53 protein-coding genes, 1 tRNA gene and 1 pseudogene (1 of these 55 only partly in view) are annotated in these 56,694 nt (G+C 62.3%); 19 read left to right on the top strand and 36 right to left on the bottom strand.

Going from position 1 to position 56,694, the window contains the following annotated elements:
- The 3 genes in view from NKH06_RS23460 to NKH06_RS23450 are tightly spaced (at most 4 nt apart) and all read right to left on the bottom strand, a layout consistent with a single transcriptional unit that may run on beyond the window.
- Positions 1 to 254, bottom strand: the 5' portion of a protein-coding gene (locus NKH06_RS23460; RefSeq protein ID WP_023811010.1) for a GNAT family N-acetyltransferase. It extends 46 nt beyond the left edge of the window; only the first 254 of its 300 coding nucleotides appear in the window; its start codon is at positions 252 to 254; the stop codon falls past the left edge of the window.
- 2 nt (positions 255 to 256) lie between these two features.
- Positions 257 to 877 (bottom strand): alpha/beta hydrolase, encoded by a 621-nt coding sequence (locus NKH06_RS23455; RefSeq protein WP_352894194.1) that lies wholly within the window; start codon positions 875 to 877, stop codon positions 257 to 259.
- A 4-nt stretch (positions 878 to 881) separates the two neighbouring features.
- Positions 882 to 1,814: a VOC family protein gene (locus NKH06_RS23450; RefSeq protein ID WP_023811008.1), complete on the bottom strand. Its 933-nt coding sequence runs from the start codon at positions 1,812 to 1,814 to the stop codon at positions 882 to 884.
- Positions 1,815 to 2,041: 227 nt separating this feature from the next.
- Here NKH06_RS23450 and NKH06_RS23445 point away from each other — a divergent pair, with 227 nt between their 5' ends.
- Positions 2,042 to 3,610 (top strand): alkaline phosphatase family protein, encoded by a 1,569-nt coding sequence (locus NKH06_RS23445; protein WP_352750501.1) that lies wholly within the window; start codon positions 2,042 to 2,044, stop codon positions 3,608 to 3,610.
- A 48-nt stretch (positions 3,611 to 3,658) separates the two neighbouring features.
- Here NKH06_RS23445 and NKH06_RS23440 read toward each other — a convergent pair whose 3' ends face one another.
- The gene (locus NKH06_RS23440; protein ID WP_023811006.1) at positions 3,659 to 4,996 is read right to left on the bottom strand and encodes a PRC-barrel domain-containing protein; all 1,338 of its coding nucleotides are present in this window, start codon (positions 4,994 to 4,996) and stop codon (positions 3,659 to 3,661) included.
- A 254-nt stretch (positions 4,997 to 5,250) separates the two neighbouring features.
- Between NKH06_RS23440 and NKH06_RS23435 the strand changes: the two genes are divergently transcribed.
- Positions 5,251 to 6,171: a diacylglycerol/lipid kinase family protein gene (locus NKH06_RS23435; protein ID WP_023811005.1), complete on the top strand. Its 921-nt coding sequence runs from the start codon at positions 5,251 to 5,253 to the stop codon at positions 6,169 to 6,171.
- Positions 6,172 to 6,200: 29 nt separating this feature from the next.
- Here NKH06_RS23435 and NKH06_RS23430 read toward each other — a convergent pair whose 3' ends face one another.
- The gene (locus NKH06_RS23430) at positions 6,201 to 6,404 is read right to left on the bottom strand and encodes a hypothetical protein (protein ID WP_352894190.1); all 204 of its coding nucleotides are present in this window, start codon (positions 6,402 to 6,404) and stop codon (positions 6,201 to 6,203) included.
- Positions 6,405 to 6,574: 170 nt separating this feature from the next.
- Here NKH06_RS23430 and NKH06_RS23425 point away from each other — a divergent pair, with 170 nt between their 5' ends.
- Complete coding sequence (locus NKH06_RS23425) at positions 6,575 to 8,086, top strand: sensor histidine kinase (protein WP_352894189.1); 1,512 nt, start codon at positions 6,575 to 6,577, stop codon at positions 8,084 to 8,086.
- Between the two features lie 13 nt (positions 8,087 to 8,099).
- Here the strand turns inward: NKH06_RS23425 and NKH06_RS23420 are convergent, their stop codons facing one another.
- From NKH06_RS23420 to NKH06_RS23410, 3 genes are all read right to left on the bottom strand, one after another.
- Positions 8,100 to 8,558 (bottom strand): hypothetical protein, encoded by a 459-nt coding sequence (locus NKH06_RS23420; protein WP_023811002.1) that lies wholly within the window; start codon positions 8,556 to 8,558, stop codon positions 8,100 to 8,102.
- Between the two features lie 9 nt (positions 8,559 to 8,567).
- Positions 8,568 to 8,894, bottom strand: coding sequence for an ElaB/YgaM/YqjD family protein (locus tag NKH06_RS23415; RefSeq protein WP_023811001.1), 327 nt, complete (start codon positions 8,892 to 8,894; stop codon positions 8,568 to 8,570).
- A gap of 126 nt (positions 8,895 to 9,020) precedes the next feature.
- Positions 9,021 to 9,767, bottom strand: a complete 747-nt coding sequence (locus NKH06_RS23410) for a Crp/Fnr family transcriptional regulator (protein ID WP_023811000.1) — start codon at positions 9,765 to 9,767, stop codon at positions 9,021 to 9,023.
- A gap of 205 nt (positions 9,768 to 9,972) precedes the next feature.
- Here NKH06_RS23410 and NKH06_RS23405 point away from each other — a divergent pair, with 205 nt between their 5' ends.
- Positions 9,973 to 10,284, top strand: coding sequence for a response regulator (locus tag NKH06_RS23405; RefSeq protein WP_050592687.1), 312 nt, complete (start codon positions 9,973 to 9,975; stop codon positions 10,282 to 10,284).
- Positions 10,285 to 10,297: 13 nt separating this feature from the next.
- Here the strand turns inward: NKH06_RS23405 and NKH06_RS23400 are convergent, their stop codons facing one another.
- Positions 10,298 to 10,849 carry an RNA polymerase sigma factor gene (locus tag NKH06_RS23400; protein ID WP_013529285.1) on the bottom strand — a complete coding sequence of 184 codons (552 nt, stop codon included), beginning with the start codon at positions 10,847 to 10,849 and terminating at the stop codon, positions 10,298 to 10,300.
- Positions 10,850 to 10,852: 3 nt separating this feature from the next.
- Positions 10,853 to 11,056, bottom strand: a complete 204-nt coding sequence (locus NKH06_RS23395) for a NepR family anti-sigma factor (protein WP_023810998.1) — start codon at positions 11,054 to 11,056, stop codon at positions 10,853 to 10,855.
- A gap of 213 nt (positions 11,057 to 11,269) precedes the next feature.
- On the opposite strand from NKH06_RS23395, the gene NKH06_RS23390 reads away from it, so the two are divergent.
- From NKH06_RS23390 to NKH06_RS23370, 5 genes are all read left to right on the top strand, one after another.
- Positions 11,270 to 12,064: a response regulator gene (locus NKH06_RS23390; RefSeq protein WP_023810997.1), complete on the top strand. Its 795-nt coding sequence runs from the start codon at positions 11,270 to 11,272 to the stop codon at positions 12,062 to 12,064.
- A 171-nt stretch (positions 12,065 to 12,235) separates the two neighbouring features.
- Positions 12,236 to 12,403 (top strand): DUF1328 domain-containing protein, encoded by a 168-nt coding sequence (locus NKH06_RS23385; protein ID WP_013529282.1) that lies wholly within the window; start codon positions 12,236 to 12,238, stop codon positions 12,401 to 12,403.
- Between the two features lie 176 nt (positions 12,404 to 12,579).
- Positions 12,580 to 13,611: a sensor histidine kinase gene (locus tag NKH06_RS23380; RefSeq protein ID WP_352750502.1), complete on the top strand. Its 1,032-nt coding sequence runs from the start codon at positions 12,580 to 12,582 to the stop codon at positions 13,609 to 13,611.
- 424 nt (positions 13,612 to 14,035) lie between these two features.
- Positions 14,036 to 14,362, top strand: a complete 327-nt coding sequence (locus tag NKH06_RS23375; RefSeq protein ID WP_023810995.1) for a hypothetical protein — start codon at positions 14,036 to 14,038, stop codon at positions 14,360 to 14,362.
- 83 nt (positions 14,363 to 14,445) lie between these two features.
- Complete coding sequence (locus NKH06_RS23370) at positions 14,446 to 14,691, top strand: YMGG-like glycine zipper-containing protein (RefSeq protein ID WP_023810994.1); 246 nt, start codon at positions 14,446 to 14,448, stop codon at positions 14,689 to 14,691.
- Positions 14,692 to 14,787: 96 nt separating this feature from the next.
- Here NKH06_RS23370 and NKH06_RS23365 read toward each other — a convergent pair whose 3' ends face one another.
- From NKH06_RS23365 to xylF, 4 genes are all read right to left on the bottom strand, one after another.
- On the bottom strand, positions 14,788 to 16,416 hold the full coding sequence (locus NKH06_RS23365) for a CHASE domain-containing protein (RefSeq protein WP_128305027.1): 1,629 nt from the start codon (positions 16,414 to 16,416) through the stop codon (positions 14,788 to 14,790).
- 127 nt (positions 16,417 to 16,543) lie between these two features.
- Positions 16,544 to 17,344, bottom strand: a complete 801-nt coding sequence (locus NKH06_RS23360) for an ATP-binding cassette domain-containing protein (protein WP_023810992.1) — start codon at positions 17,342 to 17,344, stop codon at positions 16,544 to 16,546.
- Positions 17,345 to 17,355: 11 nt separating this feature from the next.
- A complete protein-coding gene (locus tag NKH06_RS23355; protein ID WP_352894185.1) occupies positions 17,356 to 18,708 on the bottom strand; it encodes a sugar ABC transporter permease in 1,353 nt (450 codons plus the stop codon).
- A 145-nt stretch (positions 18,709 to 18,853) separates the two neighbouring features.
- Positions 18,854 to 19,894: a D-xylose ABC transporter substrate-binding protein gene (xylF, locus tag NKH06_RS23350; RefSeq protein WP_352894183.1), complete on the bottom strand. Its 1,041-nt coding sequence runs from the start codon at positions 19,892 to 19,894 to the stop codon at positions 18,854 to 18,856.
- A gap of 269 nt (positions 19,895 to 20,163) precedes the next feature.
- Here xylF and NKH06_RS23345 point away from each other — a divergent pair, with 269 nt between their 5' ends.
- Positions 20,164 to 21,408: an ROK family protein gene (locus tag NKH06_RS23345; protein WP_352894181.1), complete on the top strand. Its 1,245-nt coding sequence runs from the start codon at positions 20,164 to 20,166 to the stop codon at positions 21,406 to 21,408.
- Between the two features lie 33 nt (positions 21,409 to 21,441).
- Here the strand turns inward: NKH06_RS23345 and NKH06_RS23340 are convergent, their stop codons facing one another.
- From NKH06_RS23340 to NKH06_RS23295, 10 genes are all read right to left on the bottom strand, one after another.
- Positions 21,442 to 22,761 (bottom strand): HlyD family type I secretion periplasmic adaptor subunit, encoded by a 1,320-nt coding sequence (locus tag NKH06_RS23340; RefSeq protein WP_352894179.1) that lies wholly within the window; start codon positions 22,759 to 22,761, stop codon positions 21,442 to 21,444.
- A 3-nt stretch (positions 22,762 to 22,764) separates the two neighbouring features.
- A complete protein-coding gene (locus tag NKH06_RS23335; protein ID WP_352894177.1) occupies positions 22,765 to 24,522 on the bottom strand; it encodes a type I secretion system permease/ATPase in 1,758 nt (585 codons plus the stop codon).
- Positions 24,523 to 24,566: 44 nt separating this feature from the next.
- Entirely contained in the window at positions 24,567 to 25,991 is a 1,425-nt protein-coding gene (gene eglC / locus NKH06_RS23330) for an endo-1,3-1,4-beta-glycanase EglC (protein ID WP_352894176.1), read from the bottom strand.
- A 536-nt stretch (positions 25,992 to 26,527) separates the two neighbouring features.
- Positions 26,528 to 27,217 carry a phosphate regulon transcriptional regulator PhoB gene (phoB, locus tag NKH06_RS23325; protein ID WP_010911896.1) on the bottom strand — a complete coding sequence of 230 codons (690 nt, stop codon included), beginning with the start codon at positions 27,215 to 27,217 and terminating at the stop codon, positions 26,528 to 26,530.
- 16 nt (positions 27,218 to 27,233) lie between these two features.
- The gene (gene phoU / locus NKH06_RS23320) at positions 27,234 to 27,941 is read right to left on the bottom strand and encodes a phosphate signaling complex protein PhoU (protein ID WP_127413489.1); all 708 of its coding nucleotides are present in this window, start codon (positions 27,939 to 27,941) and stop codon (positions 27,234 to 27,236) included.
- 26 nt (positions 27,942 to 27,967) lie between these two features.
- The gene (gene pstB / locus NKH06_RS23315; protein WP_224698713.1) at positions 27,968 to 28,786 is read right to left on the bottom strand and encodes a phosphate ABC transporter ATP-binding protein PstB; all 819 of its coding nucleotides are present in this window, start codon (positions 28,784 to 28,786) and stop codon (positions 27,968 to 27,970) included.
- Positions 28,787 to 28,804: 18 nt separating this feature from the next.
- Positions 28,805 to 30,121, bottom strand: a complete 1,317-nt coding sequence (gene pstA / locus NKH06_RS23310; protein WP_023810984.1) for a phosphate ABC transporter permease PstA — start codon at positions 30,119 to 30,121, stop codon at positions 28,805 to 28,807.
- A complete protein-coding gene (pstC, locus tag NKH06_RS23305; RefSeq protein ID WP_352629260.1) occupies positions 30,118 to 31,581 on the bottom strand; it encodes a phosphate ABC transporter permease subunit PstC in 1,464 nt (487 codons plus the stop codon). Before pstC ends, pstA begins: the two co-directional genes overlap by 4 nt.
- A gap of 95 nt (positions 31,582 to 31,676) precedes the next feature.
- The gene (locus NKH06_RS23300; RefSeq protein ID WP_023810982.1) at positions 31,677 to 32,705 is read right to left on the bottom strand and encodes a PstS family phosphate ABC transporter substrate-binding protein; all 1,029 of its coding nucleotides are present in this window, start codon (positions 32,703 to 32,705) and stop codon (positions 31,677 to 31,679) included.
- 509 nt (positions 32,706 to 33,214) lie between these two features.
- The gene (locus NKH06_RS23295) at positions 33,215 to 37,774 is read right to left on the bottom strand and encodes a PAS domain-containing protein (protein WP_502914506.1); all 4,560 of its coding nucleotides are present in this window, start codon (positions 37,772 to 37,774) and stop codon (positions 33,215 to 33,217) included.
- 191 nt (positions 37,775 to 37,965) lie between these two features.
- Here NKH06_RS23295 and NKH06_RS23290 point away from each other — a divergent pair, with 191 nt between their 5' ends.
- A complete protein-coding gene (locus tag NKH06_RS23290) occupies positions 37,966 to 38,310 on the top strand; it encodes a hypothetical protein (RefSeq protein WP_352894171.1) in 345 nt (114 codons plus the stop codon).
- A 73-nt stretch (positions 38,311 to 38,383) separates the two neighbouring features.
- On the opposite strand, the gene NKH06_RS23285 is transcribed toward NKH06_RS23290, so the two are convergent.
- Entirely contained in the window at positions 38,384 to 38,620 is a 237-nt protein-coding gene (locus tag NKH06_RS23285) for a hypothetical protein (protein WP_352611786.1), read from the bottom strand.
- 124 nt (positions 38,621 to 38,744) lie between these two features.
- Positions 38,745 to 39,659: a DUF2865 domain-containing protein gene (locus NKH06_RS23280; RefSeq protein ID WP_352611785.1), complete on the bottom strand. Its 915-nt coding sequence runs from the start codon at positions 39,657 to 39,659 to the stop codon at positions 38,745 to 38,747.
- Between the two features lie 318 nt (positions 39,660 to 39,977).
- Between NKH06_RS23280 and NKH06_RS23275 the strand changes: the two genes are divergently transcribed.
- Positions 39,978 to 40,190 (top strand): hypothetical protein, encoded by a 213-nt coding sequence (locus tag NKH06_RS23275; protein ID WP_023810978.1) that lies wholly within the window; start codon positions 39,978 to 39,980, stop codon positions 40,188 to 40,190.
- Between the two features lie 10 nt (positions 40,191 to 40,200).
- On the opposite strand, the pseudogene NKH06_RS23270 reads toward NKH06_RS23275, so the two are convergent.
- From NKH06_RS23270 to NKH06_RS23245, 6 genes and pseudogenes are all read right to left on the bottom strand, one after another.
- Positions 40,201 to 40,481, bottom strand: a pseudogene (locus NKH06_RS23270) (UCP034077 family protein).
- A 371-nt stretch (positions 40,482 to 40,852) separates the two neighbouring features.
- On the bottom strand, positions 40,853 to 41,686 hold the full coding sequence (locus NKH06_RS23265; RefSeq protein WP_352894167.1) for a glutathione S-transferase family protein: 834 nt from the start codon (positions 41,684 to 41,686) through the stop codon (positions 40,853 to 40,855).
- 22 nt (positions 41,687 to 41,708) lie between these two features.
- A complete protein-coding gene (locus NKH06_RS23260; protein ID WP_352894165.1) occupies positions 41,709 to 42,290 on the bottom strand; it encodes a VOC family protein in 582 nt (193 codons plus the stop codon).
- A 171-nt stretch (positions 42,291 to 42,461) separates the two neighbouring features.
- Positions 42,462 to 42,536: transfer RNA gene (locus tag NKH06_RS23255), tRNA-Glu, on the bottom strand.
- 90 nt (positions 42,537 to 42,626) lie between these two features.
- On the bottom strand, positions 42,627 to 43,034 hold the full coding sequence (locus tag NKH06_RS23250; protein WP_352677400.1) for a VOC family protein: 408 nt from the start codon (positions 43,032 to 43,034) through the stop codon (positions 42,627 to 42,629).
- A gap of 48 nt (positions 43,035 to 43,082) precedes the next feature.
- The gene (locus NKH06_RS23245; protein WP_023810973.1) at positions 43,083 to 43,466 is read right to left on the bottom strand and encodes a fimbrial protein; all 384 of its coding nucleotides are present in this window, start codon (positions 43,464 to 43,466) and stop codon (positions 43,083 to 43,085) included.
- Positions 43,467 to 43,492: 26 nt separating this feature from the next.
- Here NKH06_RS23245 and NKH06_RS23240 point away from each other — a divergent pair, with 26 nt between their 5' ends.
- Positions 43,493 to 44,542 carry an RluA family pseudouridine synthase gene (locus tag NKH06_RS23240; RefSeq protein ID WP_023810972.1) on the top strand — a complete coding sequence of 350 codons (1,050 nt, stop codon included), beginning with the start codon at positions 43,493 to 43,495 and terminating at the stop codon, positions 44,540 to 44,542.
- Positions 44,543 to 44,732: 190 nt separating this feature from the next.
- A complete protein-coding gene (rpoH, locus tag NKH06_RS23235; protein ID WP_013529255.1) occupies positions 44,733 to 45,644 on the top strand; it encodes an RNA polymerase sigma factor RpoH in 912 nt (303 codons plus the stop codon).
- Positions 45,645 to 45,943: 299 nt separating this feature from the next.
- Here the strand turns inward: rpoH and NKH06_RS23230 are convergent, their stop codons facing one another.
- From NKH06_RS23230 to NKH06_RS23215, 4 genes are all read right to left on the bottom strand, one after another.
- Positions 45,944 to 46,816 (bottom strand): MBL fold metallo-hydrolase, encoded by an 873-nt coding sequence (locus tag NKH06_RS23230; protein ID WP_352894160.1) that lies wholly within the window; start codon positions 46,814 to 46,816, stop codon positions 45,944 to 45,946.
- 147 nt (positions 46,817 to 46,963) lie between these two features.
- Positions 46,964 to 47,623 (bottom strand): peroxiredoxin, encoded by a 660-nt coding sequence (locus NKH06_RS23225; protein ID WP_352894157.1) that lies wholly within the window; start codon positions 47,621 to 47,623, stop codon positions 46,964 to 46,966.
- 263 nt (positions 47,624 to 47,886) lie between these two features.
- Positions 47,887 to 48,252 carry a cell division protein ZapA gene (locus NKH06_RS23220; RefSeq protein ID WP_352894155.1) on the bottom strand — a complete coding sequence of 122 codons (366 nt, stop codon included), beginning with the start codon at positions 48,250 to 48,252 and terminating at the stop codon, positions 47,887 to 47,889.
- An 11-nt stretch (positions 48,253 to 48,263) separates the two neighbouring features.
- Entirely contained in the window at positions 48,264 to 48,536 is a 273-nt protein-coding gene (locus NKH06_RS23215) for a DUF4164 domain-containing protein (RefSeq protein WP_013529251.1), read from the bottom strand.
- A 263-nt stretch (positions 48,537 to 48,799) separates the two neighbouring features.
- Between NKH06_RS23215 and tkt the strand changes: the two genes are divergently transcribed.
- From tkt to NKH06_RS23190, 5 genes are all read left to right on the top strand, one after another.
- The gene (tkt, locus tag NKH06_RS23210) at positions 48,800 to 50,791 is read left to right on the top strand and encodes a transketolase (protein ID WP_128305872.1); all 1,992 of its coding nucleotides are present in this window, start codon (positions 48,800 to 48,802) and stop codon (positions 50,789 to 50,791) included.
- Between the two features lie 154 nt (positions 50,792 to 50,945).
- A complete protein-coding gene (gene gap / locus NKH06_RS23205; protein ID WP_352894152.1) occupies positions 50,946 to 51,956 on the top strand; it encodes a type I glyceraldehyde-3-phosphate dehydrogenase in 1,011 nt (336 codons plus the stop codon).
- Positions 51,957 to 52,174: 218 nt separating this feature from the next.
- Positions 52,175 to 54,064: a potassium/proton antiporter gene (locus NKH06_RS23200; RefSeq protein ID WP_352894150.1), complete on the top strand. Its 1,890-nt coding sequence runs from the start codon at positions 52,175 to 52,177 to the stop codon at positions 54,062 to 54,064.
- Positions 54,065 to 54,210: 146 nt separating this feature from the next.
- A complete protein-coding gene (locus tag NKH06_RS23195) occupies positions 54,211 to 55,407 on the top strand; it encodes a phosphoglycerate kinase (protein WP_127296842.1) in 1,197 nt (398 codons plus the stop codon).
- A 134-nt stretch (positions 55,408 to 55,541) separates the two neighbouring features.
- Positions 55,542 to 56,567, top strand: a complete 1,026-nt coding sequence (locus NKH06_RS23190; protein ID WP_352894147.1) for a class I fructose-bisphosphate aldolase — start codon at positions 55,542 to 55,544, stop codon at positions 56,565 to 56,567.
- Positions 56,568 to 56,694: the final 127 nt, after the last annotated feature.

Here is a 56,694-nt window from a genome sequence, read left to right as displayed (position 1 = left end):
GCGTTGGCGAACGGGCAGAGCGGGATGATCTTCTTGCCTGCCGCACGCGCATCCTCGACGGCGCGGGTGACGAGCCGAAGCCCGGCACCCTGGCCGCGAAAGACGTCCGGCACTTCGGTGTGGTCGATGATGATCTGGTGCTCACCGATCTTGGTGAAGGTCATCTCGGCCTCGGCGCCATCGGGTCCACGCAGGACATAGCGGCCCTTGGAACCGCGATCCTCAAGTTCGATCTCAGGCAGTTGTTCAGGCATCGCTATGCTCCTTGGGCAGCATCGGAAAAGAACCGCCGTGCCGCATCGATCTCGTTTGGCCGCACCTCGTGCCCGCCATCGTGCCATTCCACTGTGACATCGGCGCCGTCGGCACGCAAATAGGCCTCGAGCCGCGTGGTCAGGTTCGGCGGACAGATCGGGTCGCGCTTGCCGGCGGTCATCAGGATATGGCGGCCGGCGAGGCTGCCCTTGACCTGCGGCTCGAACGGGATCAGCGGATGCATCAGCACCGACGCGTCGAACAGCGCTGGAATCGCGAACACCACGGAGGCCAGGACATTGGCGCCGTTGGAATAGCCGAGACCCAGCACGGATGACGGCTTCGCTGCTTCGACATGGGCCTTGACGAAGCCCGCCATCTTATCCGTCGCCCGCGCCAGATCGTCCATATCGTAGACGCCCTCGCCGGTGCGGCGAAAGAAGCGCGCGGCACCCTGTTCCAACACATCACCGCGCGGCGAGATGATGGTTGCCTGGGGCGCGAGATCGCGCCCCAGCGACAGAAGCTGGTTCTCATCGGCCCCAGTGCCATGGAAGACGAACAGCAATGGACCGCCCGGCGAACCGGGCAGCAGCTTGTGGATGTAAGCGTCCTTGCTCATGACCTCAGCCTTCCAGGCTCTGCAGATGCTGTTCAAGATACGGCCGCAGGTGCTGATGCTGCGACGGCAGCTTCAGCGCTTCGCCCAGATGAGCGGTATCCTCGTCGCGATCGAAACCCGGCTCGTTGGTGGCGACTTCGAACAGCACGCCACCCGGTGTGCGGAAATAGATCGCCCAGAAGTAGTCGCGATCGATCACCGGCGTCACCCCATAGCCCGTGTCCATCAACGCCTTGCGCACCTCGAGCTGCCTGGCGCGGTTCTCGACCGCGAAGGCGACGTGATGGACGGAGCCGGCACCGAGATCGGCGAAGGCCGTGCTCGGCAGCGATTCGATGTCGATAACATCGGCGCCATTGCCGTTCTTCACCGCCAGCCGCCTGAGATTGCCGGACTTGTCGACTTCCTCATAGCCCATGAACTTCAGCAGCTCCTCAGTGGCGCCGCCATCCTTCAGCCTGAGCGATACCGAATGGAAACCGCGGATCGCCTGGTCGACCGGAACACCGCCTTTCGCCCAGGGCGCTCTGCCGTCGCCCTTGCCCTCGACCAGCGCGAAGCCGTCACCATCCGGTCCGGCAAAAGTCAGGCGCTTCTCGCCGAAGGTCTCTTCGCGCGAGAGGCCGGTGACGCCCTCATCGGCAAAACGTTTTTCCCAATAGGCAAGCGTGCCTTCCGGCACCGAGTAGACGGTGGTTCCGACTTCGCCGACGCCATGCCGGCCCTTGCCGATGTCGGGGAAAGGGAAATAGGTCATCACCGAACCCGGCGTGCCGGTCTCATTGCCATAATAGAGATGATAGACGTCGGGCGCGTCGAAATTGACAGTCTTCTTGACCCGGCGCTGGCCGAGTTTCCTGGTGAAGAAATCGTTGTTCTGGCGGGCATCCCTGGCCATCGACGTGACGTGATGCAGGCCCTTGATCTGGTCGAGCATTGTCTTGCTCCTTCCCTTGGTACTTGTGCGGCCCTCGCCGCTGTCCATGCCAATATGAGGACCCGAGCAGTTTACGCAAAGGCGGCAAACACAGAATGGACTGTGTCGCAAAAGTGAACGATGGAACAGAGTTCGTTCACCAATTGGCTCGCAGAGTCGGGCTTGCGCCGTGGCCAGAATTCGTTTCCATGAACGGCATTCGACATTCCGGGACAAAGGTATCGTGAGTGACTGGAAAAGCCAGGCGGCCCAACATTCTCCTGATCACATGCGATCAGTGGCGTGGCGATTGTCTGTCCGCAGCCGGTCATCCGGTTGTGCAGACGCCGAACGCCGACGCACTGGCCGGGGAGGGTGTGCTGTTCAAGCGGCACTATGGCGGCGCGGCGCCCTGCTCGCCCGCCCGCGCCTGCCTCTACACCGGTCTCTACCAGATGAACAACCGCGTCTGCCGCAACGGCACGCCGCTCGACGCGCGCCACGGCAACATCGCGCTCTCGGCTCGGGCCTTGGGCTATGATCCGACGCTGTTCGGCTACACCGACGTCTCGCTCGATCCGCGCCTGCTGGCCCCGGGCGATCCGCGGCTGCAAAGCTATGAAGGCGTGCTGCCCGGCTTTACGGTGCGCCAGTTGCTGCCGGAGCACCAGAAGCAATGGCTATCCTGGCTGGAGCTGCAAGGTGTCGACGCCAGCGCCGGCTCCCCCGACATCCACCGTCCGCTGGCCGACGGCGCCGGGACCACCATCAGCAACGCGCCGCCCGTCTACCGCGGGCAACAAACCCCGGCGGCCTTCCTGACCGGCGAATTCACGCGTTGGCTTGGCGAACAGGAGCACGCCGCGCCGTGGTTCGCGCATCTTTCCTTCATCAGCCCGCACCCGCCCTTCATTGCCCCGGAGCCCTACAATACAATGTACGATCCGGCTGACGGCCCGGCCTTCCGGCGCGCGGCAAGCTGGCAGGAAGAGGCGGAAAACCATCCCTATCTAGCCTATGATCTCGGCCGGCAGAAACAGATAAAATTCCGGCCCGAAGCCAGAGACAAGGTGCACGACTGGAGCGAAGACGATTTTCGCCGCATCCGCGCGATCTATTACGGCATGATTTCCGAGGTCGACGCGCAGCTCGGCCGCGTCTGGCAAGCACTTAAGGCCGCGGGCGCGTGGGACGACACCATCATCGTGCTCACCTCGGACCATGCCGAGATGATGGGCGACCATTTCATGCTGGGCAAGGGCGGCTATTTCGACGGCAGCTACCACATTCCGCTGATTGTCCGCGATCCGCGCCACGGCAAGGCTGCCGGCGGCCGTGTCGACAGCTTCACCGAAGCGGTCGACATTTTGCCGACCCTTCTCGACCTACTCGGCGAAAAGCCCGCGCCGCATCTCGACGGCGCCTCGCTGAAGCCGTTCCTGAGCGGAGAAACCCCTGCGGCGTGGCGCGATGCCGCGCATTGGGAGTTTGACTTCCGCTCGATTGCCGCGGGCGAGGCCGAAAACCATTTCGGCATCGCCGCACGTCAATGCAACCTCGCCGTTATCCGCACGGAACATTTCAAGTATGTGCATTTCGGCGGCAACCTGCCGCCGCTGCTGTTCGATCTGGAAAACGATCCGGGCGAGCTGGACAATCTCGCGGCCGACCCCAGTCATCTCACCGTGCGCCTGGAATTCGCCGAACGGCTGCTCGCCTGGCGGGCCGAACATCTCGACCAGTCGTTGGCACTGGCCGAATTGACCGAGAACGGCCTAGTCGGCCATGCCGCTGGCCTGCCACCTGGCCACACATAAATAAAGCCCGCGCCGTTGCCAGCGCGGGCTTCATTTGGCTGAACAGAATTACCTTACGATCATGCGCTGCTGATCGCGCTGTTCGGCATAGCTGCCCTTGTCATAGGCGGTTTGAGCCTCAAGCTGTTCCTTGGTGAAGGTCGTGTAAAGATATTTGTTGCCGTCCTTATCGGTCATGAATTTGAGATTATCCATGCCGACCGCGACCTCCTTCTCACCGATGCCGAGGAAGCCGCCGACGTCGACGATCACCGCGTCGGCCTTCTTGTCGGGCGCAAGCACGACATCGCCGATCTCGCCGACCCTGGCGTCGTTGGCGCCGTAGACAGTCGTGCCCTTCAGGTCATCGGCACGAATCTCGCCGACCGGCATCTCGGTCAACGTCGACTTGTCGATGGCGGCAGTCTGTGTCTGGTCGGGAGCCGAGGCGTCAGGGGTCGTCGCGGCCGGAGCTTCGGCGGTCTTGTCTGCCGGAGCGACAGCAGGAGCCGTGGTGTCAGAGGGCACAGCTGCCGGAGCGGTGGCCGCAGGCTCATTGGAAGCCGTCGTTGCCGGCGCCGGATCATAGGCCTTGCGGTCGAAATCCGGCTGCGCCTGCAGCTCTTCCTTGGTGGTCTGGGCGACCAGCCAGCGGTCGCCATCCTTCTCGGCCCACTGCGCCTTGGAGAAGTCATAGGTGACGTTCTTGGCGCCGAGACCAAGGAAACCACCAACACCGATGACAAGGGACTCGGCCTTGCCTTCCCTAGTCAGCACGATGTCATTGACGTCACCGATATTCTGCGCGTCGTCGCCGGTGCCGTTATAGACGTTTTCACCGATGATGTTGGTGGCAAGGTTACCATCCGCGCGCTTCACCGGTTCCGCCGGTGCGGCGTTCATGTCGGCCGGCTTTTGTGCCGTATCCGTCGTAGCGGGTGCCGTCGGTGCTGTCGCGTCGGTCGATGCGGCAGGCGCCGGGGCCGGCGCGTAGGGCTTGCTGTCGAATTCTGCCTGTGCCGTCAGCTCGTCCCTGGTCGTCGGGGCCACCAGCCAGCGGTCACCATTCTTTTCGGCCCACTGCAGCTTGCTGTAGTCGAAGGCAACGCTTTTGGCGCCGACGCCCAGAAAACCGCCGACGTCGATGACAACGGATTTCGCCTGCCCATCCTTGTCGAAGACGACGTCGCTGACCTTGCCGATGTTCTCGGCATCATCGCCGGTGCCGTTGTAGACGGATTCACCGATGATGTTGGTGACGATGCTGCCCTCTGCGCGGACTGCTGCAGCGCCTGACTCCTGAACGGCGGGGCTCTGCGCCGGCGTCGGGGTCGTCGCACTCTGCGCATAAGCGCCGGTGGCGATCAGTGTTGCGAGTGCGGTCGTGGCTAAAAGATTGCGGATCATGATAGTCTCTCCTCGTGCCTGATCTCATGCGCCGCGTCTTCGCTGGGGAAATCGGACGCGGCATCTACAGGTTCACAACGTCGTGACCAGTCTGTTGTTCCGACAAACCGCTGCCGTCCGGGAAACGAAACCACAGAAATATCGGGCCGCCGGGCAGCCCACGCGTAGCTAGGGAACCTTTCCGTCGCCGCCGCGTTTCAGCCATCGGCTGGGTGTGTCCCGGCCACTTTTCGGCTGACATGGTGGAGCGGGGCATGAAATTCGCAGCGGTGCTGAACCGGGATGGCGGCACTTTGCGCACCACCGACCTCGCCGCATTCTCCGACCGGATGCATCAAACGCTGGAAGCGGCGGGTCACTCGCTCAGCATCGAAATTGTCGCCGGCAAGGACGTGGTGGAAACGCTCGACAGCGCAGCTTCGCGTCGCTCGGTCGACATCGTGCTGGCGGGTGGCGGCGACGGGACCATTTCCGCCGCGGCTGCCCGGCTGATGGGCACGAAGAAGGCGCTAGCCATATTGCCGGCCGGCACCATGAACCTGTTCGCACGCGGGCTGGGCATTCCGCAGTCGCTCGACGGCGCGCTGAAATCCTTCGCCGACGGCGAAATCATCGCAGTGGACGTGGCGACGGCCAATGGCCAACCTTTCGTGCACCAGTTCTCGATCGGCATGCATGCGAAGATGGTGCAACTGCGCCAGAAGATGGAGTTCGGTTCGCGGTTGGGAAAGATCCGCGCCTCGGCCAAGGCGGCTTGGGCGACGATCAACAATCCACCTGCGATGAATGTGACACTCAGCATCGGCGAGGCCGAAATGGCGGCCCGCATCACCGGCATTGGCGTCACCAACAATTTGTTCGGCGAAGGCCATTTGCCCTACACCGACAATCCGGCGGGCGGCGTGCTTGGTGTCTATGTCACGGTGGCGAAGCAGCGCGCCGAACTGGTCAAGTTCTTCTTCAACGTGGCGCGCGGCAAATGGCGCGACAACGAACATGTCGAAATCCACCAGACGAACAGAACGGTGCTGAGAATCCATTCGAGCAGCCGCAAGTTTCGCGCCGTCATGGACGGCGAACTGGTCAGGCTTGACCGTGAAACGGTAATCGAGATCCAGCCTGGCGCGCTGAATGTACTGGTGCCGGCGAGCGCGGCTCAATCGAGAGCCGCCTGATGCGGTGCGTTGCATCCAACAAACCGGCTTTAACCAGCAGGAGCCTTTTCGGTGGTGTTGGGCGGTGTGGGGACATGCTGTTCATCGCTGGTTGGCGTCTTGATCAACACTCCATAGATCTCGGCAATGCCCCACGCGGCAAACACCAGAAGCAATGCGGCGATCAGGATTCGAAATCCATGCCAGCCCCATCGCCCCTGCCGGGCCTTGTTTTCTGGAATGATCTTGGCCATGCTCGATCCCTGTCTCATTCTGCACCAACTGGCGCGCTCGGCAAATCATTGTCGGGTAACGGTTCCTCGCTAGGATGGTTCCGGAAAAGCGCGTTGGCCTTGCACCGTCGCAAGCATGCGGCGGCGATGACCGGGACGAGGCAATTGGGGTGACTGGCAAGACGCAAACAGTGCCCGAGCTGCCCGCCGAAGTTGCGCGCGCAGTCAGGGATGTTGACCGGCTCGCTGTGCTGCACGGGTTGGAGATGCTGGATACGGCGGCCGACCCGGATTTCGACCGCGTCAGCAGCCTTGCCGCGGCGGTGATGCAGGCGCCGATTGCTCTGGTCACACTCGTCGACCTGGAACGGCAGTGGTTCAAATCCTGCTTCGGCCTGGACGAGACCGAAACCACGACCGACGTCTCGTTCTGCGCCCATGCGATTGCCGCCGGCGACGAGCCGATGGTTGTCGTGGATGCAACGACGGACCCCCGTTTCAAGACAAACCCGCTGGTCACCGGAAAGCACCATGTCCGCTTCTATGCCGGCGCACCGATGATCGTGGCAGGTGCCCGCATCGGCACGCTGTGCGTGCTCGACCGCGAGCCGCATGGTTCTCCATCCCGCGCCGAGCTCGACCAGTTGAAGGCGCTCGCCGGCCTCGCCGCCAGCCTGTTCACCCTCAAGGACGCAACCCGCAGCGGCACGATCGCCGAGGCCGCACTGGTTCGCGAGGAAAAACGGCGCGCCATCGCACTCGATGCGGCATCGCTCGCCAGCTGGGCATGGGATATCCGTACCGATATCATCGAATGCGACACATTGATGTCGGAGCTGTTCAACCTGCCGCGCTCCAACCGGTTGCGCGCACGCGACATCCTCACCGCCATCGATCCGCGTGACGTCTACCAGACCGAAACCCGCTTTCGCGACGCCCTGACCGGCAGCGACGACTATTTCGGCGAATACCGGGTGAAGCGCTTTCACCCGCCGCGCTGGCTCGCCACGCGCGGCCGTGTGATCGAGCGTGACGGCGACGGCAAGCCGACATTGATCTTCGGCGTCAACTACGACATCTCCGAGCGCAAGCTCGGCGACGAACGGCAACGGCTGCTGCTGCGTGAGCTCAACCATCGCGTCAAGAACACTTTGGCGACCGTCCAGGCGCTGGCAACACAGACCGTGCGCCATGCCCGCCAGCCAAGCCAGTTCCTCGAGGCCTTCGGCGCCAGGCTTCAGGCCTTGGGCATCGCCCACAATCTGTTGTCGGACCGCGAGTGGCGTGGCATCGGCATCAGTGAACTCGTCCAAATCGAGGTCAAACCTTTCGAAACGGCCGAGCAGCCGCGCATGACGATCTCCGGCGACGACCTGCTGCTGTCGCCCGACCAGGCCATCGGGCTTGGCCTGATCCTGCATGAACTCGCCAGCAACGCGCTGAAATATGGCTCGCTGTCGGTGCCGTCAGGCAGGGTCGACCTCGGCTGGAGGACGCAAGGCAGGAGGGATGCCCGGCGTCTTGTGCTGACCTGGCGTGAAAGCGGCGGCCCGCAAGTCGCTCCGCCGGATCGGCACGGCTTCGGCTCGATCCTCATTCGCCGCAGCCTTGCCAAGGTCATTTCCAGCGAAGTGACCCATGAATTCCGGCCGGAAGGCGTATTTGCCGAAATATCGATGCCCCTGGAAGATCTGTCGAAGTGACCTCCCGACAGCTCTATCTCCGCTCGCTCTCGTCCGGATCGTCGGATTTCACATTCTCGCGGTAGATGGCGTAGGCCGCGAGGGCCACGGCCGGCCCCAGAATGACGCCGAGACCGCCTTTTCCCTTAAGCAGGCTCGGCAGCACGGCGAGTGCGGCGGTGATGCCGATCGCCTTCATGTCGGCATTGCGGCGCTGCGCCCGGCGCCGGGCACGCGAGCCTGCCGATATCCGGTAGACCAGCAGGACAAGCCCGGCAAGCACCAGAAAACCGACGCCGAACCCCAGTGCCGCGGCAAGCGGCCCATAGCGCATCGCCGCCCAGATATAGGCGGCCCCGACAAGAAAGCCGAGACCGCAAAGTGCGGCGGCCATGGCGATCACATAGACGATTGCCGCCGTGCGCGCCCGGTATATGGCGGCCACGGTCTCCCCCGAGGCGAGACCCGAGATCAGGGTTGCCAGCATTCCCATCCGAAGCGACTAGCGACGCGCGATGAGTGCGAAAAGGAAGCCGACGCCGGCGGCGATCGCCAGTGACGTCACCGGCTTTTCGCGTACACTTGCCATCATCTGCGCTTCGATGTCCTTGGCATTGCTGCGCAGGCTGTCAAAGGCTGCTTCGCCCTGCGCACGCAACTGCTCGACCCCTTCCGTGGCTGCGCGGCGCGCGGTGCCATAACCATGCTCGCCGGTCTTGGCCAGTTGTTTGGTGAGCTTGTCGATGTCGGCCTTCAACTGCCTGATGTCGGCTTCCAGGTCCGCATTTGCACGGGCGTCGTTTGCGGTCTTTCCTGCGGCAGTGGCCATGGCTTAACTCCTTGTGATTGCTTGGTTTCAAACGCGCTGCCCGCCTCAAGGTTCCGGCATTGGGACAAAGTAGCCGAAAACGCATCGGCGCGCACCGGTCCGTCGGCTCCGGCAAGAGACGCTTCCTCAGATTAATGGCCGGCGCGCTTCACCCAGCCCTTCCCAGCCGGCGAGCCGCTTGAGGCCTTCATTGTCGGAGACCACGCAGCCGCCGTCGCGCCAGACGATCAGCTTGCGATCCATCAGCTTGCGGATCGTCTTGTTGGTGTGAACCAGCGACAGGCCGAGCGTATCGGCAATGTGCTGCTGCGTGATCGGTATCTGGACAGTTTGGTTGCCATTCAGTCCAACGACCTTGGCGCGGCTGCCGATGAAGGCGATGAGATAGGCAGCGCGCTCGATCGCACTGCGGCGCCCGAGGCTGAGCAGGTTCTCGTCCAGCATCCGCTCTTCACGCGATGCGATCCAGGTGATGTCATAGGCCAGCCCGGGATGATTGCGGTACAGCTCATGCAGATATTCGCGCTCGAAAACACACAGCAGCATCGGCGACAGTGCCTCTACGGAATGCTGCATCTCGCCCATCACACTGCCTTGCAGGCCGATCAGATCGCCGGGCATGAGATAGTTGAGGATTTGGCGGCGGCCGTCCCGCAACAACTTGTAGCGAAACGCCCAGCCGGAGAGCACGGTGTAGAGATGGGCGCTATGGCTTCCCTCCACCAGCACCGTGCCACCCTTTTCGACTGCGAGTTCGCCCTTCTTGAATTTGCTGATGAAGGCCAGTTCCTGTTTTTCGAAATCGCGGAAAATCGGCAACGGCCGCAATGGGCAGTTCTCGCAAGGATATTGGCTATTGTTCTGGACTGACATTTCGACCCCCTTCGAAAGCCCGCTCTTGGAGGAGCGCGTTTCCCGTTGCAAGGATTGAGATTCCGCCCGCTTGCCACATGTCTTTTTTAAATGACAGCAAGCGAATTAGCGATCATGACTCCGGCGTTTCAAGGAGTCTTTGCCTGTGCCCACATTGCTTGACGGATTGCGGATTCTGGTCCTGGAGGACGAATTTCTGATCGCCATGGATGTCGAGCAGCTTTGCCGCGACCATGGCGCCGATGAGGTGGTGATCGCCCGTGACCTGACCGAGGTCGATGGCCGCGAGGTCGCCACGCGATTCGATGCAGCCATTGTCGACTTGATGCTGGGCGGTGTCTCGACGATCGATTTCGCCTCCGGCCTGCGCGCGGCAGGCATACCTTTCGTGTTTGCGTCGGGCTATTCGGATGCAGAGGAGATCAAGGCATCGTTTCCGGGCGTCAGGCTGATTGGCAAACCCTATTCGGGTGAAGACCTCGTGCAAGCGGTCGCCGCGGCCTGCGGACGCGCTTGAGACACGATCGCGGTCAGCTTGCCGGCGAGCTCGTTACCTGGGCCGAAATTGCGTCCGGACCATACTCGTCCTCGCCTGATATTTTCAGGATCTCCTGCAAGCGCGTACGGGCTCGGCTGACGCGGCTCTTGATCGTCCCCACCGCGCAACCGCAGATCTCGGCGGCCTCCTCGTAGGAGAAACCAGACGCGCCGATGAGGATGATGGCTTCGCGTTGGTCCTCCGGCAATTGTTCCAGCGCCCCACGAAAATCCTTCAGGTCAAGCTGGCCGTGCTGAGCCGGATGAACGGCAAGCCTGGCCGTCATGATACCGTCGCTGTCCTGCACTTCGCGCCCGCGCTTGCGCATCTGCGAATAGAACTCGTTGCGCAGGATGGTGAAAAGCCAGGCCTTGAGGTTGGTGCCGGGCTGGAAGCTCTCATGCTTGTCCCAAGCCTTGACGAGCGTTTCCTGGACGAGGTCGTCGGCTTTATCGGCATTTTGAGTCAGCGACACGGCGAACGCGCGCAGACTTGGGATTGCCCCAAGCAGATCGGTCTTGAAGCCTTGGGAGACCGCGGCCATGCCTCAGTCCTTCTTCTGTGCGGGTTCAGCCTGTTCCAGCTGGCTAAGCAACTGGGAAAAGCGATCCGGCACATCGTCGGAGACCAGCGCGTCGTAATATTGTTTGAGTTTGCGTCCGATTTCGGAGTTCGGTCCAAGAGCATCACCAGAACCGTTCCGGCGCCTGCTCTCGGCGCCAGCCAGAATATCTTTCGTCATATCCTTCATTTTGCCCTTGTATTCCCAGCGCTCAAGCCGCTCTTATCACACTCAACACAACGCAAGCGGCGCCCTCGTCTGGTTGCCCATCCCGACCACAAACGCCACTCCCCGGCTTTTGTTCCGTCGAGGCGGAACTTTTTCAAAAAATCCGCGTTAACGTCAGGGCTTGCAGTCAGCTTGACCTATGCAATCACGTCATTCTGAGGGAGACGTCTTACCATGAGCTTATCCGCCACCATCGCACCACATCTGCCCTTCCTGCGCCGCTTCTCGCGGGCTGTTTCCGGGTCGCAAGAGAGTGGTGATGCGCTGGTAGCCGCGATGCTCGAGGCCATCATCGCCGATATCGAGATATTTCCCGAAGCATCGAGCGACCGCATCGCGCTGTACAAGGTTTTCGCCAAGCTGTTCACATCCGTCGCCATCCGCGTCCCGCAGGAGCAGGCGCAATCGGCGTGGGAACAGCGCACCGCCGCCAATCTGAATGCGATCGCGCCGCGGCCTCGTCAGGCCTTTCTGCTCGTGGCTGTCGAAGGCTTCAGCGAGGACGAAGCGGCTGAGATCCTCGACGTCGGCGACCAGGAGTTTTCAGAGCTGCTTGCCCAGGCGAGCAACGAGATATCCCGTCAGGTGGCAACCGACGTTCTGATCATCGAGGATGAACCACTGATCGCCATGGATATCGAAGAAATGGTAGAGAGCCTCGGGCACCGCGTCGTTGGAACGGCGCGCACCCATGCCGAGGCAGTGATGATGTTCGGCAAGACACGGCCGAAGATGGTGCTGGCCGACATCCAGCTTGCCGACGGCAGTTCCGGCATCGAGGCCGTGAACGAGATCCTGTCATCGACGTCGGTGCCGGTCATCTTCATCACCGCCTTCCCCGAGCGCCTCTTGACTGGCGAACGGCCGGAACCGGCCTTTCTGGTCACCAAGCCGTTCAATCCCGACATGGTCAAGGCGCTGATCAGCCAGGCACTGTTCTTTGACCGCCAGGCGAAAGCCGCCGCATAGTCGTGAATTGGGGAAGTGGTAATCGTGCCGCCTGATGCACGCGGGCGGCGACGGTGAAATTCCTGCGCGCTTCCTGCTTGAACGATTTGCAAGCTCGGTCTTTTTCGGCAAAGGGTGGGAACAAACCGCAGCCACCCACGTTTTTATCGCACAATTCGAAGGAGATGCATCATGCTTTACTGGGCGCTCGTATTTCTCGTCGTTGCGATCATCGCCGGCGCGCTTGGTTTCGGCGGCATCGCCGGTACATCTGCCGGCATAGCGCAGATATTGTTTTTCATCTTCCTCGCTTTCCTGGTCATTTCGCTTCTTGCGGGCCTGTTCAAACGGGCTTCATAACAACGAACGGCCGAACACTGGAAGCCGCACCCCTCAAACGGTTTCCAGCCACCGCCGGGCGGTGTCCTAAAGGACGCCGTCCGGCGGACCGTTTTTTGGCGGCGGGTTCGGGAAACCTGTTTGGAACCCATTCACCGGTGAGCCGTTCAGCCTGAATTGGGTGGACAGTTTGGCCGATGGGTTCCAGGACCAGAAACAGGAAGGACGACGTGCAAAGCGATGAAGTCATCGCCCTCCATCCTGCCGAAAGCGGCATGCAGCTCGGCCGCGCCCTTCTTCACGCGTTGCACAATGCCGGCATTTCCGTTCTCTACCAGGATCGCGAGATGAAAACCGTATGGGCGCGCAACATGCGTGCGCCCTGGGTTTCGGACACCACCGACAGCATCGGTATTCTGCCGGAGGCGCAGGCCGACCGCATCGGCGCGGCCAAGCGCGACGTCATTGCATCCGGCAACCCCCAACGTCTCGAGATCAGCGTTCCCGTCGAGGATGGCAGCCGCTGGTTTGAGGTCTGGATCGATGCCGACCACGGCGACGGCGGCACGGTGCAAGGCGTCGTCACCACAATGGTCGAGACGACCGAGCAAAAGCGCCGCGAGCAGACCCTGACGACGCTGTTGCGGGAGGTAAGCCATCGCTCCAAAAACCTGCTGGCGATCATCCAGAGCATAGCCACCCAAACCGGTCGCTACTCCGACAGCATCGGCGATTTCCTGACACGCTTTCGCGGCCGGCTGCAATCGCTGGCTTCGTCCCAAGATCTCGTGACCTCTTCCAACTGGCGGGGTGCAGCACTTCGCGAACTCGTATCGGGCCAGGTGGGCCGCTACGGCGGCGATCCGGTTCGCAGCCTGAGATTTCAGGGGGCAAACCCCTATCTCAATCCCAACGCTGCCCTGCATATCGGCCTTGCGATGCATGAACTCGCCGTCAATTCGGTGAGCTATGGCGCCCTGTCGCGGCCCGATGGATTCGTCGATGTTACAGCTAACCTGACCGCCGCCGACACGGGAACCTCCCTGTCCCTGACATGGGCCGAGGCAATCGGAGCCAGTGATGTTAGGCGTAGCGAGAAGCGCTTCGGCAGCGTCGCACTCGAACGGGTCGTGCCGACGTCGCTGAACGGAACGGCGACGCTCGAAATCGCGGCTGGCCGTCTCGAGTACCGCCTTGTCGTTCCGCACGGCAATTTCGAGACGGATTGAGCGACCCGAGCTTCCTTAACCAGCTGTTCACCATAAAAGCAGATGCTGTTTTTCCCAGATACCGCTGGAACTTGTTGCATCACCGAACATTTCCGCAGCAGGATTGCAGCATGGTGAGGGAGGAATGCCTTGACGGTTGCCGACATGAACAGACTGGAGCAGGCCGCCCGGATTTCCATGGGCGAGTTTGAGGACTCCGAGGCATCCGCGCCACCGCTGGCCCCTGTTCCCAATGGGGCCTTGCGCCTTGTCGCTGGGCCTGCTGGCCGTGATCGCGGTGGTCGCCCTGTACCAATTGGTCTGAGGCCAGCTCGTTTCGGCCGGTGACAGAATCGATTGTCGCCCTCTTACTTCCCTGCCCGGCCCAGCGAGCCAGGAACTTTGGCGAATGTAGACCGTTACTATGGCGAGAGGACTTCCCGCCATGGAACATATCGCTGCATTGCTGCTGGTCATCGGTTGCTCGAACACGATGGCCGACTGCCGTGAACTCCAGGTGCCCAGAAGCGTTTTCGCGAGCGCCGAGCAATGCGTGGCCGAACGCCCGTTCGCCTTGGGCGACGTGCAAGGGCAGGCTGACAACATCGTCGCCAAATGCCTTGCCGTCGATCCGGCGCTTGAAGACGACTATGATAAGATCGTCTGGAATGTGCGCGCCGATGGTACGCTTGACGCGTCTTTGGCAATTTCCAGCCTCGTAATGGCGTCGAACGCGGCACGCCCAGAAAAAGACTATCTTCACCAACAATAGATTGCAGCAGCAAAGGCCGTCATTTCATGCTAAATGGCAGCTGGAGCTTTACCAAGTGAGGACAAAAAGTGAGGAGTGACTCTATGCGGAAGATGATTATTGCACTGGTTGCGGTGGTTGCCGTCAGCGGCTGCACCTCGACCGAGCAGGACGTGGTTGGCGGCGGCTTGATCGGCGCCGGTGTCGGCGGCTTGGTCGGCGGCGGCAAGGGTGCGCTGATCGGCGCGGCCGTTGGTGCCGGTTCCGGCCTGCTGGTGCGCAATCTGCGCAACGGCTATTGCCAATATCGCGATCATCGCGGCCGGATCTACACGGCTCGCTGCAACTAATTCGGCGATCATCGAAACGTCGATCCGGAGGCCGGTCCGCTGGCCTTCGGATTTTTCATGTCTGGACGCTTGATCCTTTTCGGGTGAAGGTCGCGCTCAGTTGGCGAGTGGAATTTTGATTTCCACGTTCAGCCCATTGGCCTGGTAATCGCGTTTAATCGTACCGCGCAGTTCGCGCGTCACGTTGAGATCGATCAGCTTGGTGCCGAATCCGGTCTTGGCTGGCGCTTCGAGTTTGGTCTGCCCGTTTTCGCGCCAATTGAGAGCCAGCGTCCTGTCGCGCCCGCGCCCTTCGACCGACCAGTCCACTTTCAGCGCGCCGACGGAATTGCCGGCTTCGCCGTATTTCAGCGCATTCGTCGCCAGTTCGTGGAAGGTCAGGCCGAGCGCTTGCGTCGTGGTTTCGTCGAGCAGCACCTGTGGTCCCGACAACAGCTCATCGGGTAGCTCCTTGCCGAACACCTGACCCAGCTCGATGCGCAGGAGATCGCCAAGATCGGCCTTCTGCCAGCGCGAGCGCGTCAGCATATCCTGGGACGCCGCCATCGCCTGCAGCCTGGCCGAGAAGGATGCGGAAAACTCGTTGACGTCGGTAGCCCGCGACGCCGTCTGGCGCGCGATAGCCAGCACCCTGGTAATCGAATTCTTGATGCGATGCTTCATCTCCTGCAGCATCAGGTCTTTTTCGATCAGGCTCTTTTCCGTCGTTTCGTGCAATCGCGACGCTGCCTCATAGGCCCGCTCCTGATAGCGCGCCACCAGCGCGATGGCGCCCGCCAACAGCAGGCCGAACAGCCCCAGCATCACCGGAATGGCGCGCGACGACGGCTGCGAGAAGGCGCTTGTCGGCCGGAACAGGACAGTCCACGGCCGTCCGGCGACGATGATCTTTCGGGTGACCAGCAGCCTGTCGCCGAAAGTCGACGCCGGCGGCGTCTCCGACCGGAACAGCAGATTATCGCCGTTCACGGCACCATCGCCATCATAGATTTCGGTGTTGACCGGCAGCAACGGCGACCGGCTGAGCGCGGTCTGGAACAGATCGCGAGCCCGAAAGGCCGCATAGAGAAAACCGGCCGTCGAGGATCTCGAAGCATTGATGACGTCGGGAGCGGTTTCGACATTGAGCCGCACGAAAACGAAGAAGCCGGTGAACGTCTGCGCGGCGCCCGTGTCCTGGCCCAATTGCACCAGCCCGCTGGCGTGCTGCTGGTCGTCGGACATCGCCTTTTCGATCGCCACACGCCGCGCCGGTTCGCTGAACATGTCATAGCCGATGCCGGCTTGATTGGATGGATCCAGCGGTTCGAACAGCACGATAGGGGTGCGCCAGGGTTGAGTGGTATCCGGATAGATTGGATGACTGTCGCCATAATCGTGCAGCATATCGCGTTCGACCGTCGCCTCGTCGCCCGCCTTTGCCAGCCTGAGGAAGCCGATACCGCGCAAGCCGGCGAAATTCTTGTCGACATCGAGCGCGTTGAAGAACGCCTTGAACTCATTGCGAGAAATATCGCCATTGCGGGCGTCGAACAGGGCCTGCGTTGAGCGCAGCAGCGACAGATGCAGGTCGATGCGGCTCTCGATCCGGTTGAGCGCATCGTCGGCAGTCGCCTCGAACTTGATGCGCGCGGCTTCCTGCGTGGCGAAATAGGCAAAACCTGCCATCACCATGCTGATCAGCGCGACGGCGATAAAGGCGATGATCGGAAAAAGCTTCTTCAACGGATCGTGCGGTCCCTGAGCAATGTCGGACCTTTATGGGCAAGTCGCCGTGCCAACACAATGCCAAGGCCAAGCCATCCTTACGGCTGGCATATCACTTGTCCGGCAACCGCGATCTGGCTCGATCTCAGGCCGCTATCTTCAGCGCGCCCGGTCCGGGAATGGCGCCCGGCGGGCATTTGCCCAGAATGATCATCCCCAGCACCTCGTCCTGGGTGACATCGGTGGTGCGGGCGGTGCCGACGACCTGGCCGTTCTTCATGACGCAGACCCGGTCGGCAAGCTCGAACACATCGTGGATGTCGTGGCTGATCAGGAAGATGCCGATGCCGTCGGACTTGAGCTGCTTGACCAGTTCGCCGACCTGCGCCGTTTCCTGCGGACCAAGCGCCGCCGTCGGCTCGTCCATGATCAGGATGCGGGCGTTGAACAGGATCGCACGCGCGATCGCCACCGATTGCCGCTGGCCGCCCGACAGCTTGATCACCGGCTCCTTGAAGCGCTGGAACCGGGGATTGAGCCGACCCATCACCTTGCGCGCCTCGGCCTCCATGGCAACGTCGTCGAGCGTGCCCCAGGCGGTCATCAGCTCGCGGCCGAGGAACAGATTGGCGGCGGCATCGACATTGTCGGCCAACGCCAGCGTCTGGTAGATCGTCTCGATGCCATATTTCTTGGCGTCGCGTGGATTGGAGATCGATGCCTCCTCGCCGTTGACGAAGATCTGGCCCGAATCGCGCTTGTAGGCGCCGGACAGGATCTTGATCAATGTCGACTTGCCGGCGCCATTATGGCCGAGCAGCGCCACGACCTCGCCGGGGAAAAGATCGATCGAGGCGTCGTCGACGGCGCGGATGCCGCCAAACGCGATCGAGATGTTCCTCATGTCGATCAGCGCGGTGGCTGCAGGAGCAGTCTTGTCAATCATGGCATGCCCTCCTAGACGCGCTTGCGATAGACGGTGTCGAGCCACACGGCGATGACCAGTACGGCCCCGACGACGATGCTCTGCAGCGGCGAGTCGACGCCGAGCAGCACCATGCCGGACTGCAGCGACTGCATCAGCAGCGCGCCCAGCATGGCGCCGATGATCGTTCCCGATCCGCCGGCAAGCGACGTGCCGCCGATTACGGCGGCTGCAATGACCAGCAGTTCGTCGAGCGTTCCAAGCACGTTGGTGGCCGAATTCTGCCGGGCCGAGGAGATTGCCGCGGCGATCGTGGCCAGCACGCCCATGATCATGAACACCTTCATGGTGATCCAGCGCGTGTTGATGCCGGCGAGATTGGCCGCCTCGGGATTGCCGCCGATGGCAAAGACATAGCGGCCGAAGCGGGTGCGGTTGGTGATGAAGGTCATGACCAGCCCGACGGCGACCGCCATCAGCACCGGTATGGCGATACCGTGGGCGATGAACAGGCCGCCTTCGGGAACGGTGATGTTGTTGGCGGCCGCATATCTGTTCACGATGCCGATCGGCCAGGGATAGGAATTGGCGAGCCAGACCGCGCCCATGATGGCGCCGCAGGTGACGAGACCGAGCAGCGTCTCGGCCCAGATCGGACGTAGCGGAAACCGGAAACGCTTGCGCTGCACCCGGCCGTTGAACAGCCCAAACACCACGGCGAGGCAGGCGACGATCCCGACGACCCAGCTCCAGGTCGCGCCGATCGATCCCGCCGGCCCGCCGCCCATCAGCTGAAAGGTGGCGTCGAGCGGCGCCACGGTCTGGCCTGACGTGACCCACCAGGCCGCACCGCGCCAGACCAGCAGGCCACCCAGCGTCACGATGAAGGCGGGCACTTCGAGATAGGCGATGACGAAGCCTTGAAAGGCGCCGATCAACAGGCCGAGCGCCAGGCCGATGACCAGCGCCAGGACCCAGATCCACGGATTGCCGAGTTCGAGCCCGACAAAGCGCACCAGGAAATGCACCTGGGCAAACCCCATCACCATGCCGATCAGGCCCTCGGCGGAACCGACCGACAGGTCGATGTTGCGCATGACGATGACCAGCACCATGCCGCAGGCCATGATCGCGACCGCGGATGTCTGCACCGACAGGTTCCACAGATTGCGCGGCGTGAGAAAGGTGCGGCTGTCGAAATCGAGCGGGTTGACGCCGAGGCGCAGGCTGGAAATGACATGCAGCCCAATCCAGATGACCAGCAGCGCGCCGATCATGCCGAGCATGCGGGTATCGATCTCGGTCGCCTTCAGGAACCGGGCGACGGCCCCGAGTTCCGACGCGCGCGCCGTATCGGTCTGCGGGTTTGACGTCGTATCGGTCATGATTTCCTCCCACCGACTGGCCGTCTGACGCGCATGCCGGAGCCCAGCCTAGAAGCTATCCGCATGATGCGGAAACACAAAAGTTTTTGAGAAAACGCCGCGGCTTTTGGGCCGCGGCGTTGAGAATGCAGGAACAAGCCAGCTTTTAGTTGCAGGCCGCGACGGTGCCGACAGCGACGCCCGTGCAGACTTCTTCCTTCTTGATCCAGCCAGCGTCGATGACGAGGTTGAGATTGTCCTTGGTGATGGCAATCGGGGTCAGGAACAGCGACTTGACGGTGTTGCCGCCCGGCGTCGTGAAGTCCTTGGCGCCGGCAATGTCGCCGGTCTTCTTGCCGTCTGCGAGCTGCGAAGCGATCTCGGCGGCGGTCTTGCCGAGCTCACGCGCGTCCTTCCATACCGAAACGGTCTGCGTGCCGAGCGCGATACGGTTCAGCGCGGCGTGGTCGCCGTCCTGACCCGAGACCGGCACTGTGCCGGCAAGGCCTTGCGCCGTCAGCGCCGCGACGACGCCACCGGCGGTGCCGTCATTGGCCGCGACCACCGCGTCGACCTTGTTGTCGTTGGCGGTCAGGAACTGTTCCATGTTCTTCTGGGCGTTGGCGGGCAGCCAGCCGTCCGTGTAGGCTTCGCCGACATTCTTGATCTTGCCGCTGTCAATGGCTTCCTTGAGCACTTCCATCGAGCCCGAGAACAGGAAGTCGGCATTGGGATCGGCACCGGAGCCCTTGATGAAGACGTAGTTGCCTTCCGGCTTGACCTTGAACACCTCGCGGGCCTGCATGCGGCCGACTTCCTTGTTGTCGAAGGTCAGATAGAAGACGTCCTTGTTCTCGATCAGCCGGTCATAGCCGACGACCGGGATGCCTTCGTCCAACGCTTTCTGCACCGCAGGGCCGATGGCCGAGGCGTCCTGCGCCAGAATGATCAGCGAATTGGCGCCCTGCGAAATCAGGCTTTCGACGTCGGTGAGCTGCTTGCCGGGATTGGACTGCGCATCGGCGGAGATGTACTTGTCGCCAGCGGCCTCGATCGCCGTCTTCATGGCGGCCTCGTCGGTCTTCCAACGCTCTTCCTGGAAATTGGACCAGGAAACGCCGACGACCTTGTCCTTCGCCTGCGCGAGAGACGCGAGCGTCAGCGACATGGCGGCACCCGCCAGGATGGCGGCTGTGAATCTTTTCATATTATCCTCCCTGCGCCGCGTATGGCGCGACCAAACTGACCCGAGGGCCGGCACAGAAGCCCTATTTTTTCGAGCCTCGAAAAAATACTGGGCCAACGCCTGAACGCTGTCAACATCGAATCTGATGGATTTTGATGGCCTTTCGAATTTTTTTCGAGCCCCGGAATAAATAAATGACAGGGCGCGCGGCTTCTGCCAGTATTTATCTGCGTTGCCGACAGCGTTCCAGGGCAGGAAGAACCGCGGCGACCGGGAGGACGTGAAAGAACATGTCGGTCGGAATCCGCCACGACGATCTGCGTCGCCGCAACCGGGCGATGGTAATTGCGGCCGTGCGCCAGGCCGGACAACCGTCCCGCACCGAAATCGCCGCGACCACAAGCCTCAGCCATTCGACCATCTCGGCGATTTCCTCCGACTTGATCGTCGAAGGCATCCTGACCGAAAGCAAGCCGAGCGAGGCCGGCTCGCTCAAACGCGGCCGGCCGCAGGTCGGCCTCAGCCTCAATCCGGAAGCGGCCGCGGTAATGACCGTGGTGCTGTCGCTGAACTTCCTCTCCGTCGCCGTCATCGACTATGCCGGCCAGGTAGTATCCGAGGAACAGCGCCGGCTGGACACGCTGACGATGTCGCGCGAGTCGCTGATCGGTGAATGCACGGCAATCGTGCGGCGCCGCCTGGCAGATCCCGACCTGGACGTGCGCAGCATCGCCCGCATCGCGCTGGCGATCCAGGGCATTACCGACACCCGTGCCCGCGCCATGCTGTGGTCGCCGATCACGCCGCACACCGATATCGCCTTCGCTGACATATTCGAAGACGAGTTCGGCATCCCCGCCATAATGGAGAATGACTGCAACATGATGGCGGTGGCGCTGCGGTGGCGCGACCCCGATCGTTACCGCGACGATTTCATCGCTATCCTTTTGTCGCACGGCATCGGCATGGGCCTGGTGCTGAAGGGCGAATTGTTCACCGGCACCCATTCCTCGGGCGGCGAATTCGGCCACATGATCCATCGGCCGAACGGCGCGCTCTGCCGCTGCGGACGGCGCGGCTGCGTCGAAGCCTATGCGGGCAATTACGCCATCTGGCGCAACGCCAGGCAGATGGGCGAGGATGCAGAACCCGTCGCCGATGTCAGCGACGCCGACATGCGCGCCCTGGCTGCCGCGGCCCGCGAAGGTGACGGACCCGAACGGGAAGCCTATCGCAAGGCCGGCGAAGCGCTCGGCTACGGTCTCGGCAGCCTGTTCGCGCTGATCGATCCGGCGCCCGTTGCCATGGTCGGCGTCAGCGCGGCCGCCTTCGACCTGATAGAGCCGGCACTGCGCGAGGCGATTGCCCAGACCGCCGGTGGCCAGCACTCAAAATCGATTTCCTTCGACACCGAGCCGAACGAACTGCCACTGATCCGCGAAGGCTGCGCCATGCGGGCACTGATCTTCGTCGATCAGGAGATTTTTGCGCCGGGCGTGCAGGCGAGAGGGAGCGCCGGAAAGAGCGTGGCGTGAGGACCAGGGTCAAAATTGCGCGGTCCGCAACATCTACCGCTCCGTGAAAGCGCGCGCGAAGGAATCGCGCATCGGACGTACGAGATACTCGAAGAAAGTCCGTTCGCCGGTGCTGATGAACGCTTCTACCGGCATTCCAGGGTAAAGCTGCTCCGCTTTTACGCCGGGCGGCAAGTCGGTGGCAATCTTCAGCTTGGCGCGGAAATAGGGTTCATGCGTAGCCTGATCGATGAGCCGATCTGCGGAAACCTGTGTCACCATGGCTGAAATCTCAGGGGTGAGCCGCATGTTCAACGCTGATAGTCGCAGTTTTGCCGGCTGGCCGACACGAACCTGGTCAATGTCTTTCGGCGGCAGCCGTGCATCGACGATCAAGCCCGATGCCGTAGGCAGAATCTCCATGATCTTCTCGCCGGGGGCAATCACGCTGCCCCTGGAATTGTAGGTGGACGATACCACGATGCCCGCCGCCGGCGCCTTGATCGTCGTCCGCCGCAGCACTGCCTCGGATGCCCGCATCTGTTCGTCAATGTCAGCCAGCGAAGAACGTACCTCGTCGAGTTTCGTCAGGGCTTCCTCCACGCGTTGCGTGGTCAGGCGCTCTATCTGCTCCTGGGCTTCGACGATCTGGGTGTTGGCCGATGCAAGATTTGCCTCCAGCGCCCCTGCCTGCCCGACGAGATCGGCCTCGCTACGCAAAAGCTGTGAATATTCAGTGCGATTGGTGAGGCCCTTGTCCAAAAGGCTGGTCTTGATGCCGAGTTCTTTCTTCACGACTTCGGCCTGTTGCTCAATGGCCTGTTTCTGGGCCTGCAATCCGACAACAGACTGGCGATGCATGGCAACCCGTTGCCTGAGGATCGATTGTTCCGATCGAAATCGGGCGAGCCTGGCGTTGAATTCCTTCTGCTGTTCTTGAACCAGGACCTCGAAATTGTTTTGGAACGGTGCCGGCGCAGCCTCTGTGATTGGCGCAAGCCGATCCAACCCGTCGCGTTCCGCCTCCAGCCGCGAGGCGCTGGCCTTCAACGCGATCGACTGTCTCGTCAGCCGGTTGAGTTCGGCTTGCGCGGCTGTTCGATCCAGCAGGATCAGTTCCTGGGCCTGTTGCACCCGATCACCCTCATGGACGAGCAACTCTTGGATGATGCCGCCCTCGGGATGCTGGATGAGGATGTTCCCGCCTGTCGCCGAGATTGTGCCTTGCGTGATGACCGCGCCGGACAACGGTGCACTGACCGCCCAATAGCCAAAGCAACCCATCAATATCGCCATTGCCGCGTATCCGGCGAATGCCACCCGGCGAATGTCGGTGCGTGCTGTGCCTTCCCGGACGAGGCTCTGTGCTGTCATCTTCTACGATCCAAAGCGGACACTATGAGGGGTGCCGCGGTTCGTTGTTGCAAAAGACCCTGTCACCGCCATGCTGCGCTGTGGGGCAAGGCCGATGCCGGCGATTGGCTGCCGCATCACGTCGCCGCTTGGACCGAAGGCTTCGATCACTCCGCTGCGTAGAAGCATCACGCGGTCGCAGGCTGCGGCGACCGAAGGGCGGTGCGTTATCACGATTGTCGTAACGCCCGCCGCTTTCGCGGCGGCAAGCACTTCTTCGAGCGCGGCTTCGCCGCTGCCGTCGAGATGGGTACTGGGCTCATCCAGAACGAGAACATGCGGATTGCCGTAAAAAGCGCGCGCCAGCCCGATCCTTTGGCGTTCGCCGCCCGACAGTGTTCTGTCCGACGAACCTATTCTGGTCTGATAGCCGTCTCGCTGCTCCAGTATCAGCTCATGCGCCCGGGCATTCTTTGCTGCCTCGACGATAGAGGCGTCATTCGCATCGGGTTCAAAGCGGGCGACATTTTCCGCGATCGATCCGGGAAAGAGCTCCACCTCCTGAGCGAGATATCCGATATGCCGGCCAAGCTGCTTCTCGTCCCAGGTTCTGAGATCGGCGCCATCAATCCTGACGCAGCCGCTGGTTGCCTGAATCGCACCGACAAGTAATCTTGCCAGGGTGGACTTGCCGGCTCCGCTCGGACCTATTATCGCCACCGCTTCGCCTGCGCCGATGCGGAAGTTCAGTCTCTTGATGATGGGTTCGGTGCCGGGTGTGGCGTTCGGCGCGACAAAGATGAGGCCCTGCACGACAATTTCGCCGGACGGGTCCGGCAAGGTCAGTTTTTGCGCATGCGCCGGATGGGCGGAAAACGCCTTGTCCAAACGCTTCCACGATCGTCTGGCGTCGACGATCTGCCGCCATGACCCGATCAGTTGGTCGAGCGGCTGCAGCGCACGGGACGACACCAGGGAAGACGCGAAGATCATGCCGGCCGTCATCTTCCCTTGCAGCACGAGCCATGCTCCGACACCCAGTATTGCTAGCTGAAGCATCATGCGTACGGCTCGCGACGTTCCACTGAAAATCGCGTTGGCCATCGACGAACGGTCATGCAGGACTAGCGCCTCCGCCACGTGCCTTCCCCACACTCGCGCGGCGTTTTGGATCATGCCCATGGCGCGCAGCGTCTCTGCATTCCGGGCAAAGGCCTGCTCCGACAGGCTGGCAACAGCCGAGCGTTCCGCCGACAAGGCATCATTCTTGCCGATGGCAAACTGATTTGCCACGACCAGCGCAAGCAACAGACCAGATCCCGCCAGCGTAAGCCAGAACAGCAAAGGATGGATGAGGTACAGCAGGGCGAGGAAGAACGGAGCAAACGGCAGGTCGAACAAGACCGCCGCGCCACGTGACCTGATGAAGGCGCATACCGAGGCAAGGTCGCGCAGTGGAGGCAGGGCTGCTCCCCCGGCGTACTTAGCCTCCAGCGAGACGGCGAATGTCCTCGCGCCCAGTCTGTTGTCGACAATGGCTGCAACGCGCTGCGTGTAAACGGAGCGGACCGCATCGAGGAGACCGAGAAAGGCGAGTGCGAGAACCGCGATAGCAGAGAGGTAAAGAAGCGTCTCGACGCTGGAGGAAGGCAGGACGCGGTCATAGATCTGCAAGAGATAAAGGGGGATCACCAATAGCAGGATGTTGATGAGGAACGAAAAAACACCGACATCGGCGATGGCGCGCCTCAAGACTGCCCGCAGATCAGACCGTGCAATCATTCCCGCGCTCCTAACGGCTCATGGCCCCAACATAAGGGCGTCGCTTAGACCGAATGGTCGCCGGCGATGTCCAAGGGGTGGTGCTGCAGGTCGTCCAGCGTATAGGCGCGGATGTAGTCGATCTTCATCTCCGCTGGCGTAGCCAGATGGTCAGGAGGCTGGCCGGCAATGCCGCCCACCGCGAGATTGGCCAGCATATACATGGGATCGTGCATGTCGGCCGGCGTCGCTGCTTGAGCGACCTTTACACCATCATAGGTCCAGACAAGCTCATCCTTCGTCCAGAGCAGGCCATAGGTGTGGAAACCGTCGGTATCCGCAACGTTCACCGTTGAAGAAACCTTCGTGTGCGCTCCCGTCTCATTGGAATGCGCCGTCATGTAGAGCGTGTTCGGGTCCTGGCCACGCGTTTCGACAACGTCCAGCTCCGGCGGCCACGAGCCGTCCTCCGGAAGCAGCCAGAACGCCGGCCAGGCTCCGGCTGTTTCAGGAGGATCCGCCCGCATTTCGAAATAGCCGTAGGTTTGCGAGAAGGTGTCGTGGGTCGTCAGGATCCCCGAGGTGTATTCGTAGTTGTTGATCAGAGGCTTGATGTCCTCCGGCGCCTGCGCGGCGGTGATGGTGAGGACGCCGTTCTCAACGCTGAACGGATGGACCGAACTCGTCGGGCCATAATTGGCGTCGATATACCACTGCAACTCACCATTGCTGCTCAACGTGCTGCCGTTCGGCGCTCCCCACCAGAAATTGGAATTCCAGGTGCCGTCCTGCCCGTCCCGAAGGCTCAGCGTGTTGAAATCGTCGGAGAAGGACAGCGTCATTGCGGACTTGTCGATCGGAAGTTCGAACTGGGTGGGCTGCAGCTTGTCGATGGTCGTATTCTTGAACACCAGGATCTCGTCGGATCCGAGGTTCAGCATCACGTTCGATTCCACCTGGACCATCTGTGAACGGACGGCATCGAACGAAGTGAAGTCGTAGCCGTCAAGCCGGACCGCATCGGTCGCACCGAAGTCGAAGATAAGATCGCTTCCATTACCTTTGGAGATGGCGAAAGTATCGGCGCCATCGCCGCCGATCAGGACATCATTTCCCTTGCCGCCATCCAGCGTCTGGTGACCCGACCCGCCCTTGATGATGTTGTCCACCGCATTTCCGAACGCAAATCGGTTGGTGCCGGTAACGACGAGGTTCTCGAAATTGTCGGGGAGCTTGTAGCTCATCCATGTGTCGATCGTGTCGATCCCTGCCCCAGGATCCTCGACCACCTTATTGTTGGTGGAATAGAGATGATAGTAGTCGTCGCCGGCGCCACCGTAGATCGTGACAGTGACGCCGGTGTCTCCCCAGAAGGAGTCGTTGCCGGAGGTGCCATGCAGTTCCGGTCCAGACCCGGTGGCCGAGAACCAATGAGTGGAAGCGCCGGTGTAGGCAAGAGGGATGCCCTTGGCATTTAAGACCGTGCTCATCAGAAATCCTTCCCAATGGTGCCCGACCTGGTCAAAGGTCCGGCGACCGCTTCCAAGCAACGCTGCAAAGAACGAGATCGTTCCACAGAATCGTCATTAGATCCGAGATCGCGTTGAGCAATCGACAGACGAGCAATGAATAAAGAGGAGAGGACTCGCAATAATTTGAAGTAATTTATTAAAATTGTATATTTCTGCAGAATACGCGTCATCCGACGAACGTATATCTAAATTAACTCAAAGTCATTCTTGCGTGGCTTTCTGGTCGGAGTCTGCGGGCAAGATGGCGACGTACCAAGTAATTCGCCGTGCTTCCTGCGGCCAGCCGGGCCCCAATAGAGAGTTTGGGAGATCGGGGAACGCCAGAAGCTGCCTGTCGCTTTGGCCCAAATGCAGTCATTCGAAACCTGATGAGGATGACCGCTCCTGGCGTCACGTGCTCGCTCCCCATCCATGAGACGAGTGCAACATTCCACCGGCTGTTGGCGACCGCGTGCTAATCGAGTTTTCCCGATCTATCGGGACGGAACAGCCACCTAGTCTTCCCTGATCGCGTAACCCGCCCCACGGATGGTGCGGATGACATCAGGCATGCGGCCGTTGTTGACCGCCTTGCGCAGCCGGCCGACGTGCACGTCGACAGTGCGTTCGTCGATGTAAATCGTCTCGCCCCAGACATTGTCGAGCAGCTGGCTGCGCGAGAACACGCGGCCGGGGTGGCGCATCATGAATTCGAGCAGGCGGAATTCGGTCGGCCCGAGCCGGATCTCGCTCTTCTTGCGATAGACCCGGTGCGACTCGCGATCGAGCACGATGTCGCCGACCTTCAGCACGCTGGACAGCACTTCCGGCTTGGCCCGGCGCAGCAGCGCCTTGACCCTGGCCATGAACTCCGGCGTCGAGAAGGGCTTGACCAGATAGTCGTCGGCGCCGGTCGACAGGCCGCGCACGCGGTCGCTTTCCTCGCCTCGCGCGGTCAGCATGATGATCGGCAGCCGCTCGGTCTCTGGGCGCATTCGCAGGCGCCGGCAGAGTTCGATGCCGGAAACCGCCGGCACCATCCAGTCGAGCACGAGAAGGTCGGGAACGTTCTCCTGCAGCCGGATTTCGGCCTCGTCGCCGCGCGTCACCACCTCGACCTGGTAACCTTCGGATTCAAGATTGTAGCGGAGCAGCACGCCTAGCGGCTCCTCATCCTCCACCACCATGATGCGTGGTGCGATCATCGGCTGGTCACCCCTGTTATGCCGCTGGCGCGGACATTGCCGTCTCGTCCTGCTTCGGACGATTGGCTGGCAGCTGCGTGCCGGTCAAAACATAGTAGGCATTTTCGGCGATGTTGGTCACGTGGTCGCCGATCCGCTCGAGGTTCTTGGCGCAGAACAACAGGTGCGTGCACGCCGTGATGTTGCGGGGATCTTCCATCATGTAGGTCAGCAGCTCGCGGAACACCGAGGTGTATTTGACGTCGATGCGTTCGTCATTGTTTCTGAGCGTGGCAAGCGCTGCCGGGTCGGCGGCGGCGTACTCGTCGACGACCCCCTGCACCTGGATCAGCACCAGTTGCGCCATCGCGTCGATCGAATGCGAAAGGTCGTGCGGCGTGACACTCAGCCCGACAGTGCCGACGCGCTTGGCGATGTTCTTGGCAAGGTCGCCGATGCGCTCAAGGTCGCCGGCCATGCGGATCGAACCGACCACCGCACGCAGATCGTTGGCCATTGGCTGGCGCTTGGCGATCAGCGTGATGGCGCGATCGTCCAGCTCGCGCTGGCGTGCATCCATGATGGCATCATCGGAAACCACGCGCTGCGCCAGCGCATTGTCCGAATTGAGCAAAGCCCTGGTCGAGCCACTGACCATCGAGCGGGCGAGATCGCCCATGTCGCGGATCAGCTGGCTGATCTGCTCCAGATCCTCATCGAAAGATGCGACGGTATGTTCACCCATGATCTTCGTCCCTCGTATGCCTGAGCTCAGCCGAACCGGCCGGTGATGTAGTCCTGGGTGCGTTTGTCGTCGGGGGTGGTGAACATCTTGTCGGTGGCGCCCTCCTCGACCAGATAGCCTAGATGGAACATCGCGGTGCGCTGCGACACGCGCGCTGCCTGCTGCATCGAATGGGTGACGATGACGATGGTATAGTTCTGACGCAGTTCGTCGATCAGTTCCTCGACGCGAGCGGTGGCGATCGGGTCGAGCGCCGAACACGGTTCGTCCATCAGGATCACCTCGGGTGACACGGCGATGGCGCGTGCAATGCACAGACGCTGCTGCTGGCCACCGGAAAGACCCGTGCCAGGTTCCTGCAAACGGTCCTTGACCTCGTTCCAGATCGCCGCCTTCTTCAGGCTCGACTCTACGATCTGATCCATATCGGCCTTGCGCTTGGCCAATCCGTGGATGCGCGGACCATAGGCAACGTTCTCGTAGATCGATTTGGGGAACGGATTGGGTTTCTGGAACACCATGCCGACGCGCGCCCTGAGTTCGACGACATCGATGTTCTTGTCGTAGATGTCTTCTTCGTCGAGCGTTATCTTGCCGGTTACCCGTGCTGAATCGATGGTGTCGTTCATGCGGTTGAGGCAGCGCAGGAAGGTGGACTTGCCGCAGCCGGAGGGGCCGATCAGCGCCGTCACCTGATTCAGGCGGACGTCGAGATTGACATCGAACAGCGCCTGCTTCTCGCCATAGAACACGCCGACCTTGTCGCCGCGCATTTTGATCACTTCGTTCGACTTCATCTTGTCGCCCACTGCGTTTTCAAGGGACTGTTCGGTCATGATGTTCATACCAAGATGCCTTTTTTTCTACCAGCGCCGCTCGAACCGACGCCGAAGCACGATCGCGGTGATGTTCATGGCCATGAGGAAGACGAGCAGGATGATGATGGCGCCGGACATACGCTCGACGAAGGCGCGTTCGGCCTCGTTCGCCCACATATAGATCTGCACCGGCAGCGCGGTGGCCGGATCGAAAGGCGTCGTCGGTGGATCGGCGACGAAGGCGACCATGCCGATCAGCAGCAGAGGCGCGGTTTCGCCGAGCGCACGCGCCAGACCGATGATGGTGCCGGTGAGGATGCCGGGCGCGGCAAGCGGCAGGATGTGCTGGAACACCATCTGCATCTTGGAGGCGCCAAGACCGAGAGCTGCCGAGCGGATCGACGGCGGCACCGCTGCAAGTGCGGCTCGCGTCGCGATGATGATCGTCGGCAGCGTCATCAGCGTCAGCACCAGGCCGCCGACGAAGGCGGCAGAGCGCGGCATGCCCAGGAAATTGATGAACACCGCGAGGCCGAGCAAGCCGAAGACGATTGACGGCACTGCGGCCAGATTGTTGATGTTGACCTCGATAAGGTCGGTAAAACGGTTCTTCTTGGCGAACTCCTCCAGATAGATGGAGGCGGCGACGCCGATCGGCAGCGCCAGCAGCAACACGATCACCATCATATAAAACGAGCCGATGATCGCCACGCCCATGCCCGAGGTTTCCGGGCGGCTGGAGGCGCCGTAGGTGAACAGGCCGCTGTTGAAGTGCTCGGCCATCGCGCCCTCGGCCTTGAGCTTGTTCATCCAGGTGATCTGCTGGTCCGAGACCTTGCGTCGCGCTTCCTCGACGCTGAGGTCGATCTGACCCTTGAAAGCCGAGTCGAGATTGGCGGCGGCGAGGATGTTGACGTCGCGCGTCGTGCCGATCACGGACGGATCGGCGGCAACGATGTCGCGCAACTGGACGCGGGCGCCTTCCGACAGGAAGCCCTTGAGCTGCTTGATCGCCGGCTTATCGTCGGGATTGATGCCGAGCTTGGCCACCAGCGCGTTTTCGGCGAGCTTGGGATAATTCGCCTTGATCAGAACGCTCGGATCGGTTGCGCGTTTGCCGGAAGGATCGATCACCTTCTCGTCGAACGAGATCGGCAGTGATACCGTCGTCTGCCAGAAGGCGGTGTAGCCTTTCGAGACGATGGTGATCAGCATGATTGCCAGGAACGCCAGGCCTACGGAAATCGCCACGACGCCATAGATGCGGAATCGGCGCTCGGCAGCGTAACGGGCCTTCAGGCCGATGTCGCGGCGCGGATGGGCCGCCGCCCTGACCATCGTATCCATGGAAATGTCGGTCATTCGTACTGCTCCCGATATTTGCGCACGATGTAGAGCGCGACGATGTTCATCACCAACGTCAGCGCGAACAGCGTCAGGCCGAGCGCGAAGGCGACCAGCGTCTGCGGCGAATTGAACTCGAGGTCGCCGGTGAGCTGGTTGACGATCTTGACGGTGATGGTCGTCATCGCCTCGAACGGGTTGATGGTGAGGTTGGCGGCGACGCCCGCCGCCAGCACGACAATCATCGTTTCGCCGATAGCGCGCGAGGCAGTCAGCAGGACGGCGCCGACGATGCCGGGCAGTGCAGCCGGCAGGATCACCCGCTTGATCGTCTCGGAGCGGGTCGCGCCGAGGCCGAGCGACCCGTCGCGCATGGCGCGCGGCACCGCGGTTATGATGTCGTCCGAAAGAGAGGACACGACCGGGATCAGCATGACGCCCATGACCAGGCCGGCGGTGAAGATGCTCTGGCCCTGGATGAAGGGCGAACCGCCGGTCAGTGCCGCGGACAGGTCGCGCAGGAATGGCCCAAGCGTGACGACGGCGAAGATGCCGTAGACGATGGTCGGTATGCCGGCCAGCAGTTCAAGCGCCGGCTTGACCACCGAGCGCACCCTGGGCGTTGCGTATTCGGCCATGTAGACAGCCGACATCAGCCCCACCGGCACCGCAACCAGCAGTGCGACGGCGGCGATGTAGAGCGTGCCCGCAAGAAGCGGGATCAGGCCGAACTGGCCCTGGCTGCCGCCCGAACCGGCAGCGGCAAAACGCGGATCCCAGACGGTGCCGAAGAAGAAACTCATCGGCGAGACGCTTTCGAAGAAGGTGATCGTCTGGAACAGCATCGAAAGCACGATGCCGATGGTGGTCAGGATGGCGATGGTGGAGGCGGCAAGCAGCCCCCACAGCATCAGCCTCTCGACATTGTTGCGTGCCCTGGCGCGCGGCTCGATCTGCCTGAGCGCATAGAAGGCGCCGGCGATCGAGGAAACGAGAATGACAATGGCGCCGAACAGGCCGAGCCGGTCCTGGACCTTGTTCGCCTCGACGGCGATCGGGATCATGTAATCCTGCGTGTCGCTCGCCAGTGCCACACCCTTGGCGGCGAGCAGCGGCTGCAGCTCGGCAAAGCTGGCAGGCATTGCGGCCAGTGTGCCCGCATCGAGTTTGCGCAGGCCCCTGGCGAGGCTCTTTACCAGGCTGACGTCCAGTGCCTCACTGGCAACCTTGCTGTCGACGGTGCGCTCGGGCAAGGCAGCGTGAATGTGTCGGTCCAGATAGATGGAAGACCCGACGGTCCAGACGGCAAGCAGCAAAAGAGCAGGCAGAACGGCGAGCAGGAAGGCCCACCAGCCATGATAGTGGGCGCGCGAATGCGGCTTGACCTTGCCATTGTCCTGGGCCGCGGCACGTTGCCGGCCGATGAAAAAGGCAACCAGGCCGACGGCAACGACGATGGCCAGTACGAGCAAGGACATGGACCCACCCCAAGAGAAATTCTTACGCAGCCGCCGTTGCGGCCTGCGATGAAACCGGGGCGCGGGATTGGCCCGCACCCCGGTTCGGCAGCTGATTACATCGACTTTCCGGCGGCGAAAGCGTCACGCTGGGCCTGACGCTCGGCATCCGGAGCAGCAACGAGGCCGTATTCGGCGAGCGGGCTTTCCGGGCCAACCATCTGGTCGTCAAGGAAGAACTCGACATATTCCTTGAGGCCGGGAACGACGCCCAGATGCGCCTTCTTGACGTAGAAGAACAGCGGGCGCGAGACGGGATACTTGCCGCTGGCGATCGTCTCGGTCGAAGGCACGATGCCTTCCACGGTGGCGACCTTCAGCTTGTCGGCATTGTTCTCATAGAAGGCGAGGCCGAACACGCCGACGCCGGTCTTGTTGGAGTCGATGCGGGCGAGCGTCTCGGTATAGTCGCCATCGATGTCGACGGCCTTGCCGTCCTTGCGGATGGCGATGCAGGTTTTGCCGATTTCCTTGTCGTCGGCAATGCCGGCAGCCTTGAGAGCAGCCTTGTCGCAGCCGGCATCGAGAAGCTTGGTCTCGAACACTTCGCGCGTGCCGTGCTTTTCGCCCGGAATGTAGGCGGCGATGTCCCAGTCGGGCAGCTTCGGATTGACCTGGCTCCACTTGGTGTTCGGATTGTCCACCAGCTTGCCGTCGACGACCAGCTTGGCCGCCAGCGCCTTGTAGATGTCGGCGGGAACCAGCGCCCAGTCCGGGCCCTTGATGTCGGTGGCGAAGACGATGCCGTCATAGCCGATCCGGACTTCCTGGACTTCCTTCACGCCGGCGTCGGCACAGGACTTGAGTTCGTCCGCCTTGATCGGACGCGACGAGTTGGCGATGTCGATCGTGTCTTCGCCGACGCCCTTGCAGAATTCCTTGATGCCGGCGCCGCTGCCGCCGGATTCGACGACCGGGGTCTTGAAGTTGGTGAATGTTTCGCCGAACTGCTCGGCGACGATCTTGGCATAAGGTAGCACGGTCGATGACCCGGCGACCTGGATCTGGTCGCGCGCGGCGGCGAAGCCGGACGTCGCGGCGAGCGCAAGCGCAGCGGCCGACGCCGTATAGAGGAATTTCTTCATGTGGCCTGCTCCTGTTCGGAAGATGGTCTCTCGGCGCTCGTCAGTCGGCACCCGCTGAGGCCAATAGCCTTCGATTATAACAGTCGCATGACAGTTTGATGTCACCCCGGTAACGCGTCATCGGGATGAGCAGAATGCCGCCTGGCCGGCACTCCCGACGCAGCCCGGCTTTGTCACCGGAATCAGGGACTTGCTCGATTCGGTCGAGGCTGGCCGGCGATTTGGAGATCAGCCGGCCTTTATGAAGAAAAGCCGGACGGGAGCGCGTTGCTCTCAGCCAGACGGTGTCGTGGCCGGGCCATCGCCGAAAACAGGTCCGTTGGGGTAGGTTGACGCTGTCTCATGCCGGCGGTCGCTGCTCCCGCCCGTAACTGGGAAGAGCGGAATTCGTATGTCGCCATTGTCTCGGCTGGATGCCGCCTTTCATATGGTGCGATCGCACCATAGTCTTGGCCGCTGACAGGGGCGCGAATCTTCGCCGTATTCCCGGCACTCGGGCAGAGCCGGCCTTATCCGGCGTTGCGCTGCGCCTGCCGGCTGGCGCCGACCCAGCGCTCGACCTTCTCGAGCAACGCCCGGGGACTGATCGGCTTGGGCAGATAGTCGTCCATGCCTGCCTCCAGGCAGCGCTCGCGGTCGCCCTTCAGCGCATGCGCGGTGACGCCGACGATCGGCACATGCGTGCCGGTTTCTTCCTCCAGCCGGCGAATGGCGGCGGTTGCTTCGAGACCGTTCATCTCCGGCATGGAGACATCCATCAGGATCATGCACGGGTTGAGCCGGCCAAAGGCGTCGAGCGCCTTGCGGCCATTGCCGACGATCTCGAAACCATAACCGGTCTCGCCGAGGATCTGGGTGAACACCATCTGGTTCACCTCATTGTCCTCGGCCACCAGGATATCCAGCCTGTCGCCGCCAGCCGCCACCGGTGGCCGGGGGCGAATCGAAGGCGGCTGCAGCAGCGCCCGCTGTTCGGACGGTGCCGAGGGCTGCGGCCGCGCAACATTGCCTGGAGTGGCGTCGGCCGCGAGCGGCTGCGTGTCGCCAGTATTGTGGCGATGCCGCTGGATGGTGGCGACCAGCGTTTCCAGCAGCACCGAAGAGCGCGCCGGCTTGATCAGCTGGGCATCGATGCCGAGATCGCGATAGCAGGTGTTGGCGAGCGACTGGTCGACCGAGGTCAGCATGATGATCGGCGTGCCGGCAAGACCGGCGGTGTTGCGCACGATCCGCGCCATTTCGGCGCCGCTCATTTCAGGCATCTGGTAGTCGAGCACGACGCAGTCGACCGGCACGCCATAGGCCGCGGCGGCGATCAGCACCTTGAGGCCTTCGGCGCCGCTTTCGGCCGCGCAGGAATCGAACGTCCACGATGTCATCTGTTCGGTCAGGATGGCCCGATTGACGGCATTGTCGTCGACGATCAGCACACGCGCACCGGTCACGTCGATCGGCATGATGCGCTGTCCGTTCTGCTGTCCGGCCCTCGGCAGCGTCACCGAGAACCAGAAAGTCGAACCCTTGCCTTCCGCACTTTCGACCCCGATATCGCCGCCCATCAGCTCGACGAGCCGCGAGGTGATGGCGAGGCCGAGACCGGTCCCCTCGTGTCGCCTCGTCGAAGAGGTGTCGACCTGGCTGAATTTCTCGAACACCAGTTTCAGTTTTTCCTCGGGGATACCGATACCGGTATCGGTGACCGAGATCGTCAGCTTCGTTCCGGTTGGAACGCTCTCGCCGGTGACGTCGACCAGCACATGGCCTTCATCGGTGAATTTCACCGCGTTGCCGAGCAGGTTGGTGACGATCTGCCTGATACGGCCGACATCGCCGACGAACAGGCTCTCGAGCCGAGGCTCGACACGAACGATCAGCTCGAGATCCTTCTCCTTGGCCCGTGTGGACACCAGCGTCGCCACGTCCTCGATCGCCTCGGCCAGATTGAAGGGCGCCGGATCGAGCACCAGCTGACCGGCATCGATCTTGGAGAAGTCCAGGATGTCGTTGATGATGGTGAGCAGCGCATTGCCCGATTTCACGATGATGTCGGTAAACGTCTTCTGCTTCGGGTCGAGGTCCGATTTGGCCAGCAGTTCGGCCATGCCGAGCACGCCGTTCATCGGCGTGCGGATCTCGTGGCTCATATTGGCGAGGAATTCCGACTTGGCGCGGTCGGCGAGCACGGCGCGCTGACGCGCCTCGCGCAGTTCGGCCTCTCGCATCTTCAGCTCGGTTATGTCGGTGGTCGAGCCGATCAAATAGAGCGAGCCATCGGAGGCGATCATCGCGCCCTTGCGGGCGAATTGATGCCTGACGCTGCCGTCGGCCAACGTCACCGTCTCTTCGACCTCCTGGGTTTCGCCGGTGCGCAGCACGGCGAGGTCGCCATTGACGAAAGCCTCGCCATCCGGCCCGAAAATCTCGATGTCGGTCTTGCCGATAGCCTCTTCCTTGCGGAAGCCCGTGAGATCGCACCAGCCCTTGTTGACATAGAACTGCCGGAGATCGGAGCGCTTGGCGTAGATCGATACCGGCACGTTGTCGATCAGGCTGCGGAACACCTCGTTCTCGCGCATGCTTTCTTCCAGCGCACGCTCGCGCGCCTTGACGTCGGTGATGTCGGTGCTCGAACCGACCAGATGCACCGACCCGTCCAGCGTCACCAGGCGGCTCTTGCGCGTCATCAACTGCCGAACCGTACCGTCGCGATGGGTGACGGGTTCCTCGACCTCCTTGACGGCGCCCGTCACGACGACTTGCGTGTCGTCATGGCTGTAGCCATCGGCGTCCTGCGCACCGAACAACTGCCGGTCGGTGCGGCCGATGACATCCTCCTTGGCCAAGCCGGTGATCGCGCACCAGGCCTTGTTGACGAATTCGATGCTCAGGTCCTGCGCCTTGATGAAGGCGGCCACCGGCAACTCGTCCATCACGTGCCGGAACAGGTCGATCTGGCGCATCGAATCGCGCAATGCCGCCTCGCGGCTCTTGATCTCGGAGATGTCGACGCGAACACCGATGAAGGTGCCATCATCGGTCCGCATGTCGTAGACCTGGTACCAGCGGCCGTCGGGGTTATGACGCTCGTAGCAGGAATTGGGCAAGCGGTAGCGGGCGAGGATCGCATCCAGCCAGCGGTCATGGTCGCTGTCGTAGAGCTGGTCGACTTGTGGATCGCCGCTGTTGCGGAAATAGCCGTTCGCATGGCCCAGAACGAGTGCCTCGCGGAATGTGCAGCCGGGCTGCCATGCCGGCTTCAAGGCCGGCAGCGTATCCTGGATCTTGCGGTTGGCGAACACGAACCTGTCGTCGCTATCGTAGATGATCACGGCGGCCGGCAAGGATTCCAGAACGCTGGCGAGATGCTTGCGCGCATCCTGCGCCTCGGTCTCGCGGCGCTTCATGTCGGAAATGTCGAACAGGAAGCCGGCAACATAGTCGCGGCCGCTGGCCATGCCGACGCGGCTCTTCCTCACGATGCGCGATCGGCTGGCGCCATCGACCTCGAAATTCTCTTCCACTTCGTACGGCCGCCCGGTCGCAAGGACCTCACCTTCGCTCTGCTCGAAAAGCGCGACAGCGTTCGCCGGGAGGAAATCGCCGCCGGGCTTGCCGAGCATGGTTTGCGGCGTCTGGCCAAACAGAGCGGCGAACGCCTCGTTGACGAAGACGAAGCGCAGATGGTCGTCCTTGACGAAGATCGGATCCTTGACGGCGTTGATCACCGCCTCCGCCAGCCGCGCCTTCTCCAGCGCGTCGGCAAGTTCGGCCTCCCGGTCCTTCATGTCGGTGACGTCGACATAGGAGATCAGCCGCTTGCCGCCGGCCAGCGGCGCCATCGACGAGATCAGGGTGCGGCCGTCATTGCGCGGGAACTGCCGCGAGGCGGCGACCCCGGCCCTGATTTCCGCCTCGCGCTCTGCGACATGCCGCTGCCATGATGCATCGTCGGCACCAAACGGATCGATGTCGCGGCTGGCGTCCATCAGATCGCGGAAGCTGCAGCCGATCTCGGCGCGCCGGGCGTCGATCTGCCAGAAATCATAGAAAGCACGGTTGATGATCTCGGCGCGCATATTGGCGTCCAGGACGAGGACACCGATCGGCATCTGGTCGACCATGCTGCGGAGACTGGCGAAGGTCTCGGCGATCTTGGCGTTCGCGCTTTTGATCTCCGCATCGCGTTGCTTGATCTCGGTGACCTCATAATAGGTCAGCAGCCGCCTGCCGCCTGACAGCGCCGTCACCGAGAACATCATCGTCCTGCCGTTGGCATGGACGAATTCGCGCGGCGCGACGGATCCGGCGCGAATCTCGTCGAGACGAGTGGCAAGGTAGCGCTGCCATCGCCGTTCGTCGATGTCGCCATAGATGCCGCTGCGGCGGTTGAGCTCCATCAACAGGCTGAACGGAGCGCCGACGCTAACAGCGCCGTCCGGAATCCTCGAGAGGTCGCGATAGGCCTTGTTGACGATCAGCGTGTCGAGCCTGGCATCGAGAAGCACGACGCCCATATGCATGGCGTCCATCGTCCGCTCGAGGTCGGCCAGATGCTGGTCGGGCTCGCCGTCGGCCGATGGTCCCGGCCCCGGACCTTTGAAGGCGTCCGCCAGTGCCGTGACGTTGCGGCCGATGCCGCGATAACCGGCAAATCTTCCTTCATCGTCGAACTTCGGAAAGCCTGACGTCAAGACCCAGCGACAGTCGGCGTTGCCACCCTTGAGTTCGTAGACGAAGTCGCGAAAAGGCCGGTGCGCCTGCAGATCCTCCAGATGCGCGGCGCCACTGCGATCGCCGTTCAGGACCTGGTTGAGGAAGTCGAAGCGGAACCGGCCGAGCACGTTTGCCGGATCGATGCCCGTGGCTGCCTGGTAGTTTTGCGAAAGCCAGGAGAAGCGCAGTTCGGCGTCGGTCTCCCAGATCCAGTCGGAACCGGCTTCAACGAGTTGGCGAAGCGCATCGTTCGAATCCATGCAAGAGGCGGACGATGATGCATCATCGCCATGCGCAGTGGATCTGCGAGGCCCGCGCTTGCCGCGCGCGCCGATTGTTTCGTTCGCTTCCGCCATGCCGTCCCCACCCCGAAAACCAAGGCCGAACCCTCCTCCGCGGTTCGTCGGCGGAATGTGCCCGAGAAGCATTAAGGATCCGCTAACCTTAACGGTTGGTTAGACAGGATTGGGCGGCAGGGTCTGCTTCATTCCGCCCGGTTGTCGGCAGGGTCGAACCCGCTATATAAGCAACGGCAGGGGTATTGCTGATGCTTGGACGGATTGTGCCTTTTTTCATGGGGCTGGCGCTGCTTTTCGGCGGCGGTTGCTCTCGCAGTTATGACGGCACGGTCGTCATCCCAAGGCCGCTCGATGTCCGGCGCTTCTGGGACCGGCCGCCACCGAATGTCGACTATGGGCAAGCCGAGGTCGAAAACGGCGCTTTTCCGGTGGCGCCGCAGCCGCCCCGGCGTTTTTCCGAGCGCAGCCATGCCGCACCGAGACGGCACCAGACGAGGTTGCCTGCGTCGGCGTCCTTATCCGCGCCGGCGAAATCGCTGACCTGCAGGAACGTCAGCGAGCCTGGCAAGAGAGCTCGCATGGTCTGCGATTAGATTGGAGCTTGGTCCTAAAAGCGGGATTCGATCAAACAAAACGCGATCCGCGGATAGCTCGGTGACCCGGCCTTCACAGGGAAGCAGCGCCTTTTTTCGGCTCCTTCGCTCCGAGCTTGTCGAGTGCAAGACGAACCTGACGCAGATCTTCCTGCCAACCGTCATCGTCGTCCATTGGACCCTCCGAGGCAGCCCGCTGCAACCCACGCGCCTCGGATTCGATCTCGCGCAGTTCGGCGATTTTCTGTTCGGTGGTCAGCAAGTCGTCTTCGACGATCTCCAGCACCCGCATTTCCCTGAACGTAGCCACGGCGTTCCTCCCGGCTGATGTCGATCACAACGCCGTGAGTGCCCCTCTGTTCCAGAGGGATCGCGCAACCGCATCGCAGCAGGCACGCCGCCACCGGTGATCGCCAATCGAGGAAGACCGGCGATCATTCGGCCGGGAAAAATGCCGGGCCGACCACGCGCACCGGCCACTCGCCGGCCTCGATCGAAAGGTGCTGGGCGGCACCTGGGGCTTCGGCATCGATCCCGGCGACGGCCGCAACCGTGCCGAGATCCGGCTTCGCCGTTGGCAGCGGAATAATGGCGTTGCGCATGTTGGCGGGCGTCACAGTCCTGGCTCGCAGTTCGGTGACCCGCTGGTAGTAGCGCTTGACGTCGCATGCCTTGAAATTCGCATCATCGCGATATCTGAAGGCTGCCGGCAGCTCGGTATAGGGTTTGCGCGTGTCGAGTGCGGTCATCTGGTCGGTTTCGAGGCTGGCGTCGCTCAACGTGTAGAGGTCGACGCTGGGGTCATCGCAGATGTAACGGCATTGATCGACCGTCTCCTTAAGATCGCCGCTGGCGGCGAACTGCGACTTTGGCGCCGGGAAGAAATACCCGTCCGACAGACGCACGCAAAACAGCATCGCATTGCCGGCGAACGTGGTGCTCGCCGATTGCGTGCTGGGCGCGGCGCGCACAGGCCGTTGCTTTGCCGAAGGCGCACAGCCAAGCGCGACGAGGCGCGCCTGCAGGCCCGCTGTGTCGCGGCCCGAATTCCCAGCGGCAGCGATCCGGCGCTGCACATCCGAGCGGCTCCTGGCGAGATCGGCGCAGGCGTTGAAGAGACCACCAAGCGAACTTTTCGCCGTGCACTGGCGCTGTCTCTCGATAGTCTGGATGGCTGCAAGTTGCCGGCGCAACTGGGCAAGCTCCGGGCTCGCCCCGCCGCTGCGGCCAGCCGAAAGCAACTGGCTTCTGATCGCGCCGCAGCTGTCCGCGTAGGACGAAAGCGTACCGAACAAAACTGCCGCCAGCGAAATAAATGCGATCACCATGGAAGGCCAGAAACGGATCATCGGGACAACTTGGTCCTTGTTGCGGAGAACCTGGAATCTAGAGCCCATGACTTCAGCAAGCTTCAGCTACATGAGTAATTTCTAATAATCTCAAGAGTTTCAACCTGAAGGACCTATTGTCTATTGTACTACGTCACCTCATGTAAATTCGATATTACATTTTTATTTCAAGATTGAGACGAACCTCGAAAGAAAGCGCAAGCCTGACCATGGCCGAGGATTTGCAACGCAACGGACCGAGATCAATGCGCCATTATCGCCATGCGTTCGAAACCTTTGCCGGGCCTTCCGCGTTGAAGGACCAAAGGGAGATTGCGGATGTCGATCCACTTCACCGTCTCGGACCTGACAAGAAACCTGTTTCACTCGCTGGGGCTGGACCAGCGCGCGCCAAGGCCACTCAATCCCGAGCAGAGCCTGTTGCTGGAATGCTATCTGGCCGGCCAGGTTCCTGAATCAGCCTGGAGCGACTACGTCTTCGAGACGCCCGATCTTGCCCGGCATGCCGAGGCAAGGCGCAGTCACCACTGAGCGGCAGCGCCTATTTTGGAGAAGCGAATTGCAATGTGAACACGTTGCCGGCGATCCCTTGCGCCAGCTTCGCTGAGAAGGTCAGGGGCAGACAATTCTGCAGGGCCGTTGTCGCGGCGTCGACAACGATCTCTTCGCCTTGGCATCGCCTTCCACCTTGATGGCTGTCGGCCTCGGTGGGCCGATTAGCGTGCCGTCCCGCTTGAAGCTGAAGCTCAAGGTGACGCTGGCAGTTCCAGCATCCGCCGGCGGTGTCCAGCATGCCTGAATGGCGGTCCCGACATCGTTCATTGTGTTCAGTTCAGCCGCATTTGAAGGATGAACAGCACTCGCCAGCATCACACCCACAACCGCAACCCGCTTCGCAACGTTTTTCATCGCCAGCCCTCATTTCGCGCCTGACCGATCATCCATGCCGGACTGGATGGTAGGGCCAACGCTGGCGATGACAATATCTCTCCGCAAAAGTTGACGTCAGAAAAGCGACACTGGACGAGGCCTCCGTGCCAGATCGCACTTGGCGACGGCGTGCGAAAGCAAAAAGGCCGGCATTGCGCCGACCTTTCCTATCGCTACGACGTTCTGCGCCAGTACATCCGTGGTCGCGGGCCGAAAGCGAATTGCCCGCAGTAGACAGGGCTTTGGTTAACGCATCCTTAACCTCAGGCCTTGGCCTGCGACTTCACATGCGCGATATAGCCGCGCACGTCGCCGGCCGGCTCGCTGTAAGCCTTGCCGAGCTTCTTCTCGATCGCCGCCACATAGTCCTTCGCCCATCGGGGCAGGGAATAGTCGATGACAGCCAGGAATTCGAGCGTCGCGGCCAGCCGGATGTCGGCGATCGAAGGATGCTTGCCGCCGATGAACGGCTTGCCGTCCCTGAAGAAGTTGTGGAAGACCTCCAGCGGCTCGGCGATCGCCGCCATCGCCGCCTTCTGGGCTTCGGACTTCCTGTCGGGGTGCGCGTCGCTGTGGCCGACCTCGCCGGCATAGTGCGGGAAGCCGAGCGCCGGATATGTCGCGCGCGCCACATAGGGGTAGAGCGTACCGATCAGGTAGAACATGGCACTGTCGACCATCGCCCGCTTGGCCGGCGCCTTCGGATAGAATTTCTCCAGCCCGTGCTTGTTGGCGAGATACTGCATGATGGCGCAGCTTTCCCACAGCACGCCTCTGGGGAGGCCCTTGTCCTCGATCATCGGTGTCAAATGGGCGGGATTTCGCGCCATGAATTCCGGCGAACGGGTGTGGCCCCAGGCATCGGTCTCGGCATGGTCGAAACCGGCCGCGCGCGCAAACACCCGCACGGTCATGTTGTTGACGCTGGGCTTCAGCATGCTGAGCTTCAGCGCCGGCTTCTTGGCCGGCTTCGCCTTGGCCCTAGGCGCGGCTTTTGCAGTCGCTTTCGCAGCAGGCTTGGCGGCCGCCTTGACCGCCGGCTTGGCGGTTGCCTTGGCCATGGATTTCTTCGCACTCTTCGTCGCTGTCTTGGCCATCTTGTTCCTCCCTCTGGTCTGTTCAGTATGGGTTCTTCGGTGCCCGGTCGTCCGACAAGGTGGCGCGGGAGCGCTCGACGAGCGCCTGGATCGCATCGGCGAGATGCACTTCCGCGATGTTGTAGTCGCCGCGCGCGACACGGATCTTGTGCGCTTCCATCAGCACGTCGGCATGGGCAAAGCCCGCCGGCGGTTCGAAGCGGTAGGACGCCAACTCGATCAGCAGGCCGAGCGGATCCTCGAAATAGATCGAATCCATGAAACCGCGATCCTTGACGCCGCTGTGCTTGATGCCGCGCTCGTCAAGCCGGGAGACCGCCTGCAGGAAGGTGACGCGCGACACCGAAAAGGCGATGTGGTGAACACAACCCGGATCGGTCGGCGTGCGCCGCTTCTCTGGTGTGCGGCTCTCGTCGGTGAAGATGGTGACCAGCCGGCCGTCGCCAGGATCGAAATAGAGGTGGCTTTCCCTCGGCTTGTCGAGATTGGGCTGTTCGAAGATGAACGGCATGCCGAGCACGCCTTCCCAGAAATCGATAGAGGTCTGGCGCCCGGCGCCGACCAGCGTGATGTGATGGACGCCCTGCGATTGCAGCTTCTGCATTGGCCTTCCTCCCGAGGCATCGACTGCCCGTCCGGATCCGCCCAACACCGGGCGTTCTGCGCGCCGCTGGAGCCGTGCCCGAGGACCCATGACGCGATGCTAATGCAATCGGGCCCACTGCTCCAGAAGCCACGAACGTAGCCAGGATCGAGCGATTGGTGGAGACAAGCTTGGTACGCCCAAGGGGAATCGAACCCCTGTTCCCGCCGTGAGAGGGCGGTGTCCTGACCGCTAGACGATGGGCGCGTTCAAGAACCGGCGATATAGGCTGAGCGCTGGGAAAAAGCAACTGGGCTTCGCCGGCTTTGTCGTATCGGGGAAAAGCCGTGCGCAAGCCTAGCGTTTCGGCTCGATCAGGTCCCAGAGATTGCCATGCAGATCGGCGAAAACCGCCACCGTGCCATAGGGCTCAAAGCGCGGCGCTTCGCGAAACTCGACGCCCTTTTCCAGCATCGCCGCGTGGTCACGGGCAAAGTCGTCGGTTTCGAGGAACAGGAAGACACGCCCGCCGGTCTGGTTGCCGATACTTTTGCTTTGTGCCTCGTCGGAAGCTTCGGCCAGAAGCAGCCTGGCGCCTTGGCCGCTGGCCGGTGCCACAGTGACCCAGCGCTTGCCACCGCCGAGATCGACATCCTCGATGAGCAGGAAGCCCAGCCGCTCGACATACCAGGCAATCGCCTCGTCATAGCTGGCGACGACCAGGGCGACGGTCGCGACGCGTCGACGTTCGGCGAACCCGATCATGCCTGTGGCTTGCTCATTGGCCTGCTGCCGTTCATCGTTGCGGCTCGGTCACTTGTTGCGGATCGCAAAGCGGCCGATCAGGCGTCGCTCGGTGATGTCGTAGACGAAGATCGTGCGGCTGCCGTCGGCAAGCTCGGCGTCGATCGAGACCCGATTGCCGGACAGCGACTGGCTGACCACCTTGGCGCCGACCGGCAGCACGATATCGCCGCTGACCGGTTCGCCAGCAGGTGTCTGGATGTCGCCGGCCAACGGCGGGTTCGTCGGCGGCGCATTGCGCGCTTTGTAGACAAGGGCGCCGATCACCACCATAAGGGCGAGGAACAGCAGGCCGAGATTGATCCCGACGAACCGGACGAGTTTCTTGCGCACCTTTTCGACCTCGGGGTCGAGCGGCTTTTCCTGGTCTTCCTCGGCAATTGGGGTGGCCATGACAAACAATCCGGAACGGTTTTTCAATGAGCGCTCATAGCGAAGAGACCCCTGAATTGATAGAGCACCAATTCATGCAGCCCACTGTGCTGGTGGCGGGCGCGGATGCGGCCGGCCTGCGCCTCGATCAGTGGCTTGCGGCGAGCCTCGGTCCGGACATGTCGCGCAGCCGCGTGCAGATGCTGATCAGGCAGGGCGCGGTCTCAGTCGACGGCAAGCCGATCGACGAGACCAAGCGCAAGATGACGCCAGGCGAAAGCGTGTCGGTTGTCATGCCGGAGCCCGAGCCGGCGGCGCCACAAGGCGAGAACATCGCGCTCGATGTGCTCTATGAGGACGATGAGCTGATCGTCATCAACAAGCCGGCGGGGCTTGTCGTTCATCCCGGTGCCGGCAACTGGACCGGCACGCTGGTCAACGCGCTGATCCATCACTGCGGCGACAGTCTTTCCGGCATCGGCGGCGTGCGCCGGCCGGGCATCGTCCACCGTCTCGACAAGGAGACCAGTGGCGTCATGGTGGTGGCCAAGACCGACCGCGCCCACAAGTCGCTGTCCGAAGCCTTCGCCGATCACGGCCTGACCGGCGACTTGGAGCGCGCCTATCTGGCGCTGGTCTGGGGCATACCGCAGAGGCCGACCGGAAGGGTCGACGCGCCGCTCGGCCGCGCCGCCGACCGCGTGCGCCGTGCCGTGGTGCCGGAAGGACGCGACGACGCCCGCCATGCGGTCACCCACTTCGCCGTGCAGGAGCGCTTCGGCGAGAACCAACAGGAGTTCGCCACGGCCAGCCTGGTCGAATGCCGGCTGGAAACTGGCCGCACCCACCAGATCCGCGTCCACATGGCGCATATCGGCCATCCCGTGGTCGGCGATCCCGACTACGGGATGGCCTTTCGCACCAAGGCCAACCGGCTGCCCGAACCGCTGAAAAGCCAGGTCAAGGCATTTCCCCGGCAGGCTTTGCATGCCTGGCTCCTTGCATTTCGCCATCCCACTACCCATCTAACGGTGAGGTTCGAAGCGCCTATACCGGGGGACATGGAGGAACTCGTAAGCGGTTTCCGCAAGCTCTGAACCTGCCACAGAAAAACCTGAGCGGCATTGTTCACTTCAACGTGACACACTGTTTCGTGTTGAACAAATGCCTGTCTTTTCTGGTTTTGTTCCTGTATAAGATCTGATGTCGCGGGCGAGCCTTTTGGTGCTCGCGTCACATGCCCGCCGCGTTTCGGGGGCATCACTCCAATAGAGAGGGGGCGCTATCATGGCCCAGTCATTACCCAGTATCGTTTCCGGCGAAGGCGGCCTCAGCCGCTACCTGGAAGAAATCCGTCGCTTTCCCATGCTGCAGCCGCAGGAAGAGTACATGCTCGCCAAGCGTTACGCCGAGCATGAAGACACCTCCGCTGCGCACAAGCTCGTCACCAGCCACCTCAGGCTCGTCGCCAAGATCGCCATGGGCTATCGCGGCTATGGCCTGCCGATCGGCGAAGTGATCTCGGAAGGCAATGTCGGCCTGATGCAGGCCGTCAAGAAATTCGAACCCGAGCGGGGCTTCCGCCTCGCGACCTACGCCATGTGGTGGATCAAGGCCTCGATCCAGGAGTACATCCTGCGCTCGTGGAGCCTGGTCAAGATGGGCACGACCGCCAACCAGAAGCGCCTGTTCTTCAACCTGCGCAAGGTGAAGGGCAAGATCCAGGCGCTCGACGATGGCGACTTGAAGCCCGACCAGATCGCCGAGATCGCCACCAGGCTGAACGTTTCCGAAGCCGAAGTGGTGTCGATGAACCGCCGCCTGTCCGGCGACGCCTCGCTCAACGCCCCGATCCGGGCGAGCGAAGGCGAATCCGGCGAATGGCAGGACTGGCTGGTCGACGACCACGAAAGCCAGGAAGAGATGCTAATCGAGCAGGACGAGCTGGAAAACCGGCGCGGCATGCTGTCGGGCGCTCTTGCCGTGCTTAACGAGCGCGAGCGGCGCATCTTCGAGGCCCGTCGCCTCGCCGAGGAGCCGCTGACGCTGGAAGAGCTGTCGTCCGAGTTCGACATCAGCCGCGAGCGCGTGCGCCAGATCGAGGTGCGCGCCTTCGAGAAGGTGCAGGATGCGGTCAAGGCCGCCGCCAAGCGCCAGACCCAGGCGCTGCGCACGATTGAGGCGCAGCCCGCGGCTTAAGGTCAGCTAAGGCAACAAAAATCAAGGCGGCGCCAGGAAACTGGCGCCGCCTTTTTTGTAGCGGACTGCAATGGTGGTTGGCGAAAGCGAAGGCGACATCCGATCTCCCCCCTTGCGGGGGAGATGTCCGGCAGGACAGAGGGGGGTGTGAAGGATCGCTACTTTCGGCGTCAGTCACCCAACCGAAGACTGAAGGCACAGCCACAATTAGCTGACAGGTTGGCGGGACAGCACCCCCTCTGCCCTGCCGGGCATCTCCCCCGCAAGGGGGGGAGATTGGCAACTTCGCCAACAGCCCCTCAAAGCCCGTCCAGCGGAAATTTCAGGTACCGCAGGCCATTGGCTTCGGGTTCGGGCAGCCTCCCGCCATTCATGTTGACCTGCAGCGCATGCAGGATCAGCCTTGGCATCGGCAGCGTCCTGTCGCGCGCCTCGCGCAGGGCGACGAACTCGGCCTCGCTGCGGGCGGCGGCAAGATGGGTGTTGGTTGCCTTCTGTATGGCGACCGTGCTTTCCCACAAAGGTTCGCGGCCGCCGGCCTGATAGTCATGGCCGACGAACACCCGCGTCTCGTCCGGCAACGCCAGAATGTCCTGGATCGAGCGCCAGAGCCGCGCGGCACTGCCGCCGGGAAAGTCCGTCCGCGCCGTGCCGCTGTCGGGCATGAACAGCGTATCGTGGACGAAGGCGGCATCACCGATCACATAGGTGATCGAGGCCAGCGTATGGCCGGGCGAGAACAGCACCTTGACCGGAAGAGTACCTACCTGGAACGTTTCGCCTTCACCAAACAGCCTGTCCCACTGCGAACCGTCGGCGGGAAAATCCGGCCAGTTGTAAATCGCTTTCCACAAATTCTGAACGTCGACGACCCTGTCGCCGATCGCCGTCGGCGCGCCGGTCTTCTCCCTCAGATAGTGCGCCGCCGAGAAATGGTCGGCATGCGGATGGGTGTCGAGGACCCATTCGACGCTCAGTCCCTGCTCGCTGACGAAGTCGAGCAGGACATCGGCATTCGTCGTTGCCGTAGCACCGGATTTCTCGTCGAAATCAAGGATCGGATCGATGATGGCGCATCGCTTCGTCGCCTGGTCGGCGACGACATACTGGATGGCCCCGGTCGGCTTGTCATAGAAGCCGCTGACCTGCGGCTTGGCCAAAGCTACGTCCAATTCCGGCTTCCCCAACTCTCGGTCGCCAGGAATGATTTTCTCTGACGACACCCGAGAGGAGCATGGTTGTCCGCTCGGGTGCGGCAGTCAAGTATCACTTGGCTCGCAAGGGCGAGAAGGCCAAAGATCGTTCCGAAGCGCCTGGGATCAGGCCGATGGCTGCTTGGTCTTCCGCAGATAGGGCAAAATGGTCTCGTAGGCGCCGAAGCGCTTGATCGCGTCTTCGTTGGAGACAGCAGCGGTGATGATAACGTCCTCGCCCTGCTTCCAATTCGCCGGTGTCGCCACCTGGTGCTTGGCGGTGAGATGCATGGAATCGACCGCGCGCAGGATCTCATCGAAATTGCGCCCCGTGGTCATCGGGTAAGTCAGCACCAGCTTGATCTTCTTGTCAGGTCCGATGACGTAGACCGAGCGCACCGTGGCATTGTCGGCCGGCGTACGGCCCTCCGACGTCTCGCCGGCACCGCCCGGCAGCATGTCATAGAGCTTGGCGACCTTGAGGTCCTTGTCGCCGATCAGCGGGTAGTTCACCGAATGACCGGTCGCCGTCTTGATGTCGTCCTGCCACTTGCCGTGACTTTCGACCGGATCGACCGAAATGCCGATGATCTTGACATTACGCTTCTTGAACTCGCCTTCGAGCCCCGCCATCGTGCCAAGCTCGGTCGTGCAAACCGGCGTGAAATTCTTCGGGTGACTGAACAGGATCGCCCATCCGTCACCGATCCAGTCGTGGAATTTGATCGTCCCTTGCGTGGTCTCGGCGGTAAAATCCGGCGCAATGTCGTTGATACGAAGGCTCATGGTACATCTCCCCTGTAAACGGAACCGTCGGCAGCGAGGAACAGCACGCGGCAATCACGCCGACATCAAGCTGTCCCGCCCGGCATCGTTGCATCTTAGCGCAAAAATCGTGGCTGCAAGATAATATGAAACTCTTGTGGGCGGCAGGCGAGCATTTTTATGCTGCCGAATACGCTGCGCGCGTATGAGAGCCTGTTGGGCTGGAGCCGAATACGCTGCGCGCGTATGAGAGCCTGTTGGGCTGGACAGGAAAGGTTCCTGCCTCAGGCTTTGTTGACCGCCAGCGTCACAGTCAGGTCTTCCATGCGCTGTGCCAGCGCGCCGAGCGCGTTGGTCAGCACGCTATCGCTTTTGTCGGCTTTGGTCAGAGCCTCGTCGCGGGTCTTGCGCAGGGTCAGCACTTCGCTTTCCATGCCCTTGACGCGTTTCTGCAACTCCGAGAGTTCATCCATCACCATGATGCCGGCCATCACGGTCAGCCGCTGATCGCCGATCTCGCCGAACGAGTCCTTCAGGTGTGAAACATAGCGGTCGAAGCGTTCGGCAAGGTCGATCAGATGCTCTTCCTGGCCCTCGTCGCAGGCCATGCGATACTGCTTGCCGTCGATTGAAACCGTGACCTGTGCCATCGGGCCAGCTCCTATCTGTCCAACACTGCGCGGATGGTTTCCATGGCGGTCACCAAACGTCGCGAGACTTCCTTGTTGGCATCTTCCAGCCGTTCGGCGCGCGCTTCGGAATTATCGAGTTCCTGCGCCAGCCGCGAGCGGTCGGCATTCATCCGCTGCACCTCGGCCTCGGCTTCGGAGTAGTCGCGTTCATGCTCGAGCTTGGCCGCGACGGCGTTTTCCAGCCCCTCGATGGCCTTGCCCAGCCTCGCGATGACTTCCTTGAGTGTGGCTTCCCCGGTCATGGCCTTCGTCCTGTGCCCTGCCCATCACCGAATCGTTCACGTTCAGAACGCGTTATCCCTGAAACATTAGGCACCGGGTGAAGGCAACGTCAACAAAGCTCTCGCGACTGTCCCCCGCTAACGCTAATGTAGGTCCGCCGCCGGCATCACAAGACCGGCAAATGTGCACCCGATTTGTTGACTAAAAGCCCGCGCCTGCTATGTGTCGCGCACCCTTTTCAAGGGCTCTCCCAAGCCCCCAAACCCCCACTTCTGGAGGAACCATGACGTCGCGTGAACAACATGACCGGATGGCCAATGCGATCCGCTTTCTCTCCATGGACGCCGTCGAGAAGGCAAATTCCGGCCATCCAGGCCTGCCCATGGGCTGCGCCGATATCGCCACGGTGCTGTTCACGCGCTTCCTGAAATATGATCCCAAGGCCCCGCACTGGGCCGACCGCGACCGTTTCATCCTGTCGGCCGGCCATGGCTCAATGCTGCTCTATTCGCTGCTGCATCTGACCGGCTACGAAGACATGACCCTCGACCAGATCAAGCACTTCCGTCAGTTGGGCTCGAAGACCGCCGGCCATCCCGAATATGGCCATGCCGCCGGCATAGAGACGACGACGGGCCCGCTCGGCCAGGGTCTCGCCAATTCGGTCGGCTTCGCGCTCGGCGAGCGCATCATGAACGCCGCCTTCGGCAACGATCTCGTCGATCATTACACCTATGTGCTGGCCGGCGACGGCTGCCTGATGGAAGGTGTTTCCCAGGAAGCCATCGCGCTTGCCGGCCATCTCAAGCTCAACAAGCTGATCGTCTTCTGGGACAACAACGACATCTCGATCGACGGCCCGGTCTCGCTGTCCGACAACACCGATCAGGTCGCCCGCTTCCGGGCCTCCGGCTGGAATGCCAGCCACATCGACGGCACCGATCCGGAAGCCATCGCTTATGCCATCGAAGCTGCCCGCCATTCCGACAAGCCGACGATGATCGCCTGCAAGACGACCATCGGCTTCGGCGCGCCAACCAAGGCTGGCACCAACAAGGCGCACGGCTCCCCCCTGGGCGCCGACGAAATCGCCGGCGCGCGCAAGTTCTTCAACTGGGATTCGCCGCCCTTCGAGATTCCAGCCGACATCCTCGACGCCTGGCGCACCGCCGGCAAGGCCGGCGTCAAGGCGCGTACAGACTGGGAAGGCCGCCTGGCCAAGGCCGATGCCAAGCTGAAGGCCGAGTTCGAGCGCCGCATCAGCGGCAAGCTGCCGTCCAATTTCGACGCCGTCATCGCTGATTACAAGAAGAAGCTGTCGGCCGACAAGCCGAAGGTCGCCACCCGCAAGTCTTCCGAGATGGCGCTGGAAGTCATCAACGGCGCCGTGCCCGAGACCATCGGCGGCTCCGCCGACCTGACCGGCTCCAACAACACCAAGACCAGCCAGACCAAGACCATCACGTCGGACGACTATGGCCAGCGCTATGTCCACTACGGCATCCGCGAGCATGGCATGGCGGCTGCGATCAACGGCCTGACGCTGCATGGCGGCCTCATCGCCTATGGCGGCACCTTCATGTGCTTCTCCGACTATGCCCGGCCGTCGATGCGGCTGGCCTCACTGATGGGCATCCGCTCGATCTTCGTCATGACCCATGATTCCATCGGTCTGGGCGAAGACGGCCCGACCCACCAGCCGGTCGAGCATCTGGCCGCATTGCGCGCCATTCCCAACCACAATGTCTTCCGCCCGGCCGACGCTGTGGAAACCGCCGAATGCTGGCAGATCGCCCTCGAGTCGGAAAAGACGCCGTCGACGCTGGCGCTGACACGCCAGAACCTGCCGACGGTACGCAACGAATTCGTTGCTGAGAATCTCAGCAGCCAGGGCGCCTACGAGCTGGCTGCCGCCAGCGGTGAAGCGGCGGTGACGATCTTCGCCACCGGCTCCGAGGTCGAGATCGCGCTCGGCGCCCGCGACCTGCTGGAAAAGCACGGCCATCCCACCCGCGTCGTCTCGGTGCCCTGCTTCGAACTGTTCGACCAGCAGAGCGACGACTACCGCAAGAAAACGATCGGCAACGCGCCAATCAAGATGGCGATCGAAGCCGGCATCCGCCAGGGCTGGGATCATCTGATCGGCTCCGACGGCATCTTCGTCGGCATGACCGGCTTTGGCGCCTCAGGCACCATTGAGCAGCTCTATCCGCATTTCGGCATCACCGCCGAAGCCGCGGCCAAGGCGGCGGAAACCCGCCTGCATGCCAAGTAGGTTCAAGGTTCGGCGAAATCGCGTAAGGCGGTCTCGCCGGGCCGGCCCAACTTAATCGATTTAAATCCACGCCACTGCGGCTGGATTCTTTCTGCTTCCACAGCTATGAAACTGCGGACCCCTCATCCGCCCTCCAACTCCCAGGGAGAGAATTATGACCGTCAGAGTTGCCATCAACGGATTCGGCCGCATCGGCCGCAACATCCTGCGCGCCATCCATGAATCCGGCCGCAAGGACATCGACGTCGTCGCCGTCAACGACCTCGGCCCGGTCGAGACCAACGCGCACCTCTTGCGCTACGACAGCGTGCACGGCCGTTTCCCGCATGAAGTCTCGGTGTCCGGCGACCAGATCACCGTCGGCAAGGAGACGTTCAAGGTCACCGCCATCAAGGATCCGACGCAGCTGCCGTGGAAGGAACTGGGCATCGACATCGCGCTCGAATGCACCGGCATCTTCACCGCCCGCGACAAGGCAGCGGCACACCTGACCGCCGGCGCCAAGCGCGTCATCGTTTCGGCCCCGGCCGAAGGCGCCGACCTCACCGTGGTCTACGGAATCAACCACGACCAGTTGACCAAGGACCATATCGTCATCTCGAATGCGTCCTGCACCACCAACTGCCTGGCGCCGCTGGCAGCCGTGCTGCATGAGGCGGTCGGCATCGAAAAGGGCATGATGACGACGATCCATTCCTACACCGGCGACCAGCCGACGCTGGACACCATGCACAAGGATCTCTACCGCGCCCGCGCCGCTGCCCTGTCGCAGATCCCGACCTCGACCGGTGCCGCCAAGGCGATCGGACTGGTGCTGCCCGACCTCAAGGGCAAGCTCGACGGCATCTCGATCCGCGTGCCGACCCCGAACGTCTCGGTCGTCGACTTCAAGTTCATCGCCAAGCGTTCGACCACGGTGCAGGAGATCAACGACGCGGTGATCGCCGCCTCCAACGGCAAGCTGAAGGGCATTCTCGGCGTCACCCATCACCCGAACGTGTCGATCGACTTCAATCACGATCCGCGCTCCTCGATCGTTGCGCTCGACCAGACCAAGGTGATGGACGGCAACTTCGTTTCGGTGCTGTCCTGGTACGACAATGAATGGGGGTTCTCCAACCGCATGGGCGACACCGCGGTCGCTTTCGGCAAGACCATCGCCTGATCACAAAACTCTCTTTTCGAGACTTGGAACGCCCGGCTTTGCCCGGGCGTTTTTCATGAGCGCAGCTTGCGCCTTTCCAAATTGTGTCCTGGACGCCAAAACATCCAAAAATCAGCGGCATAGGCCAAAAAGCCACCCTGCCGCCTTGCACTGGTCACGTCTTCGCCCCACTCTCTCGCAAAGCAGGAGACAGACGAATTTGAGGGGCTGATTTCAGGATGGAGCATGCGATCTATCTCGTCACGCTGGTCGGCACAGCGCTTGTCGTCGCCGCCGCGTTTTCGAGCCTGATCGCCTTCCGCTTCGGCGCCCCTCTTCTGCTCCTGTTTCTCTGCATTGGCCTCGCCACCGGCACCGACGGACTCGGTATCCAGTTCGACAACGCCCGCATCGCTTATTTTGCCGGCTCACTGGCGCTGGCCGTCATCCTGTTCGATTCCGGTTTCGGCACGCCGCTCAACGCCTTGCGGCAGGCTGCAGGCCCGGCTTTGTCGCTGGCGACCTTCGGCGTGCTTGTCACCACCAGCCTGTTCGGCGGCGCCGCCCATTATCTGCTCGATCTCACCTGGCTGGAATCCTTCCTGCTCGGGGCTGCCGTCGCCTCCACAGATGCGGCGGCCGTGTTCTTCCTGTTGCGAGCCGGCGAGATCAATCTGCGCGAACGCGTGCGCTCGACGCTGGAGGTGGAATCCGGCACCAACGACCCGATCGCCATCTTCCTGACCATCACGCTGGTAGAGATCATCGCCGCCCACGCCAACCCCGAGACCAATGTTCTGGTCACCAGCCTGTTTCTCGGCTTCCTCCTCAACATGGGCCTCGGTGCAATCGTAGGCGTGCTGGGCGGTCTCGCCATCGTGCGCCTCGTCGACCGGCTCAATCTCGACCACGGCCTGCTGCCGATCTTCGTGCTGACCTTGTCGCTGATGGTGTTTGCAGCAGCCGGCGCCATTGGCGGCTCAGGCTTCCTGGCGGTATATATTGCCGGCCTTATCGCCGGCAATTCCGACATCCGAGCCGTCACCATCCTCAAGCGTTTCCAGGACGGCATGTCGTGGCTGGCGCAGATCATCATGTTCCTCATCCTCGGCCTGTTCGCGACGCCGTCGCAGTTTCCGGCGATCATGGTGCCGGCGGTGCTGCTCGGCCTATTCCTGATGTTCGTGGCGCGGCCAGTCGCCGTCTGGCTCTGCCTGATCCCGTTCCGTCTGCCGCGCCCCGAAGTCGCCTTCATCTCGTGGGTCGGCCTGCGCGGCGCGGTGTCGATCCTGCTCGCCATCACCCCGCTGCTCGGCGGGCTGGAAAACGGCCGTGTCATCTTCAACAGCGCCTTCATCATCGTGCTCGTGTCGCTGGTCATCCAGGGCTGGACGGTCGGACCGCTGGCGCGCCGCCTCGGCCTGATCGTACCGGCACGGCTCGGACCGCTGGACAAGGTCGAGCTGGAACTGCCGGGCTCGGCCCATCACGAGCTTCTCGCCTATCGCGTCGCACACGGCAGCCCGGTGGCGCGCGGCGAGCGCATCCCGCGCTGGGCACGGCCCTCGCTGGTGCTGCGCGACGGCCGCTCGATGCGCTTCCAGGACATGGGCCGGCTCGCCGCCGGCGACCAGGTCTATATTTTCGTGCCGGACCGCTATCCGCGCCTGCTCGACAAGCTGTTCGCGAGCCGTGCCGTGGTCGATCCCGAGGATGCCGATTTCTTCGGTGCCTTCGCGGTCGACCCCGCGCGCTCCGCCGCTGAACTGGAAGCGGCCTATACGCCGGGCCTGACCGAAGCGGAGCAAAAGCTCACCGTTGGCGCGCTGGTCACGGCGCGGCTCGGCGGCCATGCCGAATATGCCGACCGCGTCCTGCTCGGCCCGATAGAACTGATCGTCCGCGACGTCGACGACAAGGGCAAGATCATAGGCCTCGGTCTGTCTTTCGAGCCGACCGCGCCGGTGGCGCGGGTGCCGGTCTTCCTCAGCGCCGGCGAAATCGGCGACCGTCTTTCCGCCTTCATCCGCAACTGGCGCAAGCCGACCGAGACGCAGGAGACCGAGGCGCGGGCGGACGAAAAGCCGGCCCCGGAGCCGGCGCCGGAAAAGGCAGCAACCGAAAGCTGACAAAACCGCTATTGAGCGCTGCCATTCATCCGCCCTGCCGGCGCAAGATCGTACCCAGTTCAAAATTTCGGTTCGAGCGCGCCCTAAGCCTTGCATCGTCACCGATGCGGGGTATGGTCCCCCGGTTTTTCGCGAAAGGAACCCGCATGGCCGCCTTCAAGACACTCGACGATATCGGCAACATCAGCGGCAAGCGCGTGCTGGTGCGCGTCGACCTCAACGTGCCTGTCACTGAGGGCAAAGTCACCGATGCCACCCGCATCGAACGCATCGCACCGACTATCGCCGAGCTATCGGCCAAGGGCGCCAAGGTCATCCTGCTCGCCCATTTCGGCCGGCCCAAGGATGGCCCCTCGCCCGAATTCTCGCTGGAGCCTATCGCCAGGGCGACAGCCGACGTGCTCGGCCGTCCCGTCGGTTTCGCCTCGGATTGCGTCGGCGACACGGCCGGAAGCGCTGTCGCCGCCATGAACAAGGGCGACGTGCTGCTGCTCGAAAACACCCGCTTCTACAAGGCCGAGGAGAAGAACGAGCCGGCCTTCACGGAAAAACTCGCCGCCAATGGCGATATCTTCGTCAACGACGCCTTCTCGGCCGCGCACCGCGCGCATTCTTCGACGGAGGGGCTGGCGCATCTGTTGCCGGCTTTTGCCGGCCGCACCATGCAAGCCGAGCTTGAGGCGCTGGAGAAGGGCCTGGGAAAACCGGTTCGTCCGGTCGTCGCCATTGTCGGTGGCGCCAAGGTCTCGACCAAGATCGACCTTTTGATGAACCTGGTGAAGAAGGTCGACGCACTCGTCATCGGCGGCGGCATGGCCAACACCTTTCTTGCCGCGCGTGGCACCAATGTCGGCAAATCGCTGTGCGAGCATGATCTCGCCGCGACCGCCAAGCAGATCATGATCGAGGCGGCCGAGGCCGGCTGCGCCATCATCCTGCCGGTCGACGGCGTCGTCGCCAGGGAGTTCAAGGCGGGCGCGGCCTGCGAGACCGTCGCTATATCGGATGTGCCGGCCGACGGCATGATCCTCGATGTCGGCGCCAAAACCGTGACGGCCATCGGCGAATGGATCGACCGCGCCGCGACACTGGTCTGGAACGGCCCGCTCGGCGCCTTCGAGATCGCGCCCTTCGATCATGCGACGGTGGCAGCTGCCAAGCACGCGGCGTCGCGCACCAAGGCCGGCAAGCTGGTCTCGGTCGCCGGCGGTGGCGATACGGTGGCGGCGCTCAACCATGCCGGCGTCGCCGACGACTTCACCTATGTCTCGACCGCCGGCGGCGCTTTCCTGGAATGGATGGAAGGCAAGCCGCTGCCCGGCGTCGACGTCTTGAAGCGCTGAGGCTCCGAGGCGATCAACACTCGGAGAGCGAACAAGGCCGCCCGAGGCTTTCAATCGATTCGAGCTTTCCGATGCCATTCCTTTGGCGGTAGACTTCCGTTAAGCGCGGAACAACCGTTTCAGGAGAAGCCACAATGAGCGAACGTCTCGAAGACATTGCCGCTGCGATCGTCGCCGATGGCAAGGGCCTGCTGGCCGCCGACGAAAGTTCGGGCACCATCAAGAAGCGCTTCGACGTCATTGGCGTCGAATCGACAGCCGACAGCCGCCGCGATTACCGCGAGATGATGTTCCGCACCAGGGAGGCAATGACCCGCTACATCTCCGGCGTCATCCTCTATGACGAGACGATCCGCCAGAAGGCCGCCGACGGCACGCCGCTGGTCGACATCATCAAGGCGGCCGGCGCCATCCCCGGCATCAAGGTCGATGCAGGCGCCAAGCCGCTGGCCAGGTTTCCCGGCGACACCATCACCGAAGGCCTCGATGGCCTGCGCGAGCGCCTTGCCGACTACTACAAGCTCGGCGCCCGCTTCGCCAAATGGCGCGCGGTGATCGACATCGATGTCGCCAAAGGCGTGCCTTCGGGGACCTCGATCGGCTCCAACGCCCATGCGCTCGCCCGCTATGCCGCTCTTTGCCAGGAAGCCGGCATCGTGCCGATCGTCGAACCGGAGGTGCTGATGGATGGCGCCCACGACATCGACACATGCTACGAGATCTCGAAGGCAACGCTGATCAAGCTCTATGACGAACTCCATGCGGCGCGCGTCGTGCTCGAAGGCACCATCCTGAAACCCAACATGGTGCTGGCCGGCAAGAAATCGGGCAAGGTGAGCAGCCCGGAAGAGGTCGCGGAAAAGACCATTAAATTGTTCCGCGAAACCGTGCCGGCAGCGGTGCCGGGCATCGCCTTCCTCTCCGGCGGCCAGGAGGACGAGGAGGCGACCGCCAACCTCAACGCCATCAACGCCATCGGGCCGCACCCGTGGAAGCTGACCTTCTCCTATGGCCGCGCGTTGCAGGCCGCGCCACAGAAAGCCTGGAGCGGCAAGGCCTCGAACGTTGCCGCCGGTCAGGCCGCCTTCACCCATCGCGCCCACATGAATCATTTGGCAGCGCTCGGAAAATGGAAGGCGAGCCTGGAACAGGCCGCCTGACCACAGTCCTTTCTTCCTCCTTCGAACCCGGGCCGATGCGCCTAATGCAGTTCACTTAGGCACCTTCAGTGTTCTGACAGGATATTTGGCTGGTAGCTTTTTGACGACACGGGGGCATGATCGCCCC

This window comes from Mesorhizobium sp. M1342 (genome assembly GCF_040317955.1).
GTDB lineage: Bacteria > Pseudomonadota > Alphaproteobacteria > Rhizobiales > Rhizobiaceae > Mesorhizobium.
The sequence above is the reverse complement of the archived record's forward strand: the minus strand, read 5'-3'. Positions and strand labels throughout refer to the sequence as shown.

Coding starts and splice junctions, on each gene's coding strand:
- NKH06_RS23215 (WP_013529251.1), bottom strand. CDS start 48,536: ATGACCGGGGAAGCCACACTCAAGGAAGTCATCGCGAGGCTGGGCAAG.
- xylF (WP_352894183.1), bottom strand. CDS start 19,894: ATGAAAAGATTCACAGCCGCCATCCTGGCGGGTGCCGCCATGTCGCTG.
- NKH06_RS23275 (WP_023810978.1), top strand. CDS start 39,978: ATGTCGATCCACTTCACCGTCTCGGACCTGACAAGAAACCTGTTTCAC.
- NKH06_RS23240 (WP_023810972.1), top strand. CDS start 43,493: ATGAGCGCTCATAGCGAAGAGACCCCTGAATTGATAGAGCACCAATTC.
- NKH06_RS23225 (WP_352894157.1), bottom strand. CDS start 47,623: ATGAGCCTTCGTATCAACGACATTGCGCCGGATTTTACCGCCGAGACC.
- NKH06_RS23355 (WP_352894185.1), bottom strand. CDS start 18,708: ATGACCGATACGACGTCAAACCCGCAGACCGATACGGCGCGCGCGTCG.
- NKH06_RS23390 (WP_023810997.1), top strand. CDS start 11,270: ATGAGCTTATCCGCCACCATCGCACCACATCTGCCCTTCCTGCGCCGC.
- NKH06_RS23295 (WP_502914506.1), bottom strand. CDS start 37,774: ATGGCGGAAGCGAACGAAACAATCGGCGCGCGCGGCAAGCGCGGGCCT.
- NKH06_RS23450 (WP_023811008.1), bottom strand. CDS start 1,814: ATGCTCGACCAGATCAAGGGCCTGCATCACGTCACGTCGATGGCCAGG.
- NKH06_RS23455 (WP_352894194.1), bottom strand. CDS start 877: ATGAGCAAGGACGCTTACATCCACAAGCTGCTGCCCGGTTCGCCGGGC.
- pstB (WP_224698713.1), bottom strand. CDS start 28,786: ATGAACATCATGACCGAACAGTCCCTTGAAAACGCAGTGGGCGACAAG.
- NKH06_RS23190 (WP_352894147.1), top strand. CDS start 55,542: ATGAGCGAACGTCTCGAAGACATTGCCGCTGCGATCGTCGCCGATGGC.
- NKH06_RS23430 (WP_352894190.1), bottom strand. CDS start 6,404: ATGGCCAAGATCATTCCAGAAAACAAGGCCCGGCAGGGGCGATGGGGC.
- pstC (WP_352629260.1), bottom strand. CDS start 31,581: ATGTCCTTGCTCGTACTGGCCATCGTCGTTGCCGTCGGCCTGGTTGCC.
- NKH06_RS23400 (WP_013529285.1), bottom strand. CDS start 10,849: ATGGCCGCGGTCTCCCAAGGCTTCAAGACCGATCTGCTTGGGGCAATC.
- NKH06_RS23260 (WP_352894165.1), bottom strand. CDS start 42,290: ATGCAGAAGCTGCAATCGCAGGGCGTCCATCACATCACGCTGGTCGGC.
- rpoH (WP_013529255.1), top strand. CDS start 44,733: ATGGCCCAGTCATTACCCAGTATCGTTTCCGGCGAAGGCGGCCTCAGC.
- phoU (WP_127413489.1), bottom strand. CDS start 27,941: ATGGGTGAACATACCGTCGCATCTTTCGATGAGGATCTGGAGCAGATC.
- NKH06_RS23395 (WP_023810998.1), bottom strand. CDS start 11,056: ATGAAGGATATGACGAAAGATATTCTGGCTGGCGCCGAGAGCAGGCGC.
- NKH06_RS23435 (WP_023811005.1), top strand. CDS start 5,251: ATGAAATTCGCAGCGGTGCTGAACCGGGATGGCGGCACTTTGCGCACC.
- NKH06_RS23440 (WP_023811006.1), bottom strand. CDS start 4,996: ATGATCCGCAATCTTTTAGCCACGACCGCACTCGCAACACTGATCGCC.
- NKH06_RS23220 (WP_352894155.1), bottom strand. CDS start 48,252: ATGGCACAGGTCACGGTTTCAATCGACGGCAAGCAGTATCGCATGGCC.
- tkt (WP_128305872.1), top strand. CDS start 48,800: ATGACGTCGCGTGAACAACATGACCGGATGGCCAATGCGATCCGCTTT.
- NKH06_RS23380 (WP_352750502.1), top strand. CDS start 12,580: ATGGGTTCCAGGACCAGAAACAGGAAGGACGACGTGCAAAGCGATGAA.
- eglC (WP_352894176.1), bottom strand. CDS start 25,991: ATGAGCACGGTCTTAAATGCCAAGGGCATCCCTCTTGCCTACACCGGC.
- NKH06_RS23420 (WP_023811002.1), bottom strand. CDS start 8,558: ATGGGAATGCTGGCAACCCTGATCTCGGGTCTCGCCTCGGGGGAGACC.
- NKH06_RS23300 (WP_023810982.1), bottom strand. CDS start 32,705: ATGAAGAAATTCCTCTATACGGCGTCGGCCGCTGCGCTTGCGCTCGCC.
- NKH06_RS23335 (WP_352894177.1), bottom strand. CDS start 24,522: ATGATTGCACGGTCTGATCTGCGGGCAGTCTTGAGGCGCGCCATCGCC.
- NKH06_RS23200 (WP_352894150.1), top strand. CDS start 52,175: ATGGAGCATGCGATCTATCTCGTCACGCTGGTCGGCACAGCGCTTGTC.
- NKH06_RS23405 (WP_050592687.1), top strand. CDS start 9,973: ATGGATGTCGAGCAGCTTTGCCGCGACCATGGCGCCGATGAGGTGGTG.
- NKH06_RS23195 (WP_127296842.1), top strand. CDS start 54,211: ATGGCCGCCTTCAAGACACTCGACGATATCGGCAACATCAGCGGCAAG.
- NKH06_RS23290 (WP_352894171.1), top strand. CDS start 37,966: ATGCTTGGACGGATTGTGCCTTTTTTCATGGGGCTGGCGCTGCTTTTC.
- NKH06_RS23385 (WP_013529282.1), top strand. CDS start 12,236: ATGCTTTACTGGGCGCTCGTATTTCTCGTCGTTGCGATCATCGCCGGC.
- NKH06_RS23345 (WP_352894181.1), top strand. CDS start 20,164: ATGTCGGTCGGAATCCGCCACGACGATCTGCGTCGCCGCAACCGGGCG.
- NKH06_RS23415 (WP_023811001.1), bottom strand. CDS start 8,894: ATGGCCACTGCCGCAGGAAAGACCGCAAACGACGCCCGTGCAAATGCG.
- NKH06_RS23360 (WP_023810992.1), bottom strand. CDS start 17,344: ATGATTGACAAGACTGCTCCTGCAGCCACCGCGCTGATCGACATGAGG.
- NKH06_RS23340 (WP_352894179.1), bottom strand. CDS start 22,761: ATGACAGCACAGAGCCTCGTCCGGGAAGGCACAGCACGCACCGACATT.
- NKH06_RS23410 (WP_023811000.1), bottom strand. CDS start 9,767: ATGTCAGTCCAGAACAATAGCCAATATCCTTGCGAGAACTGCCCATTG.
- NKH06_RS23375 (WP_023810995.1), top strand. CDS start 14,036: ATGGAACATATCGCTGCATTGCTGCTGGTCATCGGTTGCTCGAACACG.
- gap (WP_352894152.1), top strand. CDS start 50,946: ATGACCGTCAGAGTTGCCATCAACGGATTCGGCCGCATCGGCCGCAAC.
- NKH06_RS23370 (WP_023810994.1), top strand. CDS start 14,446: ATGCGGAAGATGATTATTGCACTGGTTGCGGTGGTTGCCGTCAGCGGC.
- NKH06_RS23250 (WP_352677400.1), bottom strand. CDS start 43,034: ATGATCGGGTTCGCCGAACGTCGACGCGTCGCGACCGTCGCCCTGGTC.
- phoB (WP_010911896.1), bottom strand. CDS start 27,217: ATGATCGCACCACGCATCATGGTGGTGGAGGATGAGGAGCCGCTAGGC.
- pstA (WP_023810984.1), bottom strand. CDS start 30,121: ATGACCGACATTTCCATGGATACGATGGTCAGGGCGGCGGCCCATCCG.
- NKH06_RS23245 (WP_023810973.1), bottom strand. CDS start 43,466: ATGGCCACCCCAATTGCCGAGGAAGACCAGGAAAAGCCGCTCGACCCC.
- NKH06_RS23265 (WP_352894167.1), bottom strand. CDS start 41,686: ATGGCCAAGACAGCGACGAAGAGTGCGAAGAAATCCATGGCCAAGGCA.
- NKH06_RS23280 (WP_352611785.1), bottom strand. CDS start 39,659: ATGATCCGTTTCTGGCCTTCCATGGTGATCGCATTTATTTCGCTGGCG.